Below are 57,671 nucleotides of genomic sequence, written 5' to 3' on the forward strand. Positions count from 1 at the left end.
AAGGCTGGCTTTCTACTATCTTGGTAGTGACGGGTACGGGTGCTTCTGTGATGAACGGAGTGAAATTGCTGAGTTTCTCTGTTAGTTGAGTTGCTCCCTCGCCTGAGATGATTTGAGAATATTCTTGCTGGATGAGTTGGAAAAAGCTCTTAGTATATTCCAACTGCTCTTGGAGATATTGTTCATGGATGCGTAGAGTTTCACCTTGTTGGGAATGAAACTGCATCATGCTACGCTCTAGGCTTTCCATGACAACTAGCTTCATTTTGGCAGTTTCGGCTGTTGATTTACTTTCGCTCAACAAAGAATTCTGCTGCTGCATCAGTTGGAAAAACGCTTTAGCGTATTCCATTTGATGGTTGAGATAAGTACCGTGAACTTGTAAATTCTCGGCTTGATTTTCCTGGAACTGTGTCAGGAGATATTCTAAACTTGCTAAAAGCTGTTCGTAATTTGTAAGTTTTTCTGGTGTTGGTTGCATCTTAGATTCCTGGACTGGTTGTGACAGGGTAACAGGATTCATCTGTTGCTCTGGCTGGGTGATGATACTAGCAGTCACACCGTTCATTGCTGGGGTAAGTTTTTTATGTCCGTTAGTCTCTATCACTGCTATAGGTGGAGTTACACCGGGGCTGCTAAACAAAGGAGCCACAGTTTCAGAAGATTCGGGGGTTGGTAATGTAACTTTATGCCCATCCTGCAAAGCTAGAGCGAAGGCATTTTTCGTTTTTTCGGATCTGTAGTTGATGCCGTTTAGACGTACATTTAATGTCTTCTTCGTCTCAATTGGGGGGATAGTTTGGGGAAGTTGGTAAGGATCGAGGTTATTCAAAGCCAATCCAATTACCCGCAACTGCACAACTGCTTCTCGCAAAGAGCGATCGCTATTCTTTTGAACGCTAGGGTTCAAAGATACGGTGATGTGTGGGCGATCGCCAAGAATCTCTTTCACCAAGTTGCTCAGAATTCTCCTCGGCCCAAATTCCACAAAGCAAGTACCACCCGCCGCATAGATATTTTCAATTTCCTGCTTAAACAGCACTGAGTTAGAAAGGTGCGTTTCCAGAATCTTTTGAATACCTTGGGCTTCCTTGGGATACTGCTTACTGGTGACGTTGCTGTAAACAGGGATTTTCGGACTTTGGAATTTGACAGACTTGGTAGCGATCGCAAATGATTTTTGAGCAAAGGCGATTAGCGGTGTATGGAACGCTGCTGATACAGGTAACAATACAGCTGTATATCCTTTCTCATGTAGAATATCTCTGACTTTCGCTATTTCTGCGGTCGGCCCAGCCAAGACAAATTGAGTGGGAGAATTTTGATTAGCGATCGCAACTTGCGGAAAATGTCTGATTACTGCTTCAACTTTGCTGATGTCTTCTTTGACAGCCAGCATACTTCCCGCATCATGATCTGGATCTTCGGGTGCAGCCATTGCTTGACCCCTAGCTTTCACTAAGAACAAGTAATCTTCGGTACTCAAAACTCCCGCAGCCCATAACGCTGTGAGTTCACCAAAGCTATGACCAGCAACAAAATCTGACTTAAATCCAGCTTGTTGCAGGATGCTGTACATCCCTGCACTCAACACCCCGATGGCTGGTTGAGCGTACTCTGTGCGTTGTAAGGCAGCAATTTGAACATTTTTTTCTGCCTCTCCAAACACAGGATGAGGAAAAACGATTTCTGACAACGGCTGCAAATTATCTTTGAGCAACAGGCTATCCATATAACCATGAAGACGGCGCATCAAAGGAAAATTCATCACCAGTTCGCGTCCCATCTCCAAGTATTGCGAACCTTGACCAGAAAATAGAGAGACAACTTTTCCGCCCAACTCCATACCAGAGGAACGGTAATAAATCCCTTGGGGATGCTCCCAAGATGCTGCTGAACCTTTGAGTTTCAGCCAGTCAATGCTAGTTTGCAGAAACTTGCAAGCTTCTTCCAGATTCTCAGCTACAAACCCAAATCGGGGAGCAGAGAGGGGAATCTGTTGTGATTTGCACTCATTGACTAATTGTGAATAGTGTGTAGGTGCATCTGGCGATCGCAACTTACCTAAAATCTCTTCCGATTTGCTCAACAATTGCTCTACTGTGGGAGCAAACAACAGCACTTCACTAGCATCACTGTGTAAGCGGTAAGCGTCGTTTTGGTCGGCTTCATATTCTTCCAAAACAACGTGATAGTTGGTTCCACCAAATCCAAAGGAACTGACACCCGCACGTCTTGGTGCTTCCCCTTCTGGACGAATCCAAGGTCTGGTTTGGGTATTCAAATAAAAGGATGAATTTTTAATGTTGAGCTTGGGGTTTGGCTCAGTGATGTTAATTGTCGGCGGTAATACTTTGTGATGTAAAGCCAAAGCAGTTTTAATCAAACTCGCCGCACCCGCAGCCGCTTTTGTGTGTCCGATTTGTGATTTCACACTACCCAAAGCGATATGCTGCTTTTTGTCATCATGTACATCAAAGAAGTCTTTTAAAGAACCGAATTCTGTCGGATCTCCAGCCATTGTGCCGGTGCCATGTGCTTCCATCAAACCAACGGTAGCGGGAGAGAAGCCGGCATCTTCATAAGCGCGTTCTAAGGCTTTGACTTGACCTTCTTTGCGAGGAGCATAAATGCTCTTGTAACGCCCATCGCTGGAAGTACCAATACCTTTAATTACGGCATATATTTTATCGTTCTCCCGTTCAGCATCTTCTAACCGTTTTAGGACAATCATCCCGATACCTTCACCCAGCATCATCCCATCAGATTTAGCATCGAAAGGTTTGACATTTTCGCTAGGAGAAACAGCCGGTGTTTTGCTGAACGAGATGTAAGCCATGATGGTGTTGTCGGTATCAACGCCACCAGTTAGCATCATGTCAGAACGATGCTCAACTAGTTCGCTAATTGCCATTTTTAAAGCACCAAAGGAACTAGCGCAAGCTGCATCAACTACACAATTCATCCCTCCAAAATTTAGGCGGTTGGCAATTCTACCCGCGACTACGTTAGCTAACATTCCAGGGAAAGCGTTCTCATCCCACTTCACATAAGCGCTTTTGATTTTATCAACGATTTTTTTGGTATCTTCATCAGATAAACCACTGCTTTTGAGAACTTTTTCCCAAATCGGATATTCCAATCTTGCAGAAAGTGGCATTCCTAATTGCTTGGCCATAGCCACGCCTAAGATTACACCAACAGTCTCGCGGCTAAACTCGCGTTTTTCACCATAACCTGCATCTTCCATCGCCTCTTTCGCAACTACTAAACTTAATAGTTGCGATACATCTGTGACTTCTAAAATGCTAGGTGGTATGCCGAATTCCATCGGGTTAAAATCTACCTCTGGAAGAAATCCACCTCTTTTACAGTAAGTTTTATCTTCAGTAGTTCTGGGATTTGGATCGTAATAATCTTCGACGCTCCAGTGAGTGGAGGGAACATCAGTAATACAGTCAATTTTGTTTACAATGTTTTGCCAATATTCTCGCAAATTTCTGGCTTGAGGCAATAGAGAAGCCATCCCAACAATGGCGATAGGATTGTGTTGTAATTGTCTGTTAATTTTGTTGATTGACACTGATTTATCTGATTTGTCTGATTTCATGTTTTTTTCCTCTATAGACCTCATCACAGCCTTTTCACAATTATTGATAAGGCTTTCTAACTCCGCTAAGGCAGTATCAATTGAATAAGCAGACATAGGGCATAGTTAGTACTGTGGATTGTGTAGTTACAGTAATTTCTGTTGCCTACTAATTAATGGAAAACTCTGGTTTTGTAAGCAGTTAGCTATCTTATTTTTGCTAAATGCTTATCTCCAAATCGACACCACACGATACATACTGCCGGGGTAAAGCCTTATGTTTCCAGGCGACTTTGGCATACTGCGTAGGCGTAGCCCGTCGTAGACATCGCGAAAAAATGTTATCCAACGTTAGACTATTGAAATTGTGGAAATAGGTCAATAACGTTGTTAAAACTGGTAAAATAGTCTTGGAGTGTAATAGCTGCTTGACCAGTGAATTTAATCCATTTGTAATGGTAGAGATTTTGAGTAATGGTATCCTACTGGAGTGATGGAAACTGAGGAGTAGCTAAGAGAACAGAAATGTTTTTTCACCCGAAAGCTTTTGATTATCTAGCCTAACCACAGCAACATAGCTGTTGTTAATGACAACGTTCTGTATCTCTAAAGTCATAGCCAATTTCAACGTTCGGGATAATGTATTTTATGCTATTTGAACTAGGAAAGTTGACAAGTTCGTTACACAAAAGACACCACCTTTAACCCGAATTTATGCAAGTTCAAAAAGTAATGAAACGAGCAGACGATGATGGAGAAGCAGTTATCTTTAGTTATTTTTAATTTCAAAATCTCAATTAAATAACTAGTTTGTCTAACCACTTTAAAGCATTGAATTAATAAAAACACTAACATACTTTACAGAAACTAAATCATTTCTTTAAAGTTATTTTATAAAGAAACATCCACAATTACTGATGTTAATTTGAATAAAAATCAGAACTTAAGTATAATTTGTGACTGTATAAATGTGTTAGAGATTTTGTTATCTACGGGTTATATAGAAGTTTTCTGTGAATTAAGTTAACAATGCAAATCTGTTGTCTACTAAGTAACAATTCAAGAAATACATAGATAAATTGGATGATCATAAGTATATTTTCTCAGAGAAACATCATAATTTAGTCAAAGTTTCTGGTTATTTTTCAATATAAGTCAAGTTAAGAAGTAAAGCGGTTATTTATAACGCAAATGTTAATTTTTACTATGTTGCTTGATAAACATAATCATGATTGCATTAGTTAAAAAGGCGGTTAGAAAACCAGAGCGAATGGGATGCCTACGCCACACTGTATGTAGCTTGCTTCACCGTAGGAGTATATGGCTACACAAACATTCCACCCTTTGCGTTCGCGCAGGGTAGACCACCCCTAATCAAAATTGGGTATTTAAAACCCACGAAGGTGGATAAAGTCTTGTATAGGTGCGGTTTCTAAGCACCCTTTAATTACTATGAGTAAAACTAATAATAATGTCTTATACTACACAACCCTGTTAACAAGAATCTGTTAGTAATATCAAATCTACTTAATCACTAACTATCTGTTGGTATTTAATTAGCAGACAAAAGATTAGTAATGAATACATTTTTTCAGCATTTAATCTTACCGTGAACAAATTTTTAGTGAGAAAATCAGGACTTATGCAAAGTTAATCGGTTGACAAAAATCAATTTCTACGCCATAGTTAATAACAAGTTTATCCAAGTTTTGATTTCATTTTTATTAGCGCTTACTTGTTCTTGAGAGTTAAGTTTTCTGGTTAGCGCTATTGTATTTTAAGCTACTGGATTAGATGTCAAATTAGGATATAACTTAGGAAGCTTTGAAGTAACACCACCATTAATTTTCACGCCACAATAGTAATTTTGGGCTGTAAAAGCGTACAACAATTCATATAAAACCACTTTAGATACATCCACTTGATTAAGGTAGAAACCTTAGAGGAAAAGCTCTCTAAGTAATTTGTGGATGAGTCTATTCTAATGGACTAAATATAACCAGGCTATCCCCTAAAAAAGCAGAATTGGAATGAAAAGATGGCAGTAAATAAAGAAAACCGATTATTTACAAAACCCGTAGGTAGATCGCAATTAATTTTAGCAGCTTCTCTAACTTTAGCAGCCGGATTAATAGCTTTTTATAGTTTGGTACCATTTTGGTCTAAACCTAAAGTTGTGACACCAGCAGCGAATCCGCCAAAGGCTGCCACGCCTGTAAAAGTTGCTGTAACTGCTTTGGGACGTTTGGAGCCAGAAGGCGAAGTTACTTCTTTGACTGCTCCTGCTTCTAATAATGGGGTGAGAGTAGATAGACTGTTGGTGAAAGAAGGAGAGACGGTTAAAGCAGGGCAATTATTAGCCTATCTAGAAAACTATGGTCGTTCTAGAACCGCATTGCAACAGGCTTTAGACCAACTGCAAGTTGCCAAAGCGAAACTAGCGCAGGTTAAATCTGGAGCGAAAACCGGAGATATCGATGCTCAAAAGGCAGCGATCGCACGTTTAGAGCCACAATACAAAGGGGATGTTGCTACTCAAGAGGCGACAATCGCCCGCATCCAGGCTGAGGTAGATAATGCTCAAGCTGAGAACAATCGCTATCAGCAATTATATAAACAAGGTGCGATCGCTGCTTCTGTAGCAGATACCAAAGCTTTGCAACTCAAGACTACACAGCAGCAGCTATCAGAAGCCCAAGCCACCCTCAAGCGCACTCAAGACACATTCCAAGAACAGAAAAAGCAAGCACAAGCACAACTCACCAGTATTAGCGAAGTGCGTAGTGTAGATGTTCAAGTCGCGCAAACCGAAGTCAACAGTGCCACAACTTCTGTTCAACAAGCAAAAGCCGACTTGGATTTAAGTTACATCAAATCTCCCATAAATGGCAAAATTTTAAAAATTCACGCCAAAACCGGAGAAGTTATCAGCACCAGTAGAGGATTTGCGGAGATAGGTAAAACATCTCAAATGTATGTGATTGCAGAGGTGTATCAAACCGATGTTCAAAAAGTGCGTGTAGGACAAAAAGCCACAATTACCAGCACTGCATTTACTGGAACAATAAAAGGAACTGTAAAAGAGATTGGTTGGCAAGTTGACAAGCAAAACATCTTCAGCATCAACCCTGGCTCAGATACAGACCGCAGAATAATTGAAGTGAAAATCTCCATCGATAATCCCGCAGATAGTGAAAAGGTCGCTCGTTTAACTAACTTACAAGTGGATGTCGCCATTCATATTTAGTCATAGGGCATAGGTCATTCACAAATGACAAATGACCAATGACAAATGACCAATGACAAATGACAAATAAATCCATGAATTTCAAAATTCCTTTAGGATGGCTACAGCTAGCACAGCAAAAAGTTCGTTTACTAGTAGCTGTAGCCGGGATTGGTTTTATTGTGCTGCTAATGTTTGTGCAACTTGGTTTTCAAGATGCTCTTTATTCCAGTGCAACTGCTGTGCATCAAAATCTCAAAGGAGATTTATTTTTAGTGAGTTCGCAATATAAATCTTTGACCTCAAATCAAAGTTTTTCACGGACTCGTTTGTACCAATCCCTGGGGTTTGATGGCGTAGAGTCAGTTAGCCCCATGTATTTGCAATTTGCCAAACTAAAAAATCCGGCTACTAGTGAGAAATATTCAATATATGTTATTGGTTTCGATCCAGGTAGACCGGTAATGAATCTCCCAGAAGTTGAGAAAAATTTAGATAAACTCAAAATTCCTGATGTTGTGCTTTTTGATCGGGGTTCTCGCCCAGAATTTGGCCCAATAGCTGAAAAATTTAATGCGGGAGAAACTGCACAGACAATTGAAATATTTCCCTACAGTTCATTGATTGGCTATAGAGTGAGAATTGGCGGCTTATTCACATTAGGCCCTTCCTTTGGGGTAGACGGAAATTTACTTGTTAGTGACTCAACTTTTTTGAGGATAAATCCCAATACTCGTCCGGCAGATATGATAGATATCGGTTTGATTTCACTCAAACCTGGTGCTAATGCCGAAAAAGTACTGAAAAATTTACAGGCAAATTTGCCTAGTGATGTCCAAGTTTTTACCCGTCAAGGCTTCATTGATTTTGAAAAAAACTATTGGGCTGTTAGAACACCCATTGGTTTCATTCTTAACTTAATGTTGACAATGGCTGCGGTTGTTGGTGTGGTTATTGTTTATCAAATTCTTTACAGCAATATTGCAACTCAGTTCGTTGCTTACGCCACTTTGAAAGCCATAGGTTATGCCAATAGCTATTTGTTGAATGTGGTATTTCAGCAAGCTTTAATTTTGGCAATCTTAGGTTATATTCCAGGATTCATTACTTCTGTCTTGTTATATAGTTTTGCCGCAGAATCAACTAAACTACCAATAGTTATGACCACTAATAATGCAGTGATTGTCTTAACTTCAACAGTTTTAATGTGTATAACATCAGGAGCGCTTGCTATCAACAAACTCCGCTCCGCAGATCCGGGAGATATTTTCTAGCTATTCGTTGCATCAAAATAATCAAATTTTTTGCCATGATATAGACTAATAACTAAGCGTTGGTTCAGGCTCTCCACAGAAAAATTCTTCTTTATACCAATTTTAGATTTTAGATTAAAAGTCTTTAGCTGAATTTAAATTTGGTATAAAATTTCAGCTTTTTATCTAACAAGTCAAGTTCACCTATTTAACAATAATTCCGATTTTATGAACCTCAAAGATAAAACCCTGCTAATTACCGGGATTGATGAATTTGTCGGTTTGCGTACAGCCGAGTTAGCCATCGCACAAGGAATGAAGGTTCGTGGACTTAAAAGTTCTACAGAACAAAACAAACAATTACAAAATTTAGATGTTGAGATAATTATTGGTAGTATCACAGATTCTACTATTGCTCAAAAGGCTTGTCAGGGAGTAGATATCGTTTTACATACAGATCAACTTGCCGAAGAAGCTGGCGCAATTAAGAATTTTCGTGATGTCAATGTTGGCGGTACTGTAAACATGGCTAAAGCCGCTAAACAGGCTGGTGTTAAAACATTTGTGCATCTTTCTAGTGTAATGGTTTACGGTTTCAACTATCCTAATAGTGTTACAGAATCCGGGCCACTTTCTGGCGAAAATAATCCTTACTGTGAAACAAAAATAGAAGCGGAAACAGCAGTTTTAGAACTTAATAATCCTCCAGATTTTGGCATCATCGTTATTCGAGCCGGAGATGTTTACGGCCCAGGAAGTATTCCCTGGATAGTCAGACCGGTTCTGATGATGCGTCAAAAATTATTTGCCTGTGCTAACGATGGCAAAGGAGTTATTAATCATGTATACATAGATAATCTGATTGATGGCATCTTTCTAGCGATAGAAAAAGAAACCTACGGTGAAATATTTAATATCACCGACGGACAAGAAACTTCGTGGAAAGAGTATTTTATGCGTTTAGCAGCAATGGAAGGTTTATCAGCACCCCTTTCATTACCGAAAGATGAAATCAAGTTGTTTCTAAAACTACGTGTTCAAGGACAAAAACTCTTTCGAAAAAAAGTTGATATCCTACCAGAGTCTATAGATTTTATGACTCGTCCTTATGCTTGTTCTATTGTCAAAGCACAAAGCCTGTTAAATTATAAACCAACAATTGACCTAGAAGAAGGAATGCAGCGAACACATGAATGGCTGCAAAAAACAGATATTCAAAGCTTGATTAAATAGTCAACAGATTTTAAGAATTCAGGAGTCATAATTCAGGATGATTATAAAATCAATAGGCTATAGCACGGTTAATTGATTTTATTCAGCTTAAAGTATCAAATTATTCTGGATTCTGACTTCTGGCTTCTGAATTCTCAATGCCTACGTTGCATCTGCCTAACAATTATCTGCAATTGAGCATAAAATAATCCACAGATTTTCCGAATACTTGTTATGAGTAGCAATCAGCCACGATTGAGCATCGGATTACCTGTATACAATGGCGAAAAATTTATCAAAGAAGCCATAGATTCACTCTTGGCTCAGACTTTTGAAGATTTTGAGCTAATTATTTCAGATAATGCATCTACAGATAAAACTGAGGAAATTTGTAGAGCTTATGCCGACAAAGACCAACGTATCTGTTACTACCGCAATGACAAGAATATCGGTTGCGCTCGTAACTTCAATCGCGTCTTTAAATTGTCTTCGGGTGAATACTTTAAATGGGCAGCTTATGATGATCTACATGCTCCAGATTTTATCAAGAAGTGTGTTGAGGTCCTTGACCAAGACCCTAGCATAATCTTGTGTCATTCCCAAACATATTTCATTGATGAACAGGGAAATTTCCTCCAAAACTACGATATCAAACTCAAGGCAGATGCCCTAAAACCACACGAGCGTTTTCATGAATTGCTGACCAAGCATTTATGTTATCAATGTTACGGTGTAATTCGTGCCAGTGCCCTAAGAATGATACCGTCTATGGGTGGTTATGGTAATGCAGATGGAATTCTCTTGTTAAGGCTTGGTATTCTTGGCAGGTTTTATGAAATCCCTGAATACCTGTTTTTTGCCAGAAGCCATCCGCAACAATCAATGAGTATGTATTTCCCTAATTATTTGTTGTTTGCTAACAACACTAAAAAAACCTCATTGAGTATGCTACCTGATTTCTATGCTTATGCAGTGTGGTTTGATTCAGAAAAGAAAGGACAAATTTTATTGCCACATTGGAGAATAATCTGGGAGTATCTACTCTCTATATGGCGTAGTCCCCTGAGTTTTAATGAGCAGCTTTGTTGTTATAGAAGCCTACATCAGCAGTTAAAAGGGGCAGAATATCTTTTGCTGAAAGATTTACTAAGAGTGCTGCAAGTGCTTTGGAAAGGCCGGCAACCAGCAGCAATTGGAAAACATCAAGTCATACATTGAACAAATCAGTTCAGAAAAAGCTGGAAAATATAGCTTTTTCTCAGATCCAAAATTACCTATCTTTCACTACAAAATTATGCTGAAACTATCTCATTTATCTCATGTTTTACTTGCTACTTTAGTGAGCCTTAGCTTTGCTAAAACAGTAAATGCAGAATCAACTGCAACACTTAGTGTTGTGGTAAATGGCATACAACACAAAAAAGGTGAGATTTGCTTCCGAGTTTATGCAACTGAACAAGGATTTCCAATGAGCAATTCTAAGGGATCTCAAAGTGGCTGCGCTAAGATTACTGGCAATTCTGTTAAAAAAGATTTCTCCGGTTTGAAGCCTGGAACTTATGCTGTCGCCGTTGTTGACGATCAAAATGGCGATCATAAACTCAACAAAGACTTTTTTGGTATTCCCACAGAAGGTTTTGGAATTTCTAAAAACCCAACTGTGTCAATACAAACAGGTACACCAAAGTTTCGTGATGCCAGTTTTGTTGTAAATAAAAATACAACAGTCAACATTATCATGAAATATTCGCTGGATTCATAAAGGTCATAGAGGAGAGGTTACAGGGTACACCCGGATTTCTCACGCATAGTGTAGGCAGAGGGAGAAGAGGAGTGTGGGGAGTGTGGGGGGTAAGACTTCTTCCCCATCCTCCCACACTTCCCACACCCCTTGGATTTCTCACAAGTGAGAAATCCAGGTACAGACTATTCCCTGTCACCTCTCCCCTAATTACCAATTATTCAGGATTACGGTTTAGATCACACCTACATATAAACAAGCCGATATTCTACCGGAGACTAAAAATTTAATGGAAGATTTGGCAATATTTCTGTCTAAGTCTTTGACGGGTTGGCTGGTTATTCAGGTGTGTTTAACGCTTGTTTTTATATGGTATCTGCGCTCATCTAAAAAAAACTTATTACCAGATGATCAGTTACCCAAAACAGCAGTGATTCTTTGCTTACGCGGAGCCGATCCGTTTTTGCCTAGATGTTTGCGATCGCTCCTGAACCAAAACTATCCACACTATGATTTAAAATTGATCGTTGATAGTCACGAAGACCCCGCTTGGAAAATTGCCAGTGAAAGCATCACAGAGCAAGAAGCGACCAACGTTCAAATTAGCCCTTTGAGAATAGTACGCAACAATTGTAGTCTCAAATGTAGTTCCTTAGTCCAAGCTGTCCGTGAGTTGGATGATTCCTACAAGGTGGTTGCCTTAGTAGATGCTGATACCATAGTCCATGTCAATTGGCTGCGAGAATTAGTCAGTCCTTTAGGTGATGCCAAAATAGGTGCGACAACAGGTAATCGTTGGTACGTCCCTACAGGTAGGTATTGGGGATCTTTAGTGCGGTACATCGGCAATGTATCCACAGTTGTGCAAATGTTTATCTTTCAGATTCCTTGGGGTGGAAGTTTGGCTGTAAAAACAGAAGTACTTCGCCAAACAGAACTGCTAGATAAGTGGGGACAAGCTTTAGGCGAGGATTTTATGATGCACGACATCCTCAAAAAACATGGGTTTCAGGTAAAGTTTGTGCCTTCGCTGCTAATTGTCAATCGTGAAGAGACTGATTTATCCAACTTAATCGACTATCTTAAGCGCCTGATACTTTATTCTCGACTCTATCACCCACGTTGGCTAGCTTTAGTTAGTGAAGCTGTTTCTAGCATTTTGTTTCCTACTGCACTGATCATCTTAGTTCTAGAGTCCTTCTTACAGGCAAAATGGGCAGCTGCGGCTCTCTTGTTAGGCTGCTATAGTGTCTATACTGTCGGATTACTCTTGATAATGCTCGTGTTGGAATTAGAGATACAGCGAGTGGTTCGCTCTAATGACCAGGCGATCGCAAAATTATCGGGTGCTACAATCATCAAAATGTTGATTGGAATTCCCCTAACACAGTGGGTTTATGGGCTAGCAATGCTATCATCCATTTGGATCTCAACAGTCACCTGGCGCGGTGTCTCCTATCGGGTTCAAGGGCCTTGGAATGTCCGGCTAGTGGAATATCGCCCTTATCAATGGTTAGATCAGCCTATTGATGGCAAGGTTTCTCTTTGAATTAAATCGCTAAATATGAACTAGGGCATGAAAGTTATTACACTAAACATTCCCTAGTCTTCAAATTATATTATCTTATATTTAGTAGAACTATATTAGCTATAACCCTTGTCAGAATACACGCTTATTCTTGTTAATTATCAAAATGTATTTGCATAAATGACAAGGGTTTAGACAAATATATTAAGGGGAATTTGGACTTAGTATTTTGGATGTTTTGATAGTTTCAACCTAGGTTTATATATAGGTTGCAGTTGAGTCTAACATAGACCTAACCCCCAACCCCTTCCCTATAAGGGAAAGGGAGTAAGCCTCAAAACCTGAGAGGTTTGGAGAAAGGTCAGAGTCTATTGCACACAAACGAGAAGCACTATAAACATCCATTTCACAATCGACAACTTCGGCTATTTGAAAATGCGTAAATCCTTAGTCTAATCGTATTAGTGGGAATTTCTGAGCTAGAAAATCAGAATGTTCATGAAACATAAGCTGCGTAAATCCTAAATTGAAAACCAGCATTTTCGTGAAAGATTCCCCTTTATTATGACTAAGCAAAAACTTCGCATTGCACTATTTACAGGATTGTACGCTCCTTTCTTGACTGGTGTTTCTGTCGCTGTTCACCAACGAGTTCGTTGGTTGCTAGAGCAAGGACATGAGGTTTTTTTAGTTCATCCGCAAATTAGCGATCGCTACCCCAAAAATGTTGGCGATCGCCCCATGCCAGGTTTAGAGGAAATTCAGTCTTTTCCAAATTTCTCTGCTTACGCATTTCCCACAGAACCTCTTTTATTCTATAAGTCTCTTCCTCAACCGCTAAATTATCGGCATTGGAGTGATACCAAGTTGCTGGAGAAATTTAAGCCTGATATTATCTTGGTTGAAGAAGCCGCGCAAATGAGAGGTTTATACTCATTTTTCTTGCAAGGTTATGGTCGTCCAATTGGTGTTGAATACGCAAAACGAACAGGCACACCAATAATTTCACTTTTCCATACTGATATCGTTGCGTATATCAAATATTATTTTGGAGATAAATTCTTTAACTTTGTTCGTCCGATTGTTCCCGTTTTAGTCAAGCAATTTAGTGAGTCTTATGACTTCAATTACTTTTCTTCTAAAGAACAACTCACTAAATACGAAGAATTGAAATGCCAACGCGCTGAATATGTCCCTTATCAAGGCATCGATTGCGAGAAATTTCATCCGCGCAATATTTGTTACAATCCCATTCCTAACGATAACCGACCAACTCTTTTGTTTGTCGGACGCATCACCCCGGAAAAGAATGTCAACCAACTACTTGATATCTTTCCAGTCATAGCTGCCAAAATTCCTGATGTTCATCTGGTGATTGTTGGTAGTGGCCCGATGGATGAAGAGATTCGTCAGCGTGCCGAAAAATTTGGATCGGGTATTACTATATGGGGCGAATCCCATGGTACAGAACTTTTAGGCTGGTTTGCGAGAGCGGATGTTTTTGTCAACCCCTCTGTCACTGAAAACTTCTGCACTACAAATAACGAAGCCCTAGCATCTGGAACCCCTTTAGTTGCTGTTTTTGCACCCTCAACATCAGAACAGGTGTTTCCTGGTCGGAACGGCTTTCTTGCCCAACCCAACAACCCCACAGACTTTGCTCAAAAGGTGATTACGATTCTAGAAAATCCCGATTTGAAGGCAGATATGACTCGGCACGCTCGCCCTTCCATACTTGAATTTGATTGGTCGGCATGTATGCAAAAACTTGAAGACAAACTTTACCAAATCGTCGAAGGATCTCAGAAGGTGAAGGTAGGTACTGGGATTATAAGACGTTAAATAAATGAGTAATGAGTAATGAGTAATGAGTAATGGGTATTACTCATTACTCATTACTTCAAAATTAAAGACAGTTGGAGTCGGGGATTTAAACCCCAACTCAACTGATACTACGTGTAATGGTTGGGGTCTTAAACCCTTGAATTTACGATAACTATTACAAACACGATCGCTAGTATATACATGACTAGCGATCGCTAATTGTTGCGTGCGTTTGATCTCCTAGCCCTTTCAAGGTGGATAATATTGATCAACAAATCCCTTTTTAACCTCTTACCTCTGTGTTCTCTGCGCCTCTGCGGTTTAAAAGTAATTTTTTTAACTGGAAGTGCCTAACCACTCCAGACGCATAGAACACAGAGAAAAAAAAGGCTTTTCTAAATCGCCAAAATCTTAACTAAACCTCGTCTACCTTGAGAACCGTAGTTTTGTAGCGACTGTCTTAAAAGTCAAGCGAACGTTAACAAAAAACCGGGACTCTTAACATTGACGCAACTGGGGAACGCAGCGCTAGATTCTGCGGTGGCTGGTACGGGCAAAAAGACTTGTGGCTCTTGGTTAAGATGGTAGCAGCCCGCACCAGCCACTCCGCTTCGCCGCAGAATCTTCCCCAGTTGCTGGATTTCCCGTGGAGATAAAAAAGAGCATAAAAAGTTGACCCAAATGCCGCAATGGGATCATCGGGGGGACTATTCCAAAGTATAAAAACGTTGAGTTGTGATTAAGCGTTGGCAATGGGTTGTAAGTTGTCAGTTACACGCCAAGGCAAATTATCTCGAACCATTGCATTTAGAATGACTAACATTTTATGAACGCAAGCAGTGAGAGCTAATTTTTTCGATTTACCACGTTCGACGAGGCGCTCATAAAAGGCCTTTATAACCGGATTATGACGCATAGCAACAACAGCACCCATATAAAGAATGGCACGAACATGAGCGCGACCGCCATTAATCATGCGCTTACCTTTGTGTTGACCACTATCATGATTAATTGGTGCAACACCAACTAAGCGAGAAATTTGTTTGGCAGTGAGTTGACCCAGTTCTGGTAAATCCGAAACCAGAGTTGTCGAAATTACTTGACCAATACCAGGAGTACTTTTAAGTAAATTAACTTTATCAATCCATTGAAGATTGTTTTGCGTCAATTCGGCAATTTTTTGATTGAGTTGTTTGAGGTGTTCTTCCAGGTATTCAATATGAGCCTCAATATCTGCCAAGGCTTGACCACGAGTGCGTGAGCGGCGATTCTTTTCGGCTGTCTGCATCTCCACTAATTGTCGTCTGCGACTAATTAATTCCGATAATTGACGCGCCATTTCGGATTGAATGGCTAAAACTTGGGGTTTCATCGCTTCGCCAAAATGTGCCAATATTTGTGCATCAATGGCATCAGTTTTGGCCAGCTTACCCGTAGCTTTCGCAAAATCTCGTCCTTGACGGGGATTAATTAATGCTACTGGTAAAAGTGCAGCTTGCAATTGGATTACTAGTTCAGTTTCTAATCCTCCGGTTGCTTCTAGTACAATCAGATTTAAACTATAGGATAAGAGTAGCTCCACTAGATTTGATATTTCTGATTCTGTATTTGCCACAATCATAGCTTTACCCAGAGGACGGATATAAACATCTAATGTGGCTTTACTCACATCAATACCTACCCATTGAGCAATATTTTCCATATTTCACTCTCACGGATTGTGTTTGTTATAGTTGATTCTTATCCCCTTGATTACACTCATCCTTGCACGATACGGACTGTATAATCTAAACATCAGTATTTAAATTTTTGCCCCTGGCGACTGTTCGAGTTCTGTCAAAGAGATTATTGTAGTGACCCATGCTACAAAGCGGTCTTTCTTGACCAAGGTTGGGACGGTCTACTACTCTTTCTAAGATACAAGGTTGGGTGCAGCAATAGCGCAACCCAACATAAATAAGGTGGTAATGTTGGGTTTCGTTTCACTCCACCCAACCTACATCAATATATCTTTTAAAAAACTCTAGGTTTCAACATAGATGAGGTTTAAAAGCCATCACTTTACATAACACTCTTTTATTACTCTCGTCAGATTAAATTTGAAACCCTATTTTGGCGTTAGTCCGCGCAGGTGGACGAGAGTTTGTGTAGCCAATCGCTGGGATTATTCTCTCTACAGAGTCATAGAAGAGTGATAATCAAGCAAAACTAGAAAAACCTAGATTGGGTGGAATATCCTGAATCCGCCCAGGGCCGATCGCTCGTAATGCTTCTTTGAGTAAAATATCCCCAGTATACAAAGCACGTCCGACGATTACGCCAGTCACGCCTTGAGGTTCTAACGCCAACAAACTCAACAAATCGGTGAGAGAACTTACCCCGCCAGAGGCAATTATCGGGATGGAAATTACCGCCGCAAGTTCTCGCAAAGCTTCTAAATTTGGGCCGATGAGAGTACCATCTCGGTGAATATCTGTGTAAATGATGGCGGCTGCACCCAATTCTTGCATTTGTACAGCCAGTTGGGTTGCTAAAACTTCTGAGGTTTCTAACCAACCGCGAGTTGCGACTTGACCATTACGGGCATCAATGCCAATAATAATCTGTCCAGGAAATTCTGCACACAGTTCTTGCACTAGCTGGGGTTGTTCTACGGCAATGGTTCCGAGAATTGCCCACTGTACGCCTAGATTGAATAATTGTTGGACGCTGGTGCGATCGCGCAATCCTCCACCAATTTCAATGGGTACTGACACCGCGTGAGCGATCGCTTCAATTGCCCCCAGGTTTACTACTTTACCTGCTTTGGCACCATCTAAATCAACTATGTGCAGTCTATTAGCACCCTGATCAACCCATTGTTTGGCAACATCAACGGGATTTTCGCTAAACACTTGCGAGCGATCGTAGTCTCCCTGATACAGTCGCACACATCGACCTTCTAGTAAATCAATCGCTGGAATTACATCCATTTACTTCTCCCTCATAACTTAATGCAATTAAAACCCTAGCTATCGCTGAGGTTTCTATTTTTGATTTGTAATTGCCTTACAGCTTGTCCAAAACCTAGCACAAGCAAGATGTTAGAAAGAGTCAAAAATAATTCTGCACCACCATGCAACCAATCTACATTGGCCAAAGACTCGCCATAATGCAATTGGGCGTAAATTCCGGCTGGGATGGTGATAGCCACAAAAACGAGAGTACCGTAAAATCCATACAGCGCTAAACGCGGCATTTGCGGACTCCGCCTGATAAACCACAAGAAACCCAAATAGGGAAACAGTGAAAGTGCAAACAGGGTTTCTTTAGAAATCATTGCTCTAATTTGATAGGTTCTGGTTCAACAGTGTTAGAAGATTTGGTAGAACGCCAAATCAAAAACGCTGCTGCCCAAAGCGTAAAATTACCAACTAAGGTCATGGTAGCTTGAAGTGTTACCAGCCATTCCAGAGATTCGGCGTTGTCAAAATAATGCCAGGTACAAGCACACATAGCGCTAACTAAAGCTGGTAACATAGCAAGGGATAATCCCCACCAATTGCGGTTATTAGTGAGTTCGCCGTAAGTCCAGATTAACCAAATGGCAACAATCCACTCTATAACGCTAGAAATATGAATAATCCAGGTGGGAATCGATAGGGTGTGCATAAGAAAGTTAGGAATTAAAGACGCGGAATTTAGTGTCTGTACTGGAGTTAAGAGTCAATAGTATTAATCTTTTTGTTTTTCTATGTCCCTATTTTCCTACAATACAATTCATCTTTTGTTGGCAGGATGGCATAAACGTTTTAAAAAAAGTTGTTAATCTAAAATCCAAAATCTAAAATCCAAAATGGTCAAGATGCGGGCGTTATTGTCTGGGTATTACGGTAAAGGTAATGGTGGTGACGAGGCTTTGTTAGCAACGCTCTTGCAAATGTTACCATCTCACGTAACCCCTGTGGTACTTTCGGGAAATCCAGAGGAAACGCGCGATCGCTACAATGTAGAAACTTTCGATCGTATGGCTCCCTTAGCTGTACTGCAAGCTTTACGCTCAAGTGATGCCTTGATTTGGGGCGGCGGGAGTCTGATTCAAGATGTTACCAGCACTATCAGCCCCTTTTATTATGGGGGAATGATGGCATTGGCGCAGAAAATGGGTTTGAAAACTGTTGCTTGGGCGCAGGGTATTGGCCCCTTGGTGCGTCCGCAAACTCGTTGGTTAGCGCGGCAAACCTTTGGTAATTGTACCAAAGTTAGTGTCCGCGATCGCGCCAGCGCTGCTTTATTATCTGATTGGGAAATTCCTTGTATTATAGCTCCTGACCCGGTTTGGGCGTTGGAATCTAAACCTGTACCGGGACTTTGGGATTTACCTGCGCCGAGAGTTGCGGTAACTTTGCGATCGCATCCCCTACTTACCGAAACACGTCTGGCAAATTTAACCCGTGCTTTGGTTGACTTTCAAAAAGCTACGCAGGCTTTTATCTTACTACTGCCATTTCAAAAAAGTGAAGATTTAAGTATTGCCGAAGCTATTCAACCCCACCTTAAAGATGTCAGCCAGATTTTATGTCTGGAAGATCCACAACTTTTGAAAGGTGTGTTTCGCGGCGTGGAGATGGCAATTGGGATGCGTCTACACAGCTTGATTATGGCTGCTGCTGAAGGTTGTCGTTGCTTTGCTCTTAGTTATGACCCCAAGGTAAATCGTCTTATGGAAGACTTAGAAATGCCTGGGTGGGATTTGGCGAATTTACCTGATGACCCCAATTTGATTAGTCTAACTTGGATGGAGCATTATGCTAATGGCGATCCTTTATCAGCAGAGCAAATACAATCTTTAGTAGATAGGGCATTAATACACCGCGAGGTATTGAGCCAAGTTTTTATTTGACACTCTCCAGCCATAAATAGCGGAGATTCTAGATGGGTAATTTTCAAACTTTTATAAATTGATTATAAAAAATACTCAAACATCATTTATGACAAAATATATCAGTTATGTTATCTAGGATATACAGAAATAATTCTTGAGATCATTGCTGATGATAAACTTTGGTTTTTGGAACCTAATTATAGTAATTGTAGTTGCATTGGTTCTGAAAAATAATTGGCGACTAGACGATGATGAGAAGGTAGCCTGGAAAAATTCTTTATTCTTAAAATCTTCTGTTATCCAACGATTGATGCAATTTTTTCGTCAACCAATTGTTAACTTTATCATTCAAGCAGTTGTTGTATTAGTAGTCACAAGATTTCTCTGCTATACAGGTTGGCTAGTTTATTCCCTAAATCAGCCAAATCCACCTTTATGGGATTTTAAATGGTTTTATGTGGCGAGTAAATTGGCTCATCAGCATTTGAGTCCTTTTAATGTCGAGATTTTTAACCAAAGTTTCTGTAGCCTAACTAAAACGTGTGGATTTATTCCACCATTTGTCTATCCACCTAATATTATTCCTCTTATCTGGTTTCTCGGTTATTTTCCGATCAATACTGCATTTACAATCTGGATTGTGATGCATATATTAGCAATCGGCTTGGCCTTATGGGGAGCGAATATCCTCCTAGAATCGAAGTCGCCAGCTTTCAGAACTATTTGCACAATCTCGGCTGCCTTAATTTATGGTTTAGTTCGCGATCTTCAAGTTGGTAATCTTGCCATTTTCGTTGCGGTTCTCATCTTATGGATGTTTATCTTAGCTAGAAAATATCAGGATATTCCAGCCGGACTTTGCTTGGGTATTGCCGTTTGTAAACCAACATTAGCTGCATTATTCATTCTATATTTTCTATTTAAAAGACGCTTTTCTCTAGTTTTTGTATCTGTTATCACAGGAACTTCTTTAGTATTTTTAGGTCTAACATTAACAGGCAATTCTGTGACACAATACCTACCAGATACGGCTCGTGGATTTTCACTCTGGCTTAACGATCCATCGAATAGTCCTTATCTTTCAATTACTCGCCTAGATTTGATGGTAGTGGGCCCAAGATTATTACCCAATAATCCATTATTTGCCAAGTTATTGTCAGACTTTATTGTTCTGATACTTGTTGGTTTCGTGGGTTGGTATTGGTATCTACAACAATCTATTACAGCCTGGTCAAAAGAAATATACTTAGCCGAAATGGTACTAGTTTCTTGCTTGAGTATTGCCATTAATTATTCACAGCAAACTAGTACTGTGATGTTAATACCTGCGGTTGTTTTTTTGCTGAATGATTTGCTATATCAAATCAGGTATTATAAATTCTCTATGAAAAGAATGTCTGTTTGGTTTGCAGGGGTTTGCTTTCTAGCAGTGCAAACAGCAGTTATTCATGGCTGGCTCATCGGTTCTCTAGCAAATCGCTGGAACGTGAAAGCAGGGAAATTACCCTACTTTCTGAAAGTAACTATCTTCGCGCTACCGAGTTATGCAATTCTAGGAATCACCCTGAGTATTTTAGTCTTAGCAATTAGTTCACTGCGTCAAAAACAGGTTTTAAAATTTGAACCTTAAAATCCAATACAGTACAAAATCCTGGGTTTTGAGACGCGATAAATCGCCGTCTCTACAAGTGTTTTGGTCTTATCTGAACTGTATTGCTTTAAAATTGGTGTCAATTTAGAACACCAAGATTAAAACCAGTTTTACCTTTTACCACTAACAATCCCTGACCATTGAACTTTTTTCTCTTGCTCTCGGCGATAAGAAAAGAAATGCTCTGGAGTTTGGAAAGTACAATAAGGTGCGATCGCAATTTGTTCTGCACTAATTCCCATGTTTTCCATTTGTAAGGTATTCACTCGCCGCACATCCAACCTTACCTTTCCTGGATTAGGATCTTCTAGCAAAGGTGAATTTGTTAACTCATGTAATGCACTTACAATTTTTTCTTGGTCTTCGTCTGGTATAACACTAGCCCCAATTTCAGCAGCCACTTCAAGAGAGACTTGGTAAACCTCACCTGCGATCGCAGGGCCCATTGCAATGCGTAAATCATCAAGTTTGCTGCCTTGAGATTGTAATCTAGCGATCGCTAGGGGCACAATCTTCTTAGCAGTCCCCCGCCAACCCGCGTGTAATGCTGCCACCCGTCCAGTTTTCACATCCCCAATCAACACAGGTGTACAATCTGCACTAGCTACCCAAACGGCTTGGAGAGGCTGTTCGCTCATTAAACCATCCGCCGATGCTAAATCATCCTCAGCAGTGCTTAAGAAGCTTTCAACTTCTTGGGGGGTGAGAACAGTATTGCCATGAACCTGCTTTAAGCGATAGACTGATGCCTCTGGTTGCAATACTTCTGTCATAACTTGTGGCGATCGCGGCCAAAACTGCTGGGTAAAGAAGCCGTGATGCCAATGTTCCAGAATACTACAAGTTAGATAAGGCAGTCCTTCCCAATTGCGCCAGTGCCAAGTGTGCATCTTCAACCAAACCTAAACAAAAATCACTCATCAGCCAATCAATGCTAACTTGAACAACGGAATTTGGGTTAACTGCTGTGGGATTTAATCTGCAAAACTTGGAATCAGCCTTGAAAGCAGGGCGTAAGCATACATATTTACCATTTTCCCTCCACTTTTTTGAAAGCGTCTCCTCAACAAACCAAACCCTCTGGAACTTACTCCACCAAGGGGCTATTTCAGGAACAGTAGTCATCGCAACTCAGCAATCTGCTGGGCGAGGACAATGGGGACGCGAGTGGATTTCTCCAGTTGGGGGATTATATGTTTCCGTGGCGATTTCTTTCGACCACAAAATAGAAGCTACTGACAGCTACCAGCTAACTTTCGCTACCGCTTGGGGAATTGCGTCTCAATTGCGCCAATGTGGTATAGATGTTGGGATAAAATGGCCCAATGATTTAGTTTTAAATAGTCGCAAACTAGGCGGCATTTTGACAGAAACCAAAGTAAACAAAGGACAAATCACCCAAGCAGTAATTGGTGTTGGTATTAACTGGACAAATCCAGTACCCGAAACTGGAATTAATCTGGAATCGTGGCAAGCTTCCCAAGATTTCAGACCAATCTCTTGTCTGGAAATACTCACCTCTACAGTCTTACTGGGAATAGAATCCGGTATGGAGTGCCTTCAACAAGAAGGAGTAAGCATACTCTTATCTCGCTATCTAGACTTGCTTACAAATATGGGCGATCGGGTTTATGTCAATAATCTTTTTGGTACTGTAGTTGGGGTGACACCTCAAGGAAATTTACGAGTTGATTTAGAAACATACAATACAAAGGAACTAATTACACCGGAAATTTATATTGAACCCGGTACAATCAGTTTGGGGTACCATAAATCTTCCGTTTAAATTTGAGGTTTGTTCAAAATTTCGCTCTTTGGGCAAGACAAACCACTAGCATCATCTCTTTAGGCTAATTACACACAACTGAGAGAACAAATGACGCAGCGCAATAATTCTGCCCATCATCGTTTGCATTTATGGCAGCAAGGTCTAACAAAAAAACGTTTTGCCTCAACACTACCAGCTCAGAGCCTCTGTTGGCTGAGTAGCGTCAGCCTCCTTAGCGGCGGCTTTGTGTTTGCCCAAACGGAAACACAAGTAGATAACATCGTTCCCACTGTTGAAACTTCCCAGCCAACAGTAGTTCCAAATCTAGTTAACACTGAGCGAAGTCGAAGTGTTAAAAAGCAGGCTGTTGCGCCCGAAGCAGTTCAAGCACAACCGGAATTTTCCCAACGACGAGCCAGACTCAAACAGAGACTACGCAAGCCAGAGGTAGCTCAATCAAAAGAACCAGTTAGGCAGTCTACACCCAAAATTGAAGCTGCTGAACCTGTTGTTATTATCAGACAGTCAAAACCCAAAGTAGAAACCACCCAGGTTACTCCTATAAGGGTGAGACAGGAAAAACCCAATACCCCTGTCCGCTCTTTACCCGAAAAACTCCCAGAAGTTGCTCAACCATCGAATAACTCCAACAGTTCTGTTAGTGCAACGCCAGGTAAAACCAAGGATTATAATAACGCCTATATTGATCCTAATAGTTATGACAGTGGTGCTACAGGTACTTATCAAGCGCCAAATTCTGTAATTCTCACAGAACGCTCTAGCGGTTGCCGAGCCATTTTGCCTTCAGGACAAAGCGTATTAGGCGGTGTTTGCGCCAAAGTACCCCAAAGGAATGTAGCGAATTCTAATGATAAAGCAGCACCTAATTGGCTAAGAAGAAGTCAAAACGCCCAATTGCCAGTAGTTCCAACCACGCGGCAAGTTGCAACGACTGGCAACAACAGCAGATGGCGTGCTACTCAAAATGGTTATAGTGGTGACACCAAGACCGCATATCGCCCAAATCGGTTTATCCCGAGTCCCAGCGAGTTCAGTCCCACAAGAGTGAGTGCCACTCCTATTGCACCCAGTGGCGGCACTTTACCGCCACCAATGGCAGATGGCAACATTGCACCCCGTCCAAGTAATGTAGCTTACGACTTCTCACTAGCATCGGTATTGCCACAAATTCCCTACACAGGGGCAGTTGCCTATAATGGGACGGGGATGATGTATCCCTTGTCTATACCCGCTCCCATTACCTCGTTGTTTGGTTGGCGAGTTCATCCAATTACAGGTAATCAACGCTTCCATGCTGGTACAGACTTAGGTGCGCCTACGGGAACACCAGTTTTAGCAGCAGCAGCTGGTCAAGTCGAAACTGCTAACTGGATGGGTGGTTATGGTTTAACCGTTATCCTCAATCACAAATCGGCAGAACAAACTCTCTACGGTCACATGTCAGAAATCCTTGTTCAACCCGGTCAATGGGTACAACCTGGAACTCTCATCGGCCGAGTTGGCAGCACCGGGGCATCCACAGGCCCTCACCTGCACTTTGAAGTCCGCCACCTAACACCTAACGGTTGGGTTGCGACTGACCCAGGCGTGGAATTACAAAGCGCCCTCAGCCAGTTAGTAAGAGGCTTGCAAACCGCCCAGGTAAGCCAAGAACCAGGCAGCTAGAAGAAGCTGAGGGGCAGGGGAGCAGGGGAAGCAGGGGAAGAATAACTAATGCCCCATTCCCCATTCCCAATTCCCAATTACAAATACCCGTGTTCTGCTAAGAATGCGGGTGTAATGCCATCTAAACTTGTTTCATCATGGGCTGTGGTGTTTGGGTTGCCAGAGTAAAGGAATTTTTCGACGTATTTGCCGAGAATATCCCCTTCTAGATTTACCAAACTCCCAGCAACCAAATAGCGAAGATTTGTCTCGCTGTATGTGAGGGGAATTACCGCCACCTTGAATTGAGAGAGTTCTGAGTCATAAGCGGCTACTGTGAGACTGATGCCGTTGACAGCTATGCTACCTTTGGGGACAATGTATCGTGCGATCGCATCAGATGCAATAAAGGTCATTTCCCAAGAACTAGCCGTTTGTTCTGCAACTAGCAATCGACCGATGCCATCTACATGACCCATCACAAAATGACCGCCAACTTTGCTGCCCACCTTTAGCGACGCTTCTAAATTGACATATCTCTGTTGCGTTTGCTCACCTCCCAACGTCGTGCGGCGTAGCGTTTCCGGTGAAGCTGTGGCGATAAACCCGTCTTTTAAAACTTTTTCCACTGTCAAGCAAACGCCATCTACTGCAACACTGTCGCCATAAGCCAAATCCTGCATAATTACTTCACCAGAATGGCTCACACAAGTAATTTGCCAAGAATCGCCCCCCAAGGGTTCTATCGTTCCTAATGCTTGGATTAATCCTGTAAACACGGCTTTTTTGTCAAACTAACTCTATTTATTGCCTAAATTTGCCTGAAATGAATTGGTAATTGCCACAGAAATGTTGAACATCCAAGTATATTTTCTGACTTTTTTTCGTATAGGAATATTAACACATTAGCATCCTTCACAAGGCATACTTGGGTAAGAAGGTTATTGTCTAAGAAGACCAATTTGACTTACTCTGGTTTTCACAACAAGTTCGGAGTTTAATAGAAGCAATTATAGAGAACGAATGCTTATGTTTATTACTGTCACCAAACCGCCTAAAAAGGGGTACTATTTGTTACACAGCATCCAAGGCTCTCAAAGCATTGTAGAGGCTTAGGCAATGATTGAAATGAAAGTCGCTGGCATAGCATTAGATGCCATAACCCGCAGCCCGATCGTCCTTTTGAAAGATTCTTCAGATCGGCGGGCTTTGCCAATTTATATTGGTCAGGAACAGGCTAGGGCAATTATGGGCGCACTGGAGAATCAAAAGCCTCCCAGACCCTTAACCCACGACCTGATTGTGAATCTTCTAGAGACTTGGAATATGACTCTAGAAAAGGTGATCATTCATTCCCTGCAAAAGGATACATTTTATGCGGCTTTAATTGTCCAGCAAGGCGAGGTCAAAAAAGAAATTGACGCACGTCCTAGCGATGCGATCGCCATTGCTCTCCGTACAAATACCCCTATCTGGGTAATGGAAGAAGTGATTGCCGATGCTTCTATCCCTGTTGACCGCGATGCAGATGAAGCCGAACAGCAAGCCTTCCGTGAATTTATTTCTAATCTCCGTCCTGAAGATTTGATCAAGCGCTTTGGTAATGGCGACAGCTAGGAGAGTACTGAGTGCTGAGTACTGAGTGCTGAGAAAGAATAGAGAATCTTAAAAATAAATTCTTTATTCTTTCTTTTTCACTTTTTCATTCTTGTACAGACAATATTAATCGTCTTTCTACTCAGCACTCACTACTCAGGACTCAATTTATGCAATACCGACGCTTTGGGAAAACGAATCTGCACCTCTCGGTTTTCTCTCTAGGAACAATGCGCTACCTGGCTTCTTTTGAAAATGCTCACCAGATCATTGAACAAGCCTTAGCGTTAGGAATTAATCATCTAGAAACCGCCAGAGGTTACGGCAAAAGTGAGGAGTATCTTGGTAGGGCATTAAAAGCTGGGTTATCAGTACCCCGAACGAAGCTTTACATCACTACCAAAATTTCAGCCACAGCAGATGCTGACACCATGCGTCGGTGCATCGACGAATCCCTAGAACGATTACAGCTAGATTATTTAGATTGCTTAGGCATTCATGGCTTGAATACTTGGCAACATTTGGAGTGGGTGCAAGCCAAAAATGGTTGTATGCAAGCCGTAGAGGAAGCTGTTGCTGATGGTCGAGTGCGACACGTTGGTTTTTCCAGCCACGGATCATTAGAGCTAATTCAGGCAGCTGTAAAAACAGATTTTTTTGAGTTTGTCAATTTGCATTATTACTATTTTTTTCAACGGCACGCACCAGCAATTCAACTAGCTGCCGAAAAAGATATGGGCATTTTCATTATTTCCCCTGCTGACAAAGGGGGAAAGCTGTATACGCCACCCCAAACTCTAAAAGACTTATGTCAGCCGTATTCCCCCTTAGAACTAAGCTATCGTTTTTTACTTGTTGACAACCGTATTAATACCTTAAGTATAGGGCCAAGCAGCCCAGATGAATTAATAGAACCTTTGCAAGTTGCTGACCATGATGGAGAGCTAAAATCAGCAGAAATTTCTGCTTTCCAGAGGTTAGAAAATCACCAAAAATTTGCTTTGGGAACTGATAAATGTAGCCAATGTTATGCTTGTTTGCCCTGTCCAGAAAATATCAATATTCCAGAGGTATTGCGGTTACGTAATCTCGCAGTGGCATACGACATGAAAGACTATGGACAATATCGTTACGGAATGTTTGAAAATGCTGGTCACTGGTTCCCTGGAATGAAAGGCGATCGCTGTACAGAATGCGGAGACTGTTTACCTCGGTGTCCAGAAAAGTTGGATATTCCAGCATTATTGTCAGATACTCACCAAAAATTAAGTGGGAAAGCAGGTCGGAGGTTGTGGGGATAAAAATTTAAACAGGAGTTAGAATATCCGTTAATTTCAGCATGGTATTCACCACCCAGTCGCACACTCGTCATTCTAGGTACTGAGTTCTGAGTTCTTTGTTGTTAAAATTATATAAAGATTAAAAGAGTCAGGAAAATCCGCCCAAGTTGGGGTATCTTGTCCAAAAAAAGATGAAAATTAAAAAAAAAGAAATATCCTACGCCAATCCCTAACCGTTTTCCGCTACAGTGGACGGGCTGTGAACTTGGTATGGACTACCAGCCGATCGCTTACCATTCTGCTGGCGAGTTTAACTTTAGTGGCTGGTCTTTTGCCGGCGGCGATATCCTACATCAGTAAATTAATTGTTGATGCAGTGGTATTTGCCTCTCAAGTTAATTCACAAAACAATGGTTTTGTCAATATTTATCCTTCCCTATTTTATGTAGGATTAGAAGCGATCGCTGTAATTCTACTAGCAGGTAGTCAACGGGGAATCCTCATTTGTCAGTCTTTATTACGGGCGCTAATGGGTCAGCGAGTGAATGTACTCATCTTAGAAAAGGCGCTGACACTGGATCTTAGGCAGTTTGAAGACTCAGAATTTTATGACAAATTGACCAATGCCCGACGAGAAGCATCAGTTCGTCCGCTTTCGTTAGTAAACCGCACTTTTGGGTTGGTGCAAAATGCCCTTTCCCTGATGACCTACGGTATTTTACTAGTAAATTTCTCAGCTTGGGCGGTGGTGGTGCTGATTTTGGCAGCGATGCCTGTATTTATTGCCGAAACAAAGTTTGCTGGAGAAGGCTTTCGCCTATTTAGTTGGCGGGCGGCAGAAACTCGTCAACAGCACTACTTAGAAAATCTGCTAGCAAGAGAAGATTTTGTCACAGAAGTCAAACTCTACCAGTTGGGAGAGATGCTGCTAGGGCGTTATCGCAACCTGTTTCATCAACTCTATGGCGAAGATCGCGATTTGACTCTGCGGCGAGGGCTGTGGGGCTATCTACTGGGTTTAGTGAGTACTGGTGCTTTTTACCTAGCTTATGCTTGGATTGTACTAGAAACAGTACAAGGTAAGATTTCCTTGGGAGATATGACAATGTATCTCACCGTTTTTCGCCAAGGACAATCAACTTTCTCCAATGCCCTCACATCTATTGGGGGGATGTATGAAGACAACCTATATTTATCAAATCTCTACGATTTCCTCGAAGAGGAAGTACCAAAGTCTTGGGGTAAGGCAACTATTGGTTTAAATCCCCAAGATGGTATCCGTTTTGAGAACGTATCATTTACTTATCCAGGAAGTTCTAAGCCAGCGTTGACAAACATTTCGCTACACTTGAAACCCAAAGAAAAACTGGCAATTGTGGGTGAAAACGGTTCCGGTAAGACTACTTTAATCAAACTACTTACCCGACTCTACACCCCAGACTCTGGACGAATTTTCTTAGATGGGTTGGACTTGCAGGAATGGGATGTGGATGTATTGCGTCGTCGTATTGGTGTGATTTTCCAGAACTTTGTCCGCTATCAGTTCACTGTGGGCGAGAATATCGGCGTGGGTGATGTAGAACATCTCGAAAATAAAAACCGTTGGCAAACTGCTGCTGAAAAAGGCATGGCCCAATCTTTTATTGACCAATTACCTCAAAGCTTCCAGACTCAACTTGGGCGTTGGTTTAAAGGAGGACAGGAACTTTCTGGGGGACAGTGGCAGAAAATTGCCTTGTCTCGTGCTTTTATGCGATCGCAAGCAGATATCTTAGTATTGGATGAACCAACATCAGCAATAGATGCCCAAGCTGAATTTGAGATTTTCAATCATTTTCGTGCTATTACTCAAAATCAGATGGTACTTTTGATTTCCCATCGCTTCTCTACAGTCCGAATGGCTGACAAAATCGTAGTTATAGAAAACGGCGAAGTTATAGAACAGGGAACTCACGAAGAATTGCTACAGCTAAAAGGGCGTTATGCCAAGTTGTTTCTGTTACAAGCGGCTGGTTATCAGTAAATCGCTAAAACCACAGTATAGTAAGCATTTCAGATTTACGGATAATTATAATAGCGATCGCACCACCAAAGCTATAGGTTGCGATCGCTTCTTCTGAGATGAGGTCTATTAAGCACTCTTCCCTAAGTAGTAAAAAAATTGTAGTTTACTACTCTAAATGCTTAACAGGAATTGATACCAAGTTTCCCAAACAATCAGCAACTTCTTTTCGATGACAGCGATTCGGGTTCATTTCAGCACACAACAATAAAATATTACCTGTTTGAGCAATTTGTGCAATTTCATGTAGAGCTTTTTTTGCTTCTTCCTGATTTATAGGAATCCAATTTTCTTTACCAGATGTGTTACCTAAAGCGGTTTTAGAAATATACTCAATATGATTTGATTCACAGAATATTTTAATTTTGTCGCCGTACCATTTACGGCTCCAAGCACGAGGAACCATCCTCACATCAACAACACATTCCACATCAAACTTTTGCAGGTATTCCAAGAAGACATCGTAGTCTTTGCGATTGCCATATCCAAAAGTAAGTATACATCTTGTTTTAGCAATATCTTTAACTTTCATTTTTAATTCCTGGAACAATCAACTTTAAATATTATATTTTGATTAATGGTGGGTAAAATATCCCAATAATCATAAAGCTATTTTTGTGATTTTTTAGGTTTCCCATGATAAAGTATAAATCTTTTTTGCTTAAAAACTCGTCTTCTAATTTTTGGCGTACTTTTTCTAAAGCCTCCTTTTCTTTATTCTCCATACTTGTTTCCTTTGATCTATCTCTACAGCCTCTATAAAGTTGTTGAATTTCCCAATCATTTATTGTACAACGATGCCTCTTTCCATCTTTAGAAAAAAATTCGTAACCAAACTTATAAGGAATTTTATCTAACTGTACTGAAGGCTCAAACAAGTCCATCTGATCTAATATTGCTTGCTGTTTTGGTTTCCACTCCCGTTCTATTTCTTTCTTACAGAAGTATTTTTTTATAGTTTGTGGTTTAATAATACCGAGAGACTTACCTTGCTCTTTAATATCGAGAATAGATTTGAATTCTAGTGGCAAAACCAAAGCTTTTCGCTCTTCCCAGTTTTTGCTAGTATCAATTTTTCGTATTACTTCTATCGAAGAATCATCTATACGAAAACTTTCTTCTCTATAATCTTTATCATTTCTTTCTATTTTAGCACTTATAATTGACCATCTGGGATAACGCTGATCAAAATCTAATTGACGGAAACGAATGGGATAAATCCGAATCCACTGAACTGGTTTATCGTCATCATCTAATAAAACTCCTGCTGTACAGACTGTTTCTTGATATTTTGTGCTAATTGAAGGGTATGTTTTAGTTGCAATTAGAATTTTTCTTCTTTCCACAAAACGACCTCTATATGAACTAGCTCACTATGTATACTGGCAATGTAAGTACATCAGTCGCTTCAGTATATATCAAAATTTTTCCATTACATACTGCCGAAACTCCCAAAATTTTGGAAAATAATAAAGTAAGTTGAGTATCACAAGACTCACTTGATGTCCTCATTTCTTCTAGGAAAATATGACTCATTCTTTCCTTGAACGCCTGCGTAGTCCAGATAGCCCAGTCCTCGTCTTCGACGGGGCGATGGGAACTAACCTGCAAACCCAAAACCTGACTGCTGAAGACTTCGGCGGCCCACAGTATGAAGGTTGTAACGAATACTTAGTCCACACAAAACCCGAAGCAGTCGCTAAGGTTCACCGCGACTTTCTCGCCGCTGGTGCTGATGTCATTGAAACCGATACCTTTGGCAGTACGTCCCTGGTGCTGGCAGAATATGACTTGGCAGACCAAGCGTATTACCTCAGCAAGACAGCCGCAGAATTAGCCAAGCGTGTGGCTGCGGAATTTTCCACGCCAGAAAAACCCCGGTTTGTGGCAGGTTCCATCGGCCCCACAACTAAACTCCCTACCTTGGGACATATTGACTTTGACACCATGAAAGCTACTTTTGCCGAACAAGCAGAGGCGCTATGGGATGGTGGTGTTGATTTATTTTTGGTGGAAACTTGCCAAGACGTGCTGCAAATTAAGGCGGCGCTGAATGGAATTGAAGAAGTGTTTGCCAAAAAAGGCGATCGCCGCCCGTTAATGGTTTCTGTAACAATGGAAAGCATGGGCACAATGTTGGTAGGTTCAGAAATCAGTGCTGTGCTGACAATTCTGGAACCTTACCCAATAGATATTCTTGGTCTAAACTGCGCCACAGGCCCAGACTTGATGAAACCACACATCAAGTATCTGTCAGAACATTCACCTTTCATCGTTTCCTGTATACCCAACGCGGGTTTACCCGAAAACGTCGGCGGTCAAGCGCACTACCGCCTGACACCGTTAGAATTACGGATGTCGCTAATGCATTTTGTTGAAGATTTGGGTGTCCAAGTGATCGGGGGTTGCTGTGGGACGCGTCCAGAACACATTCAACAATTGGCAGAACTTGCTAAAGACCTGAAGCCAAAAGTTAGACAGCCAAGTTTAGAACCAGCAGCAGCATCAATTTACACCACTCAACCCTACGACCAAGATAATTCCTTCTTGATTGTTGGCGAACGCCTCAACGCCAGTGGTTCCAAGAAGTGCCGCGATTTGCTAAATGCGGAAGATTGGGATGGACTCGTTTCAATGGCGAGGGCGCAAGTCAAAGAAGGCGCACACATCCTCGATGTCAACGTCGATTATGTGGGACGCGACGGCGTGCGGGATATGCACGAATTAGTTTCGCGCATTGTTAATAATGTGACACTGCCCTTAATGCTTGACTCCACCGAATGGGAAAAGATGGAGGCGGGTTTAAAGGTTGCCGGTGGTAAGTGTTTGCTGAACTCCACTAACTACGAAGATGGAGAACCGCGCTTTTTAAAAGTGTTGGAGTTGGCGAAGAAATACGGTGCTGGTATAGTCATTGGTACTATCGATGAAGATGGGATGGCGCGGACAGCAGACAAAAAGTTTGCGATCGCACAACGCGCATACCGTCAAGCTGTAGAATTTGGCATACCACCTACAGAAATATTCTTTGATACCCTAGCGTTACCAATTTCTACCGGGATTGAAGAAGACCGAGAAAACGGTAAAGCCACAATTGAGTCTATCCGGCGAATTCGTGAAGGATTGCCTGGATGTCATGTGATTTTGGGTGTTTCTAATATTTCCTTTGGTTTGAATCCAGCCTCGCGGATGGTGCTGAACTCAGTGTTTTTGCACGAGGCGACGACGGCGGGAATGGATGCAGCCATTGTCAGCGCTAACAAAATTTTACCGCTCTCGAAGATTGACGAACGTCATCAAGAAATTTGTCGCCAGTTGATTTATGATGAGCGGAAATTTGAGGGTAACGTCTGCGTTTATGATCCTTTGGGAGAGCTTACCACAGCATTTGCTGGGGTGACAACAAAACGCGATCGCTCCTTAGATGAAAGTCTCCCCATTCCAGAACGACTTAAACGCCATATTATTGACGGCGAACGCATAGGCTTAGAAGAACATCTGAAAAAAGCCTTAGAAGAACATCCCCCCTTAGAAATTATCAACACCTTCCTGCTAGATGGCATGAAAGTTGTCGGGGAATTATTCGGTTCTGGACAAATGCAGCTACCCTTCGTTTTGCAATCAGCAGAAACCATGAAGGCGGCAGTTGCGTTTTTAGAACCCTTCATGGAAAAATCAGAATCAGGCAACAATGCCAAGGGAACTTTTATCATTGCCACAGTTAAAGGCGATGTCCACGACATTGGTAAAAACTTGGTGGATATCATCTTGTCTAACAACGGCTACAAGGTGATTAACCTGGGAATTAAACAGCCGGTAGAAAATATCATCAACGCTTACGAACAGCACAAAGCTGATTGTATAGCTATGAGTGGTTTACTGGTAAAATCCACCGCCTTCATGAAAGAGAACTTGGAGGTATTCAACGAAAAGGGAATTAGTGTTCCCGTAATTTTAGGTGGTGCAGCGCTGACTCCCAAATTTGTGTATGAAGATTGCCAAAAGGCTTATAAAGGTAAAGTCGTTTATGGCAAAGATGCCTTTTCTGACTTGCACTTCATGGATAAATTAATGCCAGCAAAAGCTACTGGTAACTGGGAAGATTTGCAAGGATTTTTGAATGAAGTAGAAACTGCTGAAGTTTCGACAAATGGTCACAAAGAACCAAAAGCTAAGACTGCTGAAGAAACATCTGCTGAACCAAAAGTAGTAGATACGAGACGTTCTGATGCTGTAGCGATAGATATTGAACGTCCGACACCGCCTTTTTGGGGAACACAGTTATTGCAGCCTAGTGATATTCCCATTGAAGAAATATTCTGGCACTTAGATTTACAAGCTTTAGTTGCTGGACAATGGCAATTCCGCAAACCAAAGGAACAATCTAAGGAAGAATATCAGGCTTTCTTAGCTGAGAAAGTCTACCCAATTTTAGAAACTTGGAAACAGCGAATTATTGAAGAGAATCTGTTGCATCCCCAGGTGATTTATGGGTATTTCCCTTGTCAAGCTGAGGGGAATTCTCTACATATATGGAACCAATCACAGCAGGTTACAACTTTTGAATTCCCCAGACAGAAGTCTTTAAGGCGGCTGTGCATAGCAGATTTCTTTGCACCAAAGGAATCGGGAATTATTGATGTCTTCCCGATGCAGGCGGTGACTGTAGGAGAGATTGCCACAGAGTTCGCTCAAAAGCTGTTTGCGGCTAATCAATACACCGATTATCTGTATTTCCACGGTATGGCGGTGCAGGTTGCGGAAGCTGTAGCTGAATGGACACACGCCAGAATTCGCCGAGAATTAGGTTTTACTGCTGAAGAACCCGACAATATCCGGGACATATTGGCACAACGCTATCGTGGCTCACGGTATAGTTTTGGTTATCCAGCTTGCCCGAATATCCAAGACCAATACAAGCAACTGGAATTATTGCAGACTGACAGAATTAAATTGTATATGGATGAAAGTGAACAACTTTATCCAGAACAGTCTACCACTGCAATTATTACTTACCACCCAGTAGCAAAATACTTTAGCGCTTAATCCATATCGCCTCCCCCTCTCCTTAATAAGGAGAGCAGGGTGGTTTCATACAAAGAAAGAAAAAACCTTTTGGACTTTATTGGCTAAAGCACTTGAGCTTGAGGGATAGTGCGAAAATCGAGAAATGTGGCAAGAGTCATGATTGGAGTACAGATATTACTGGGTAATTCACAATACAGCGAATAAAATAGCAAGAGCAGATTTCCTGTCCTGGAGATTCCTCCCGATGAAAGTAATCCAAGCTCTTGCTCGTTATTTTCCAGATAAATGCGGTGGTATTCAAGTAAACCTCAACGATTTACTGCCAGAATTGCGATCGCTCTTAGCGTTGGCGGAGCGATCGCATGATATTGACATCTTGATAGCAGCCGCCAAATTAGGTTCCCCACATGGTGATACTTACAAGTACAACGATGTAGAAGTTTATCGATATCCTGTATTCCCTGTACCTAGAACACAACCGAATCACGGTCAATTTCCTCATGGAAAATTTGAAGATTTTGCTAATTGGCTATCTCACCAAAAAGCAGACATCTACCATCAGCACCATTGGGAAGTATCTTGTGGATTGCCTCATCTACGTTTGGCAAAAGAATTAGGCTTGTCAACAGTTGTAACAATCCATTATCCTCTACCCTTATGCCAGCGAACTACTCTGATGTTCAATGGACAACAGGCTTGTGATGGCAAAATAGATGTGGTGCGTTGTTCCCAGTGTGCTGATAGTTTTAGCAGAAAGCTACCTGCTGCAATGGTCAAAGGTTTTAGCTATCTGCCCGAAGCTATTTTAGGGAGAGTTCCATTGCCTGTAAGTGCCTATCTTCCTGCCTCAGTAGACGAGGGCAACTTAGGACAATTTGTGCGTCCTTTTGTGATCCCTGGTTATGTTACTGCCCGCAAAAAAAGTCTGCTAGAAATGGCAAAATATGCTGACCGCATTGTAGCAGTGTGTGATTGGCTTTATGAAGCTCTACTGATTAACGGCATTCCTGAAAAAAAACTCGTTCTCTCTCGACACGGAATTTCTGACGCTACACAAGAAAAATCAACACTGGTATTACAGCAATCTGGCACTTTAAAAGTAGTTTTTTTAGGACGCTGGGATATATATAAAGGTATTGATATCTTAGTCCAAGCAGTTAAAGATTTACCTGCGGTGATTCCCATTGAATTGATAATTCATGGCATAGCGCAAGATGAACGATATCGCCAAAAAATTTTTAACCTAATTGACAATGACCCCCGAATTCGCATAGAGAAACAACTAACTAGAGTTGAACTTCCCCAGGCTCTAGCCAATTACGACATCCTAGCTGTACCTTCCCAATGGTTAGAAACTGGGCCGATAGTAGTCTTAGAAGCCCATGAAGCCGGCCTCCCTGTAATTGGTTCCAATTTGGGGGGTATTGCCGAACTTGTAAAACATGGCATTGATGGTTGGTTAGTAACTGCTAATGATACTAAAGCTTGGACTCAAGCTCTTGAGCGATTAGCAACAGATACTAATTTACTTAATAAATTGCGCCAAGGTATTAAACCTGTTCGCACAGTAAATATGCAGGCAGCAGATTTAGCAACCATATATAAAAACCTACAACGGTAGTTTCAAAAATTAAATACTAGTCCTATAGTCTGTGCAAGCAACAGTGTAATTCAGCTATTGACTATTAAACCTAATTACTACGTATTTGCTTGAAATTATGAATATTTATTCTACCGCCTCCCTAATACAGGGAGGTTTTAAGTTTTTTCATATTATTTTGCCCCTAACTGATATTTTTACCTTAACACGTGGGTATTATAGCCTTAGTATGCTGACAACATCTTCATAAAGCTAGCTTTGAATGAAATGGATTTCTACAAAGTTAATTTTAAGTCATACTATTTTTCTATGAAAGTGAGCTTAATTAGCTTGGAAATGTAGGTTTTGTTTCTGTGATATCAGCCTTCTATATAAAAATAAATTTTTATCTCTTTAGTGGACATAAATTAAATAATTTCGAGAAGATCAGTATTTTTCGGTATTAACCAAAAAATGAACCTATGATATAAAGTGAATAAATCGTATTGGTTAATTTACTACTACAGGTTAATTTACTACTACATTTTTAAAAATGTTTAAACAAGGTTAACTTTTACATAAATCAAAAGTCTCACTTTTAGCTAAAACCTAAATAATAGGCTGAATACCTATAAATTCAAATATCCTCACATCCGTAAACAAACACTTAGCAGGGAAGCTTCTATGTCTGTAAAACGCAAGTTATTGAAGGCACTAATATTTTATTTAAAAAACCTTAGTAATCAGTTTTTATCTACAACAAAAAAGAAAATAATTTGGTTTCTAAGAACTATTTTTATAACTAATAGAAGGCGTGGTGCAGGAAATGCTGGTTTTGTTTTACCAACGGTAGCAATGGTATCTTTAGTTGTTGTACTGTTAACAACTGCAATTTTATTTCGCTCTTTTGAACGCTCTAAAAATGCTAGTAATGTTCGAGTAAATGAGGCTGCACTAAATGCTGCTACCCCAGCAATCGATCGAGCTAGAGCTAAAATAAATAAGCTGTTTCAAGACGGACGACTACCACGAGCCACACCAACAGATGATGCGTTGTATTCTACTTTGAGCGGCAATATCAATGAATATACATTTGGTGATGAAACTCAACTTCAACTGGCTCTAAATACCGATCAAAAAGCAAAAAGAACTGAAACTACTGAAAAGGATAAGACACTAAATACTGCATGGCTATACCCTCTAGATACTGACAACAATGGCAAGTTTGATAGCTACACGCTTTATGGCATTTACTTTAGAAATCCTCCCATAAACGCTGGTGTATATAAATATGCCAGAAATCCATTAGAAGCAAGAACTTTACCAATGACTGCTGGTAATGTCAGTGGAGATTGTGGAGATACGCTAGGCACAAGCGCTACCTTAGTAGGTAATACTGGCTGGTTTAAAGTGGGCAATAAGTTGAAAAAAGCCTTTTTTGTCTATACAGCAACTGTTCCTATTACTACTACACCATCTAATACTAAATACGAACTTTACAAAGGTAATAAAAGCTTTTCTGCTTTAGAGTATCAACAAGAACGTGTCCAAATTCCTGTAGTTAATAATGCTGTTCTTTATGAAGATGATATAGGACTTAGCCCAGGCCCCGCCTTCAGATTAAATGGACGAATTTTTACCAATAGTAATTTTCTCACTGGTTCGCCAGCAAATAGTGTCAAGCTATTTCAAGTTAGCAGTAAGGAATCCTGTTTCTACGATAACGATAATGCCAAAATAGTAATTGGTGGAAACTTGGGTGCTGGTGGCTTCACAGATACAAGTGACTTAGGCAATGTCACCAAAGTGCATTTATTTAGAAAAGGAGAAGCTACCGATCCTGTTGAAGTCGATTTTGCAAAATCAACTACTCCAGCATCAAACGAAGCGAATTTCATGGCTTATAACAGCCTTGCCTATACTCAGCGTATCACTCGGCTAGTTAACGCCCAAATAGCTACCACAAATCCCGATCCCGCAGAAGTTACCAAAGGTATTCAACAACAAAAAGATAAGCTTGCTTTAGCAAGTTACACCACAGCAGAAAACGACGCATTACGCAAACAACAGCTACAGCTTTACTTTCAAAAACGCACCCGGCGCGTACCTTACAAAGAAGTTGCTGCTGGAAGCACTGAAGCAGTTGCATTAGGTACATACGCCACAACTACTCCGCTTCAAGGCAGTGGCGATACCCTACGCCCTGTAGATGCTTGGATGTATCCTACCGATCCCACGGATGGGAAAACGGGTACTGGTTACGCTAATTTAACACTAAATATCAGCAGTAATAAACTGATACCTGGTGCAACGGAACCCACAAAACTAGAAAAAGACTATGGCGAAAAAGAACAATCCTTGGGTGACAGGGTTGTAATTGGTAATAATCTGCCTCAAATCTGGTGGGACAGCAATCAAAGCCAATTTGTCGGCCCAAATTTCCAAGATACCCAAAATATTAGTGGTGTTAACTGGGATCTACCAACAACACCTGCTACACCTCGCACTCGCCGCTCTCGCGTACAAATACTAGCTGATTTAGGCTCTACAGACCGAGATAAAGATTGGGAACTAGCAGCAGCCCAAGTTCCGAGTACCATACAAGACCCTGTTGGTGGTTTACGAGTGGTAACTGGTGCTGGGATTTATTTGCCTGATAGTTACACAGCCGCAAGTACTACTTTCACTTCAGCTACCAAAGAAATTTGGTCTGATCTGATGCCAGTGCCTCAAGCTCCAGCACCCACGCAAAAGACTATTAAGCCATATTGGATGTATGATTACTCTGCTGTAGGCGCAACTAATTACTCTTCAATACAGTATAAATGGCCCGAAATTGCCGATCCAACTAAGACACCATCTCTGCGGATGCGAGCTACAGCTGTTTATCACTACAAAGCTACTAGTTACGACCAGCAAAGTCCACAGCCTATAGCTTGTGTAAGCAGCTTTTACGTCCCCACTAATAGCACTACTGCTAAAAATCAAACAGGACTTCCAGCTTGGGCTTCAGATGCTAATAGTTCAGCTACAGGTGGTTTATCCAACAACGGCATAGTTTACGGGCCTCCAACAAAGGCAGTCAGTGATTATCAGGCCATACTGACTTATCAATCTCAATTAAAATATCCAAAAGGAGATATAAAAGGAGATCCAAAACGTCCAATAACTGATACAGCTAATACAGATTATTTAGCTGGACGTTCTATAGATGATGGACTGCTAGCAAAAGCTTTAGCAAAAACAGCAGCAAATCGTACTCTTTCGGAACAATCTACAATTCATGCTGCAATTTGCGCCCTACAAATTTTAGACGGCAGTATTTCTCCAGTAATCACTACACCTCCTATTCCTCACGGTGCAATTCAAGAAACTGCCTTTTTAGATGCAAGACAGGTTAAGGCAAATCAAACAACCACTACAAGTACTGATTACGATCTTGCAACAAAAGACAGACAACCTTTAGAAGTTCGCGCCACAGTATTAGATATCAACTCGCTTCGCACTACTACGTATGGTGCAGCAACTCCAGCGCAAGAATACTTACTGCCAAATAGTGGCATTATCTATGCTACTCGCAATGATGCACTGCCAGATTTGAGTTCAACAAAGACAGATCCAGAGGCGCAAAAACTTGAAAGCCCAGTGGATTATACGCTTGACCCAACGCGCCGTCCTAATGCCATTATGCTCATCAACGGCTCACAAATCGGTCGCGGCACAAGTAATAATTATCGAGACGTAGAGAAAGGGTTGATTTTAGCTACCAATTTGCCTGTTTACGTTAAGGGTAACTTTAATCTTCACACCCAAGAAGAGTTCACAACAGCATTGTCAGATGATTGGAGCAATTTCTATACTCGCGCCAAAGCACAGCGCAATCCGAATTTCGCTTGTCGTCCAAATGACACAAGGCTACCAAACTGTACAACTGGCGATCTATGGCGTCCTGCATCTGTATTGGCAGATTCTGTTACTTTACTTTCTAATAACTTTAGATTAGGCTACCGCGATGAGGGAGATTATGACTGGAGTAATAGCTATGATGCTCCATTCCCAATACCATCTGGTTTCTCACAATACAATAGCTTTGTCCCCGTAGCTAAATGGCGTGACACCGCTACAAAAATACCCAAAGACTTTGACTCAATTACAACAGGAGTTCAAGGTAGTTCCTACCTCAACAACTTTGTGACACCAATTGCGCTACAAATACCACCAGGGAGTTATTTGACCGAAATTTGCACTGCAAGTAACCCAGCAGATTGTAGTGATCCTTTAAATTGGATTGTTACAACATCGTGTGGAAATGGAGGTGGAAATAATTCATGGGACGGTAACATTATTGGTAAAAATGGAGACCCTGACAATAAGCGATTAAAAACAGGATATATTTTTAGCCCAGCAAGCGATCTGACATGCTTTCCTGCAAATGCTCCTCGGAGAATTGCTTTTGTACGTGATGCCACTACTCATCAATTAGTTACTCCTCTTAGAGTCTTGGGAGTTGATTCCCCTGGTAAGAATGTACAAGAATTTACTCTGGGGTCAGGAACATCAACTACAGGGACAACACTATTACAGCCATCACCCGATGTGTTCATGCCCTGGCTGAAGCCTGTTATAACTGCTGGTGTTGTCAGTGGATTTGAACCAGTTCTACAAATTAACCAACCCTTTGCTACTCCTCAAGACCCAGACAACACTAATAATATTGTCTCTGGAACCCACAATAATTGGTTGCAAACAGCTACTGAAACTACCTTTAATTTAATTGCTGTGGCTGGAGATACCCCTGCGCGTCCTACAGAAGACAATGGTGGTTTACACAACTTTGTGCGCTTGCTAGAAAACTGGAACCCAACAGGAGGAACAAGCGATGCCATTAAAGCTAGGATTAGTGGCTCTTTCGTCCAGACTAAACGAAGTGCATATGCCACAGCACCATTCAACACATCTATATCAACTCAATCTGATAGTTTTAAGTATAAGATTCAAGGCAACAACAGCAGAACTCCTTTTTATCTGGCTCCTACACGGCAATGGGGTTATGATGTAGCGCTGCTATCTCAGTCGCCTGACTTATTAGCCCAAAAATTGGCAACCATACCAGACGATTTGCCAGATGAGTACTTCCGGGAAGTTGGTCGAGATGACGCATGGGTGCAAAGTTTGTTGTGTGCGAAAAAACCCGATACTAGCACTCCTCCTGTATATACTCCTGCAATCGATTCCGATCAACGTCCTAGTAACTGCCCATCTTAAAACTTCATACTACTCTCCTAAACTGTAACTTTCACTTTAGGGGAGTAAGATTTCTCAATTACGTTTTTGAATGCAAATTGGTATCAGAAGCTGGTGATAAGTTAATGATTAAGCACAAACTACAGCAACAAATCATTCCTGCTGATGAGTCTGGTTTTACGATTATTGAGTCTTTGGTAGCAATAGTTATAGTTGCTATTTTAATGGCAGCGATCACACCTGCGATCGTCATCTCAACAGCAACCCGCGTTCAGTCTCGACGAGTGGAACTTGCAACTCAAGCGACAAAAGCATTTATTGATGCCATCAGAACTGGAGCAATTACAGGGCCAAGTACAATCATTGCACGCGATCCTGCAAATGCAACTACAACCCGAAATGTTTCAAATTCAACTCAAGCAGCAGCCTATTTAATTAGCAGTACAGAGATGCCCGTTCCGCAACCAAGTGATACGAATTTGTATTGCTTTAAGGTTACTGATGGCACTATTACTACTACTAGTACTACAGGTTGTAGGGATAAGCCATTTGAGCAGTTTTACATTCAAGCTGCTCAAGTTAAAGTCACAGATAGTTCTGTAAACGACGGTTATCGTCTAGCAATTAGGGTTTATCGAACAGATATTGACTTTAGTAAAACTATAACAGCCAATACTGGGAACTCGAATAATGATAAGAAAACACAAAAAACTTTCACAGGTGGATTAGGCGATCGCCAAGCACCATTAATCGAAATGACAACCGATATTGGCAACAGTTACACTACATTTCAGGCTTTATGCCGACGACTGGGTACTGCAACAAATCAAGCTTGCCAGTAAAAAACTAGGCAGTTTCACATTATGCGATGCTCACTGTGCATTTATCACTAAAGAGAATTCCACAATATGGTGAGTACACTAAAATTCTTAATCAAAAGCCAGCTAAAACGCTCTAGGCTAGTTCAGCAAGTTAACGGTTTTACTATGATTGAACTGTTGATTGCCATGATTCTGGCATTCCTCATCATCACACCGTTGCTAGGATTCATGGTTAACATTATGGATACAGACCGAAAGGAGCAAGCAAAGGCAAATTCTGAGCAAGAAATTCAAGCTGCGTTAGATTATATTGCCCGTGATTTACAACAGGCAATTTATATTTATGATGCTGACGGAATTGAAGCTATCAAAAGTCAATTACCTAATTCGAGCGCGACAGATAGAGTCCCTGTCGTTGTCTTTTGGAAGCGAGAATTAGTTAATCAAGCGCTTACAATTACAGGAACCGAAAAAGATGATACTTTTGTATACTCATTGGTTGCCTATTATTTAATTAAAGACGCTACTTCTAGTTCTACTTGGTCTAATGCAGCTCGGATTGCGAGATGGCAAATTAAAGATGGTGTACCAGCTAGTACTGGTGTTGATTGTACTGGCTATACTGGCAAATATATTAGTGGTAATTGTCCTAGTCCAGGTTTTACCTTATTTAAGCTGGATGGAGTAGGGACTATCAAAGACAAAATGAATGCTTGGGTAAAAGCCACAGCAACTTATACTGCCGATACCACAGTACTTGTTGACTTTATTGATCAAAGCAAAACTGATGATACAACACCAGCACCTGCGGCAACTTGTCCTACTGATAACAACACATGGCAAAAAGTATCACCAAACACTGCTAGCTTTAATACACGTAATACTGGCAAAATGACTGGATTCTATGCGTGTATCGATAGAGTTAACACAACAGCACAGGTATCTTTACGAGGCAATGCACTCGCACGTTTACAAAGCAATAACCTTAATTACACAGATACCAACAAAACTTATTTTCCAAGTGCAAGTATACGCGTACAAGGGCGTGGATATTTATTTACTAAATAAGTGTTAAAAATTCAAGGATTAATTAATGGCAGCTAATTATGGGAAAGTTAAGTTTGAAGTTATTTAACCCAAACAGTAGAAATGAAACCAGTAAACAGCGATGTTTAATTCACAGACTACGCTATGCTTCTGGATACACCCAACACGATGCTGGCTTTAGCTTGCTGGAATTAATCGTAGTGATGGTGATGATTGGAATTTTATCAGCGATCGCAGCTCCTGGTTGGCTTGCTTTTGTGAATCGGCAGAAAGTGAATAAGGTTAACGACGCTGTTTTAGCCGCACTGCAAGAAGCACAGCGCGAAGCTAAAAACAAAAAACTTAGCTACAGTGTCAGTTTTCAGAAAAATAGCACAACCCAAAATGCAGAGGTTGCTGTTTATAATACCAATGCTGGAAGCCCTACATGGAAACCTTTAGGAGCAGATGTAGGCATCAGCTCTGATAAATTTCTGCTAGGTGCAAATCTCACCAGTCAAAACACTGCTGGTTCATCTGTCTCTTACACTTTAAGTGCGTCAACAAAAATTACCTTTGACTATATGGGGACTTTACCCAATGCAAGCTTTGGAACACCTGTAGCCCCTTCGACAGAGCCACCTGGGTTAAAAATAGTGGTAGCTGTACCAAGCTCTGCAAACTCCACATCGGCTAGTAGCGTCAAGCGATGCGTCATTGTGAAAACTCTCTTAGGCTCAATGCTCACAGCACAAGATGATAAATGCAGTTAAGTAGCTTATGCAGGAATCTTCATTTCAAATTACGTAATAATACTGTATATAAAACTGCACATTGATAGCAAAATTAAAACATCAGGTGCAGTTTTTAATGTTCGATAGATTTATTTAAGAGCCAGTAATAAACTAGCTATTGGTTCAATATATAAAATAAAAAGCGTCTTAATCAAAATGTGAATTTTGTCAAATGGCTGAAAACCTTGATATTACTGTAGCTATCCCAACTTATAACGGTGAAAGTCGTTTGCCTGAACTACTAGAACGGCTACAAAACCAACTTCACACCGAAAATTTATCTTGGGAAATTATAGTTGTAGACAACAACAGCACTGATAACACAGCTAAAGTTGTTCAAACCTATCAACAGAATTGGCAATGTCCTTACCCTTTAAAGTATTGCTTTGAAGCACAACAAGGGGCAGCCTATGCCCGAAAAAAGGCAGTTGCAGAAGCTAAAGGTAAATTCATAGGTTTTCTAGATGATGACAACTATCCAGTATCAAATTGGGTATATGCAGCTTATACTTTTGGTGAAAAATACCCTAAAGCGGGAGCTTATGGCAGCCAAATTCACCCCGACTGGGAAGTAGAACCACCAGAAAACTTTCAGAGAATTGCTCCATTCTTAGCAATTACAGAGCGAGGTAATTTACCGTTATTATATGAAGCATCTAAAAAATTGCTCCCTCCCTCTGCCGGACTTGTAGTGCGTAAACAAGCGTGGTTAGAAAGCGTGCCAAATAAGGCGATTTTAACTGGGAGAGTTAAGGGCAATATGCTTACCAGTGAAGACTTAGAAATGTTGTCTTATATCCAAAAATCAGGATGGGAAATTTGGTATAACCCAGAAATGGAAATTTCCCATAGAATACCTAGTTCTCGTTTACAAAAAAACTATTTAATTCCCTTTTTTAGAGGAATTGGACTTAGCCGTTATGTAACTAGAATGGTTAATATCAAACAGGTATATAGACCAATTGCTCTTTTATCTTATATGATAAATGACTTACGTAAAATTACTTTACACTTACTCAAATACCGAACTAGACTCAAACACGATTTGGTAGTTGCTTGCGAAATGGAACTTTTTCTTAGTAGCTTCATTAGCCCTTTTTATCTTTGGAAAAATGGATATTTTAAAAAATAAATTATCAAAACATTAAATATTATGGTCGACTTATCAGTTGAAAGTTTAGATATTAGCATAGCTATCCCTGCCTATAACGGAGCAACCCGTTTACCTAAAGTTTTAGATAAGCTATTAAACCAGATAGGAGTAGAAAAACTTAATTGGGAAATTATTATTGTAGATAACAATAGTTCTGATAACACATCTGAAATAATCCAGAATTACCAAAAAATATATGATATAAATTGTCGGTTAAGATACTTTCTAGAACCCAAACAGGGAGCAGCTTTTGCAAGATTGCGGGCAGTACGTGAAGCAAGAGGTGAGCTAATAGCGTTTTTAGATGATGATAATTTACCCGATCCTGATTGGTTAGCTCAAGCATATACCTTTGGATTAGAACATCCTCAAGCAGGTGCTTGGAGCGGACAGATTCATGGGGATTTTGAAGTAAAGCTGCCAGAAAATTTTGAAAGAATTCAAGCTTTTTTAGCAATCAGAGAACATGGTTCAAATCCGCATTTATTTGATGCAGAAAATTTAAGACTACCTCCTGCGGCAGCGCTTGTTGTGAGAAAACAAGTATGGTGTGAAAATGTACCAGAACAACCGAATTTAAGCGGCAAATTACCTGGCATTTTTGTGCAGGGTGATGACTATGAACCATTGCTTTATATACATTATGCAGGCTGGGAAATTTGGTATAACCCTAACATGCATACTTATCATCAAATACCACATTGGCGGCTGGAAAGAGATTATTTACTGACTTTGGCACGTGGCTGTGGCTTGTGTATTTTTCAGCTACGTTTGATAAATGCTAAAAATTGGCAAAAACCAATAATTTTTGTGAAAACTATTTTAGGAAACTTACGTAGAGTATTACAGCACCTCATTCAGTATAGAGGGCAATTTAAAACTAATCTAATTGCTCTTTTTGAGCTTAACTTTTACTTAGCTAGTATGATGAGTCCCTTTTATTCTTTAAGATGCAAGTTAGACAAAATCTTGAAAACAAGAAGTGTACAACATGATTAAGTCAACTTTAAATAAAACATTAGTTAGTGTAATTATCCCAGCTTACAATAGTGAAAAAACTATTAAAGAAACTATTGAATCTGTTTTAAATCAAACTTTTCACAATCTAGAATTAATTGTAATAAATGATGGTTCCCAAGACTCAACCTTAGAAATTATTACAAAAATTCCAGACTCACGAATAAAAGTATTTTCCTATCCCAATGCCGGGGGAAACGTTAGTCGTAACCGAGGGCTACACCATGCTGTTGGAAAATTTGTTAGTTTCTTAGATGCGGATGATATTTGGACACCTGATAAACTTAAATCTCAATTAAAGGCTTTGCAAGAAAACGTTACCGCAAAAGTCGCTTATAGTTGGACTGATTATATTGACGAAAATGGTGAGTTTATACTTTCGGGTAAGCGTGTTAAAGCTAATGGAAATGTTTATGAAAATTTACTACTAAATAACTTTTTAGAGAATGGTTCCAATCCTTTAATTTGTAGAAAAGCTTTAATTGCATTAGGTGGCTTTGACGAATCTCTAGGTGCGGCTCAGGATTGGGATATGTGGCTGCGATTAGCATCTAAGTTTAATTTTATATGTGTCCCATCTGTACAAATCTTATATCGCATAACTCCTAATTCAGTTTCTTGCAATCTTGTCAGACAGGAAAGATCCTGTTTGCAAGTGCTTGAGAGAGCCTACAAAAAAAGACCTTCTCTACGAGAAGCTACAGGAACGACACTAAAGGATAGTTGGAATCTTTGTCTGGCAAATTTATACAAATACCTGGTCTGCAAAGCTCTACAAAAGCCATTTAACAGAAAAAAAGGTCTAGCGGCGGCTATATTTTTGTGTAAGTATTTTATTTATAACCCTTCAAGACTTCAGAACATAAATTTCACCTTCAAACTGTCACTGAAAATTGTCACAATCCTTATTCTGCCGACCTTACTAGATATTATTACTAACCAGCGTCAACTTAGAAGGCAAGAAACTGAAACATTGCTCAACGACTGGGTAGTTGAAAAGCGATCAGAAAACAAAAATGGATATCCAGGTGCATTTACCGTCTCTAGTTAATGCAAAGAAGCTTTTGAATAAGCACTCCAGTAGTGGTTTTACCCTACCAGAGATGTTAGTAGTTGTTGTATTAATTGGTATATTAGCTACCCAGGGAATATCTAACTGGTTAGCTTTTGTAGAGACTCGCCGTCTCAACACTGCTCAAAACGAAGTTCACCTTGCTATTCATCAAGCCCGAAGCCAAGCCAGTAAGGAAAAGTTGACTTGGCAAGCTAGCTTTCGTGAGCAAAACGGCATTATTCAATGGGCAGTTCATCCTGCTACAGTAAATCCATCTACTGCTAATTGGAATAACATAGATTCCAATGTACGCTTAGATTCTGAGACAACCTTGCAATTGTCAAATGGCATACGCAAAGTTCAATTTGACTACAGAGGTAATTCACAAAATTTAGGACGGATCACGCTATCCAGTAGTTCTGGTGGTAAAGTTAAGCGTTGTGTTATTATTTCAACGATTTTAGGCACAATGCGAACTGCGAAGGAGCATACTACAGCCGATGACGGCAAGTATTGCTATTAAAATATTTTTAGTTTATTCAAATAAGGTATTGCGTGCTGAACTTACCAGCAAACCCAAAACAGCACCTGATTATTTTTACTCGCTATCCAGAACCAGGTAAGACAAAAACCCGATTGATACCTGCTTTAGGAAATCTTGGTGCTGCCAATCTTCAACGGGAAATGACAGAATATACAATATTTCAGGTTCAAGAATTGCAAAAAGCCATTGCTATATCTGTGGAAGTGCGATTTGCAGGTGGCGATTTGCAACTAATGCAAGACTGGCTGGGGTTAGATTTGGTTTACCAATCTCAAGGCGAAGGCGATCTAGGTTCACGGATGGCGCGATCGCTTTTCGATGCTTTTCAATCTGGTGCAGAAAAAGTAATTATCATCGGCACAGATTGTCCTGGAGTCAATGCCGAGATTCTAGCAACAGCTTTTGAAAAGTTACACACCTTTGACCTCATACTTGGCCCTGCGATCGATGGTGGATATTACTTAATTGGTTTGCGCCAAGCTATCCCGGAGTTATTCGTTAATATCGAGTGGGGAACTGCTCAAGTATTCCAGAAAACCGTAGACATTGCCCAAAAACTTCATTTATCATACGTGAATTTGTCGCCTTTAGCTGATGTTGACCGACCCGAGGATCTGCCGATTTGGGAACAAACCCTTGTGGGTGAGATGGAAGGATGAGGGAGATAAAGGAGATATAGTAATTTTTATATGGATGCACAACCCACTAGTGGCGCACAGATATGCGCCCCTACAAAATACTTATGTTGCAAGCGATTAAGAACTGAAAACAAGAGAAATCGGGTAATTAATGAGTCTTTTACTACGTTACGGTTTATACTTATACTCTAAAACACCAAGAATTTCCTGAAGACACTGTACATAACAAATGTTACTGTGGCCTAGTTGAAAACCAAGAGGCAGATAGCCTTTAGCAATATTGAATCTGCTTTGCATTTCTACACAATAGTCACGGTCATGGGCACAATATTCAAGTAACTTGAAATATGAAAATCACTCGTATTCACCGCCAGTTTGAAAAACTATGGTTAACCGTTTTACTTCCGTGAGTACTGCCCTCACAGTTAAGGTAGTTGGAATAATCTGCATTTTGTCCTTTTTTGTGGACTTTTTGATTCTATTGTTACCCTTTCAACCGACTGATCGGGTATGGCAAATCAACTTGGCAACAGCACTAGTCGATCGCGGGATTGTTCCTCTAGTGGGGCTGGGGCTGCTATTTGCTGCCTATTGGATTGAAAACGCTGATGCAGGAAGCGATCGCCCCCAAGGGATCGATTTAAGATTTCCCGCCGTGATTCTCTCAAGTATTTTAGGGTTGATGTTCTTGCTGATTTTTCCCCTACACCTCAATAACGTCAATCAAGCTAAGACTCAAACACTCAATCGAATCACCCAAGAAGCAGATCAGGCAGAAGCTCAACTCAACACTCGCTTATCGCAATTGCAAGCACAACTGAATACTGAGCAAGGAAAAGCCCAATTAGATCAACTGCGAACCCAAACCAAAGCTCAGTTTAGTGAAATCCTCAAAGACGATCAAAAATATAAGCAAGCGCTTGAAAGCTCTCAAATTCCCCCAAATATCAAAGAGTTACTGAAAAAGGCTAAAACAGATCCCCAAGCGCTTGACAAAGCTATCGAACAACAAACAGATATTCAGACACTGCGAACTCAACAACTGAGCCAAGTTCGCCAGCGCAGAGAAGAAGCAGAACAACAAGCTAAAGATACTGCTTGGAAGTCTGGGCTGCGGATTGGGATTAGCAGTTTGTTGTTATCCATTGGTTACATTATCATCGGCTGGACGGGCTTAAAAGGTATGGGTGCTGTACAAGGTGGTAAACCTAGAGCTACCGCCCGTTAATCCACTATTGGCATGGCAGTAAGACTTATACAAAAATTATTCGGTTTATACTGCCATGCGCCTAATAGCTAACAACAATAAAAATACAATTATCACTGAGTAAAATCACTATAAAACTTGAGTAATGTTCTCAATTTACATACTGACATATAACGAAGAACTAGATATTGCTGCTTGTATCGAATCAGCGATGCTATCGGATGACATTATTGTTGTGGATTCATGCAGTAGCGATCGCACTGTGGAAATTGCCAGTAGCTATCCCATCCGCGTTGTCCAACACGCTTTTGAAAGCCACGGCCGCCAACGCACCTGGATGTTAGAGTCCATCCCCCCGAAGCACGAATGGGTTTATATTCTCGAAGCTGATGAGCGGATGACACCAGAACTGTTCGCGGAATGCGAAAAGGTAAGTCAGAATCTTGATTACATCGGTTACTACGTGGCTGAACGTGTCATGTTCATGAATCGTTGGATTCGCTACAGCACACAGTATCCCCGTTACCAAATGCGTCTCTTCCGCCACGGAAAGGTGTGGTTTACAGACTACGGTCATACTGAGCGGGAAGTTTGTGACGGTGCAACTAGCTTTTTAAAAGAAACATACCCCCACTACACTTGTAGCAAAGGTTTGAGCCGTTGGATTGATAAGCATAACCGTTATTCTACAGATGAAGCTCAAGAAACGCTGTATCAGTTAGAACAAGGAAAGGTCAACTGGCAAGATTTATTCTTTGGTAAATCGGAAGTCGAAAAACGCCGCGCCTTGAAAGATTTGTCTTTGCGTTTACCTGCTAGACCGTTGCTACGCTTTCTATATATGTATTTTATATTAGGTGGCTGTTTAGATGGACACGCTGGACTTGCTTGGTGTACATTGCAGGCATTTTACGAATACTTGATTTTGCTCAAAGTTTGGGAAATGAAGTATCTACCAAAACCTAATTTAGACGTAACAGCAATTCTGGCACAAGAGAGTCCACAACAGTTACAGTGTGCGGATTCGGAAACTACACAGGCTGATGTGGCGTAAAGGGAATTGGAGATTAGAAGGATTCTCAGTCAAATCAACAAGTAGCGATCGCAAAATCAGAATTTTTATGAATAGGGTAGTACAGCTAGCTGTACTACCCCATCGCGCTTTACATTTAAACAAAACCACCATAATAAATTAATATTTTTAACAGACCATTTTCATAAAAGGCGCTCTCCATCAAAGGTGACTAAGCCTATAAAATAACTCCTCTGTTTACCTGGTGGTACTTTCACAATCATGAGCAGCTTTTGATTGAGCGCGATAGATTAGTAATACCTCATGACTTGCAACAATCATTTACAAGTCTTACAAGGAAAAGTAACATCCTCTGATAACAACCAGCCGCCATCGGATTGGTTGATATCTACGTCTATGCTTGTAGGAAAATAGCTGATTTACAGCAACAAGTACGTATTTTTGCTGTAGCAGCCAAGCTGCTAGCGTTTTTGATAGTTACTTGCGGCAGAAGTTGCTTCAAGTAAAGCCTTTGCTATTTGACGAATTTGCTGGTATGGATACCAATAACAAAAGTTCCTCTAGCTTAAAACAGGAGAATCAGGGCTTGGTAATCGATCGCCTAAAACAGGACTTAAAAAACGACCTGATTGCTGGTTTGTTGGTAGTAATTCCCCTCGCAACCACTATCTGGCTGACAATTACCATTGCTAATTGGGTAATCAACTTCCTCACCCAAATTCCCAAACAACTGAATCCTTTTGATGGGTTAAACCCAATTTTAGTAAATTTACTGAATTTATTAGTAGGATTAGCTGTACCACTACTATGTATCTTATTGATGGGTCTGATGGCTCGCAATATTGCTGGGCGGTGGTTGTTAGATTTTGGTGAGCGATTATTACAGGCAATTCCCTTAGCTGGGCAGGTATACAAAACTCTCAAACAGCTTTTAGAAACAATACTAAAAGATTCTAACGGTAAATTTCGCCGGGTGATTTTGGTAGAGTATCCCCGCCGAGGAATTTGGGCGATCGCCTTTGTCACTGGTGCAATCAGCAGTGATATCCAAGCCCAGATGTCCCGCCCCGTTTTAAGTGTTTTTATCCCCACCACCCCAAATCCAACTACCGGATGGTACGCAGTAGTTCCTGAAGACGAGGTGGTGAACCTCTCCATGTCTATTGAAGACGCTTTTAAAATAGTTGTATCAGGTGGCATTGTCGCCCCGAATACACCCTTGATTTTCCCTAAAGAATCTACAGTGGAAGTGAAACACGACGAAATCAACCAGCAGGTTATTTCCGTTAAAGAAACTTAAAATCAATCTGGCAAAGTCACAAGCAAATGCGTAATGTTGTTGTTTGACTGTGCCAAAATTGATAAACTTGTAAGTTTGCCCAGCCTAGTTACTCAGTTCTCGCACAATCACCCCTGACTTTTATGCAACCTCGTAAACCCCAGCAAATTGCTCGTGAATTGGCGCTTTTAAGCCTTAGCCAATTGCCAGTCAACCCAAAAAAATTAGATACACTACTAGACGATCAGCTAGTATCCAAATTGGTGCTAGGAGCAGTACGTACCCTGACCTCAGAAGTGCAAGATACCCTCAATAATGCCGCAGGTGAACTGCAACGCAGTAACGATCGCCTTTTGAGTAGCCAAACTCGTGCTTCCGACCTCAATTCTGCCAGAACAATGCTTCAAGAAGCGATCGCCTGCACCCAGACAGCAATCAATCAATTGGGTACGGCAGTTGATTTCCCCGAATTGATTCAACTGGCTAATCAGGATAAAGGAGTCCGTAATTACGCTAAAGAGCTTGTGATTACTGTCAATGAAAATCGACACATTATAGATGAACTCCTTTCTACTGCCTTAGTGGATTGGCAAGTAACTCGTCTCGCCCAACTTGACCGCGATATCCTGCAAATCGCTGTGGCAGAAATGAAATTCTTAGGAGTTCCAGATAGTATCGCCATCAATGAAGCTGTGGAGCTAGCCAAACGCTACAGTGGAGACGACGGTCATCGATTTATTAATGGTGTTTTGCGCCGAGTCACTGAGCAGAAAAAAACAGCATAGTAACACTGCCTAATTCATATACTGCTATGGAGAAAAGTCTGTAGCCGCTTCTGCGGCTTCCTCCGAGCGAAACTTTTACCTTGGCGCTAGCTCTCCTTTGGAAGAAGGGGAGACGCTGCGCGAACCGAAGGAAAGTGATTCTCCTCAAACTAGCTATGAAAGGTGAGGATAACCGGGAAGTTTTCACCCTAAGAAAAAGCGCAAAGTTAAATTAAACTCATAACTTATAACTTATAACTCATATAACTAATACTGCTGCAATGGTTTTTAATTGGTTCCGCCGTCAATATAACGATTCCTCTGAGACTCCCTCTGATAAAAAACAGGAAGAAACTACTCCTGCACAAGAACCCCAACCAGAGCCAGCCGAAACCTCATCTGCTGAAACTGCACCAGACACAACGGCAGACTTGTTGGCATTTGCTAAAGCTGCTTACAAAAATATTCAGCAAAAACAACAGGTTGAGGTAGTAGAAACCCCGCCTGATTCAGAAAATGCCTTAGCAGAACCTGAAGCTGTAGAAACGGCAATTGCGGAAATCACTGAATCAGAACTAACTGAGGAACCTGTTAGTTCAACCCTAGAAACAGAACAGCTAGAAATTATCCAAACTGCTACTGAGGAAGAAAATACAGAAGATTCCTCAGTAATTGTAATTGCTGAAGATCCCGATGTCGAAAGCCCAGAAATAAGGGCAAATGAAGTTGAGCAAACCCCCACGCCAGAGGCAACTCAGCCAACAGCACCAGCTAATTTATCCTTCTTAGAACGGGCGGCGGCAGAACGGCAAGCAAAACTAGATCAACTAATAGCCACCGCCATTGAAGTTCCAGAACCGGAGATAGTACAGCCAGTAGCTGCAACCTCAGAGATAGGAGAGGAAATTCCCGGACTGGTATTTGATGATGGGTTTGTTTGGTCAGCGAAAGTTTTAGCAGCTCAAGGTAGAAATCCAGAAGACGTTTCTATTGAAGAAATAACCTGGCTGAAAAAGCTCCGGCAAGGCTTAGACAAAACTCGCCGGAGTATTCTCAACCAACTGAAGGCGATCGTTGGTCAAGGGCCGCTTAACCAAGCTGCTGTGACGGAAATTGAAGCATTACTCCTGCAAGCCGATGTGGGTGTAGAGGCGACAGACTTTATTATCAATGCGCTACAGACAAAACTTCGAGAAGAAGTTACTGCACCGGAAGAAGCGATCGCCTATCTGAAAAAAATTCTCCGGGATATGCTGGATGCACCCAGTAAAGCATCCCACAAAACTAGCTTTACCCCAGAAAAAGAAACCTTGAACATTTGGTTAATCACTGGGGTGAATGGTGCTGGTAAAACCACCACCATCGGCAAAATTGCCCATTTAGGGCAAAAGTCTGGCTATAAATGCTTGATTGGGGCAGCAGACACCTTCCGCGCCGCCGCCGTCGAACAGGTGAAAGTTTGGGGTAGTAGAAGTGGTGTAGAAGTAATTGCCAATCCTGGAAAAAATACAGATCCGGCAGCAGTTGTATTTGATGCGATCGCAGCGGCCCAATCGCGGCAAACAGAATTACTTCTGGTAGACACTGCTGGGCGACTACAAAACAAGAAAAACTTAATGGACGAACTCGGTAAAATCCGGCGAATTATTGACAAAAAAGCTCCAAATGCAAAAGTGGAATCGCTGTTGGTTCTAGATGCTACTTTAGGTCAAAATGGACTACGACAAGCCGAAGTTTTCTCCCAAGCGGCCCAACTGAGTGGCGTTGTCTTAACCAAGCTAGATGGCACTGCTAAAGGCGGTGTTGCCCTTGCCGTTGTGCAACAGCTAGGTTTACCGATTCGCTTTATTGGTGCTGGTGAAGGAATTGAAGACTTACGACCCTTTTCAAGCTATGAGTTTGTCGAAGCTCTCTTAAGTAGCTAATTGAAAAATTGGGAGTTAAAAATTTTTCTTGACAAACTGAGAAATTTAGGGATAACTGAATCTGGTATTATCACTTGAACTAACTAAAAACAGTTAAAATCCTAAAATCATAAATTTGTCACAATAAATGGGTGACTTTTGCTAAAATCTCAAGCTAATGAACTTTTTCACCCCTTTAAGGGCTTTTTCAAGTGGAGTAGCAAGACATTTAGTTGCTACACACAAAAGCCCGTAAACTTACATTTTGTAGAAACTTAAAGGGTAGACAAGATACTCACCCCCACAAATACAACTATTGTGGTGTGGGATGGACAGCAGTCTGAGGGGTGAGTAGTACATTAGAAAGCCAACGCAGGTGAGTCAAAGACTGTGGTCTTTTCCCTCCGCAGTTAACTCATATTGGCTATGGCAACTTGTACTGCTGTCAAAGAAGCAAGCTAAAGCTATGCGTAGCATCACCAACAGGCGAAGCGACTGCATTAGCAAGTCGGAAGAACTGCACGCTGCACGTAACTTACTTAAAAGTTAGATTACTAGCGTCAGCTGTTTGCCCAATGCTTACCAAAAAGACGGCTTCCGACCATCAGAAATTCGAAAAATCGTCCACTGTGGACTCAAAAAGCAAATTAGTGTAAGTAAGCTGTTTCAACACTCCCAGGTGTATTTTCAGCTCCTACTTGCGAAAGAATCTACAAATATTTTTGTAGTAAATCGAGAGATTTGAATTCTGATGATCAAACGACAACATTGTTTCTGGCTTTTGACTTAAAGTTTTGGGAGGAGATTTTTTCTATATTTAGTATCATCCTTGGCGATTATCACAGTAATTATGGTATACAGATTAAGTATTTAAAGACTTATTTACATATTCTCAGCTTTAGGAATGAATGTAAGTATGTTTTTACCAAACTAAGCTCACTTTGAGCGCTTATGGAGGTTTTTGCTCAAAAGACTTCTAATTTCCTAGTTTTATATACCCAAATAATTACTCTGAAAGCGTTATAAATTATTCTTTGAATAAAGTATTTTTCTGACTTTAGAGATATGCTTTGGGAATTAAGTTATGAAAAAAGGAAAAGATTTCTGAACTATCACCAAAACCATAGCGCTTCTCGTTTTGATGCAATACACTTTGATCTTTCTTTGAAAAGGCTACGGTGTAGACACATCTCTCCATAAGGCTCGGTGTTAGGTCTATATTCAATAGAATTTAGAACCGCTATAGTAATTTTTACGGGTTGGATTTTGACTAAAAATACATGATTTTAAATGACTAAGATTCCATCAAAAATATAATAAGCAAATAAAATACTGATAAAAGTTGCCTGTTACGTCTTTATACTCTTGCTAAAGTGACAAGTCTTGTCTAATTATGGTTTAGCAATACGAAAGCCAAAAAGCTTATAAGTAATCTAAAATCTGCCAATATAAAGTGCAATAATACCTGTGCCTGTGTCTCAACTGCCCTCTCAACCCACTGACAACAATAGTAGTGCCGCGACGGATGTCACCCCAGTCGTGGCACTCAAAGAACTCGTGGCAAGGTTGCACCGGGAACAGAACAAAATTCAAGATTTGCTCAGTTCTTTAGGATTTGCCCTGAGAAGTTTCAATAATTTGAATCAGTTTTTGGAACTGATTCCGCTAATGGCAACAAGAGTGACAGATGCAGACGGCAGCGCCCTGTTTCTCTACAAACCTAATGGTCAAGTCAGGTTAGAACAGTTACATTGGCAAGATAGTGGACAGCGTAAAAATATCCGCAAAGCGCTAGAAATAGCCAGCAGTCAAATCACACTTTTGCCAAATACTGCCCCTCTAGCGAATGCGACGGGGATTTTGGATGACCAAATGCATCGCTATTTGGGGCCAGAGGTACAAATCTTTGGTACGGCGATTCTGGTAAAGCATACAGAAAGGGGATGGCTCTATGTATTGAGCCGCGATCCAGAATATAGTTGGACAGAAACTAGGCAAAAGTTAGTTAGGTTAGTGGCAGATCAAACAGCAGTAGCGATCGAAAACGATGAACTAGCTGTAGAACTTAGAAAAAAAGAACGCTTAGACCAAGAACTAGAAATTGGTGCAGAAATTCAACGGCGACTTCTACCACGTCAATGTCCCACAATCCCTGGTGCAGTCCTAGCTGCCCGTTGTAAGCCTGCAAATCGTGTTGGCGGTGACTACTACGACTTTATTGCTACCAATCAGAATAAAATTCGGTCTAAGACTAAAGGCGACACCGAGACTGGTCGCTGGGGTTTGGTTATTGGAGATGTCATGGGCAAAGGTGTCCCTGCTGGTCTGATTATGACGATGATGCGAGGAATGCTAAGGGGAGAAGTGCTACATGGGAATTCCCCAGCAAAAATTCTGCAAAACTTAAATAGAGTGATGTATGCGGATTTGGAAAATTCTCACCGTTTTGTAACACTGTTTTATTCAGAATATAATCCTCACAGTCGAATTTTGTCTTATAGCAATGCGGCACACAATCCTCCCTTGTGGTGGCACGCAGCCACGAAAACTGTCAGCCGTTTAGATACTCTAGGAATGCTAATCGGTTTGGATGCTAACAGCCAATATGAAGATGCTCAGGTACAGTTAGAGCCTGGGGATACCATTATTTACTATACAGATGGCTTGACCGATGCAGCGGCGGCTGGTGGCGATCGCTTCGATGAAGATAACTTTGTCGCTGGCTTCAATACGGCTTGCAAGTACTGTAATGGGCCAGAGGAGATTGTGGACTATTTATTTGACCAAGTTCAGCAATTCATTGGTGATGATAAGCAAAACACTGATGACATGACACTAGTTGTTCTGCAAATTTTATAGTCATTAACCATTTTTCCTGTTCAAGCCATGAATAAATACCTAATCTTATGGCAACTGGTTATGACAACTGGATATTTACCACGCCAAATTTAATTTTTAATTTATTTTTTCTTTAAATTTCCATAGCGATCGCTCAAATAATCGCAAATTAACCTTTTTTCAGGAATTGTTTGTATTTAGTCATTAGGATAATACATAAAAAATGATCCTTAGAATACATTTCTGTTGAAGCAAAAACTATATATTTTGCACATCTAGCACAGTAGGAAACGTCAAGGGGGAGAGCAGGTAAAAGGTAAAATGTACAAGGTAAAAAGTAAATTTACTTCTTCATTTTTGCTTTTTTTATATCCTTGTCACGCAAGCATTTAGCCTGTTCCCCCTTGGCGTTTTAATTTTTCTTTTCTCCGCCGTAGCAAGTTCACAACAGTTACGACGGAGTTTTGCTTTCTTTGTTTCTTAGGTCTA

Annotated in this window: 40 protein-coding genes and 1 pseudogene (1 of these 41 only partly in view); 31 read left to right on the top strand and 10 right to left on the bottom strand. The window is 40.9% G+C overall.

Annotation, left to right across the window (positions count from 1 at the left end; all coding sequences use genetic code 11):
• Positions 1-3,706: the 5' portion of a type I polyketide synthase gene (locus tag FD724_RS00190; RefSeq protein WP_179071188.1), read on the bottom strand. Its footprint begins 1,703 nt before the window's first position; only the first 3,706 of its 5,409 coding nucleotides appear in the window; its start codon is at positions 3,704-3,706; its stop codon lies off the left edge, out of view.
• Between the two features lie 239 nt (positions 3,707-3,945).
• A pseudogene (locus FD724_RS40490) lies at positions 3,946-4,205 on the bottom strand (hypothetical protein).
• Positions 4,206-5,627: 1,422 nt separating this feature from the next.
• Between FD724_RS40490 and FD724_RS00195 the strand changes: the two are divergent.
• The 7 genes from FD724_RS00195 (at position 5,628) to FD724_RS00225 (ending at position 14,391) form a co-directional block, all read left to right on the top strand.
• Positions 5,628-6,836 (top strand): ABC exporter membrane fusion protein, encoded by a 1,209-nt coding sequence (locus tag FD724_RS00195; RefSeq protein ID WP_114080268.1) that lies wholly within the window; start codon positions 5,628-5,630, stop codon positions 6,834-6,836.
• Positions 6,837-6,910: 74 nt separating this feature from the next.
• The gene (gene devC, locus FD724_RS00200; RefSeq protein ID WP_179075357.1) at positions 6,911-8,089 is read left to right on the top strand and encodes an ABC transporter permease DevC; all 1,179 of its coding nucleotides are present in this window, start codon (positions 6,911-6,913) and stop codon (positions 8,087-8,089) included.
• A 207-nt stretch (positions 8,090-8,296) separates the two neighbouring features.
• A complete protein-coding gene (locus FD724_RS00205) occupies positions 8,297-9,301 on the top strand; it encodes an NAD(P)-dependent oxidoreductase (RefSeq protein ID WP_179071189.1) in 1,005 nt (334 codons plus the stop codon).
• A 213-nt stretch (positions 9,302-9,514) separates the two neighbouring features.
• Entirely contained in the window at positions 9,515-10,498 is a 984-nt protein-coding gene (locus FD724_RS00210) for a glycosyltransferase family 2 protein (RefSeq protein WP_179071190.1), read from the top strand.
• 76 nt (positions 10,499-10,574) lie between these two features.
• Positions 10,575-11,042 (top strand): DUF2141 domain-containing protein, encoded by a 468-nt coding sequence (locus FD724_RS00215; protein ID WP_179075358.1) that lies wholly within the window; start codon positions 10,575-10,577, stop codon positions 11,040-11,042.
• Positions 11,043-11,310: 268 nt separating this feature from the next.
• Positions 11,311-12,570, top strand: a complete 1,260-nt coding sequence (locus FD724_RS00220) for a glycosyltransferase family 2 protein (RefSeq protein WP_114080264.1) — start codon at positions 11,311-11,313, stop codon at positions 12,568-12,570.
• 543 nt (positions 12,571-13,113) lie between these two features.
• On the top strand, positions 13,114-14,391 hold the full coding sequence (locus FD724_RS00225; RefSeq protein ID WP_114080263.1) for a glycosyltransferase: 1,278 nt from the start codon (positions 13,114-13,116) through the stop codon (positions 14,389-14,391).
• A gap of 721 nt (positions 14,392-15,112) precedes the next feature.
• Here the strand turns inward: FD724_RS00225 and FD724_RS40240 are convergent.
• The 4 genes from FD724_RS40240 to FD724_RS00240 form a co-directional block, all read right to left on the bottom strand.
• The gene (locus FD724_RS40240; RefSeq protein ID WP_218651488.1) at positions 15,113-16,075 is read right to left on the bottom strand and encodes an IS110 family transposase; all 963 of its coding nucleotides are present in this window, start codon (positions 16,073-16,075) and stop codon (positions 15,113-15,115) included.
• Between the two features lie 496 nt (positions 16,076-16,571).
• Complete coding sequence (gene hisA, locus FD724_RS00230) at positions 16,572-17,345, bottom strand: 1-(5-phosphoribosyl)-5-[(5-phosphoribosylamino)methylideneamino]imidazole-4-carboxamide isomerase (protein ID WP_179071191.1); 774 nt, start codon at positions 17,343-17,345, stop codon at positions 16,572-16,574.
• A 35-nt stretch (positions 17,346-17,380) separates the two neighbouring features.
• Positions 17,381-17,692, bottom strand: a complete 312-nt coding sequence (locus FD724_RS00235) for a DUF3593 domain-containing protein (protein ID WP_114080261.1) — start codon at positions 17,690-17,692, stop codon at positions 17,381-17,383.
• Positions 17,689-18,024, bottom strand: coding sequence for a DUF2499 domain-containing protein (locus tag FD724_RS00240; protein ID WP_012406884.1), 336 nt, complete (start codon positions 18,022-18,024; stop codon positions 17,689-17,691). The genes FD724_RS00235 and FD724_RS00240 overlap by 4 nt, the downstream gene beginning before the upstream one ends.
• A 193-nt stretch (positions 18,025-18,217) precedes the next feature.
• Here FD724_RS00240 and csaB point away from each other — a divergent pair, with 193 nt between their 5' ends.
• Positions 18,218-19,255 carry a polysaccharide pyruvyl transferase CsaB gene (gene csaB / locus FD724_RS00245; RefSeq protein WP_179075359.1) on the top strand — a complete coding sequence of 346 codons (1,038 nt, stop codon included), beginning with the start codon at positions 18,218-18,220 and terminating at the stop codon, positions 19,253-19,255.
• A gap of 151 nt (positions 19,256-19,406) precedes the next feature.
• Positions 19,407-20,867: a glycosyltransferase family 87 protein gene (locus tag FD724_RS00250; RefSeq protein WP_179071192.1), complete on the top strand. Its 1,461-nt coding sequence runs from the start codon at positions 19,407-19,409 to the stop codon at positions 20,865-20,867.
• 131 nt (positions 20,868-20,998) lie between these two features.
• On the opposite strand, the gene pgeF is transcribed toward FD724_RS00250, so the two are convergent.
• On the bottom strand, positions 20,999-21,778 hold the full coding sequence (gene pgeF / locus FD724_RS00255) for a peptidoglycan editing factor PgeF (RefSeq protein WP_179071193.1): 780 nt from the start codon (positions 21,776-21,778) through the stop codon (positions 20,999-21,001).
• Positions 21,779-21,855: 77 nt separating this feature from the next.
• Here pgeF and FD724_RS00260 point away from each other — a divergent pair, with 77 nt between their 5' ends.
• Both FD724_RS00260 and FD724_RS00265 read left to right on the top strand, forming a co-directional pair.
• Positions 21,856-22,674, top strand: a complete 819-nt coding sequence (locus tag FD724_RS00260; RefSeq protein ID WP_179071194.1) for a biotin--[acetyl-CoA-carboxylase] ligase — start codon at positions 21,856-21,858, stop codon at positions 22,672-22,674.
• 90 nt (positions 22,675-22,764) lie between these two features.
• Positions 22,765-24,342 carry a M23 family metallopeptidase gene (locus FD724_RS00265; protein WP_179071195.1) on the top strand — a complete coding sequence of 526 codons (1,578 nt, stop codon included), beginning with the start codon at positions 22,765-22,767 and terminating at the stop codon, positions 24,340-24,342.
• 77 nt (positions 24,343-24,419) lie between these two features.
• Here the strand turns inward: FD724_RS00265 and FD724_RS00270 are convergent, their stop codons facing one another.
• A complete protein-coding gene (locus FD724_RS00270; RefSeq protein ID WP_163934347.1) occupies positions 24,420-25,100 on the bottom strand; it encodes a riboflavin synthase in 681 nt (226 codons plus the stop codon).
• 340 nt (positions 25,101-25,440) lie between these two features.
• Here FD724_RS00270 and FD724_RS00275 point away from each other — a divergent pair, with 340 nt between their 5' ends.
• From FD724_RS00275 to FD724_RS00285, 3 genes are all read left to right on the top strand, one after another.
• The gene (locus FD724_RS00275) at positions 25,441-25,938 is read left to right on the top strand and encodes a bifunctional nuclease family protein (protein ID WP_012406891.1); all 498 of its coding nucleotides are present in this window, start codon (positions 25,441-25,443) and stop codon (positions 25,936-25,938) included.
• A 149-nt stretch (positions 25,939-26,087) separates the two neighbouring features.
• A complete protein-coding gene (locus FD724_RS00280) occupies positions 26,088-27,218 on the top strand; it encodes an aldo/keto reductase (RefSeq protein ID WP_179071196.1) in 1,131 nt (376 codons plus the stop codon).
• 238 nt (positions 27,219-27,456) lie between these two features.
• Positions 27,457-29,220 carry an ABC transporter ATP-binding protein gene (locus FD724_RS00285; protein WP_256874408.1) on the top strand — a complete coding sequence of 588 codons (1,764 nt, stop codon included), beginning with the start codon at positions 27,457-27,459 and terminating at the stop codon, positions 29,218-29,220.
• A 148-nt stretch (positions 29,221-29,368) separates the two neighbouring features.
• Here the strand turns inward: FD724_RS00285 and FD724_RS00290 are convergent, their stop codons facing one another.
• On the bottom strand, positions 29,369-29,791 hold the full coding sequence (locus tag FD724_RS00290) for a DUF488 domain-containing protein (RefSeq protein WP_179071197.1): 423 nt from the start codon (positions 29,789-29,791) through the stop codon (positions 29,369-29,371).
• Positions 29,792-29,822: 31 nt separating this feature from the next.
• Entirely contained in the window at positions 29,823-30,605 is a 783-nt protein-coding gene (locus tag FD724_RS00295; RefSeq protein ID WP_179071198.1) for a hypothetical protein, read from the bottom strand.
• 181 nt (positions 30,606-30,786) lie between these two features.
• On the opposite strand from FD724_RS00295, the gene metH reads away from it, so the two are divergent.
• The 17 genes from metH (at position 30,787) to FD724_RS00380 (ending at position 57,203) form a co-directional block, all read left to right on the top strand.
• A complete protein-coding gene (gene metH / locus FD724_RS00300) occupies positions 30,787-34,305 on the top strand; it encodes a methionine synthase (RefSeq protein WP_179071199.1) in 3,519 nt (1,172 codons plus the stop codon).
• 226 nt (positions 34,306-34,531) lie between these two features.
• Positions 34,532-35,908 (top strand): glycosyltransferase, encoded by a 1,377-nt coding sequence (locus FD724_RS00305; RefSeq protein WP_179071200.1) that lies wholly within the window; start codon positions 34,532-34,534, stop codon positions 35,906-35,908.
• A 642-nt stretch (positions 35,909-36,550) separates the two neighbouring features.
• Positions 36,551-41,131: a hormogonium polysaccharide biosynthesis protein HpsA gene (gene hpsA / locus FD724_RS00310; RefSeq protein ID WP_179071201.1), complete on the top strand. Its 4,581-nt coding sequence runs from the start codon at positions 36,551-36,553 to the stop codon at positions 41,129-41,131.
• A 104-nt stretch (positions 41,132-41,235) separates the two neighbouring features.
• A complete protein-coding gene (gene hpsB / locus FD724_RS00315; protein WP_179071202.1) occupies positions 41,236-41,952 on the top strand; it encodes a hormogonium polysaccharide secretion pseudopilin HpsB in 717 nt (238 codons plus the stop codon).
• A 69-nt stretch (positions 41,953-42,021) separates the two neighbouring features.
• Entirely contained in the window at positions 42,022-42,999 is a 978-nt protein-coding gene (hpsC, locus tag FD724_RS00320) for a hormogonium polysaccharide secretion pseudopilin HpsC (protein WP_179075361.1), read from the top strand.
• A 38-nt stretch (positions 43,000-43,037) separates the two neighbouring features.
• Positions 43,038-43,730, top strand: a complete 693-nt coding sequence (locus FD724_RS00325; RefSeq protein WP_179071203.1) for a Tfp pilus assembly protein FimT/FimU — start codon at positions 43,038-43,040, stop codon at positions 43,728-43,730.
• Between the two features lie 193 nt (positions 43,731-43,923).
• Entirely contained in the window at positions 43,924-44,883 is a 960-nt protein-coding gene (hpsE, locus tag FD724_RS00330; protein ID WP_179071204.1) for a hormogonium polysaccharide biosynthesis glycosyltransferase HpsE, read from the top strand.
• A gap of 21 nt (positions 44,884-44,904) precedes the next feature.
• Positions 44,905-45,903 (top strand): hormogonium polysaccharide biosynthesis glycosyltransferase HpsE, encoded by a 999-nt coding sequence (gene hpsE / locus FD724_RS00335; protein ID WP_179071205.1) that lies wholly within the window; start codon positions 44,905-44,907, stop codon positions 45,901-45,903.
• Positions 45,896-46,972 carry a glycosyltransferase gene (locus FD724_RS00340; RefSeq protein ID WP_179071206.1) on the top strand — a complete coding sequence of 359 codons (1,077 nt, stop codon included), beginning with the start codon at positions 45,896-45,898 and terminating at the stop codon, positions 46,970-46,972. The genes hpsE (FD724_RS00335) and FD724_RS00340 overlap by 8 nt, the downstream gene beginning before the upstream one ends.
• Positions 46,938-47,498 carry a type II secretion system protein gene (locus FD724_RS00345; protein WP_114080243.1) on the top strand — a complete coding sequence of 187 codons (561 nt, stop codon included), beginning with the start codon at positions 46,938-46,940 and terminating at the stop codon, positions 47,496-47,498. Before FD724_RS00340 ends, FD724_RS00345 begins: the two co-directional genes overlap by 35 nt.
• A gap of 32 nt (positions 47,499-47,530) precedes the next feature.
• The gene (locus FD724_RS00350) at positions 47,531-48,178 is read left to right on the top strand and encodes a TIGR04282 family arsenosugar biosynthesis glycosyltransferase (protein ID WP_114080242.1); all 648 of its coding nucleotides are present in this window, start codon (positions 47,531-47,533) and stop codon (positions 48,176-48,178) included.
• Between the two features lie 364 nt (positions 48,179-48,542).
• Positions 48,543-49,385, top strand: a complete 843-nt coding sequence (locus tag FD724_RS00355) for an HpsJ family protein (protein ID WP_114080241.1) — start codon at positions 48,543-48,545, stop codon at positions 49,383-49,385.
• A 124-nt stretch (positions 49,386-49,509) separates the two neighbouring features.
• Positions 49,510-50,418 carry a glycosyltransferase family 2 protein gene (locus FD724_RS00360; RefSeq protein ID WP_179071207.1) on the top strand — a complete coding sequence of 303 codons (909 nt, stop codon included), beginning with the start codon at positions 49,510-49,512 and terminating at the stop codon, positions 50,416-50,418.
• 514 nt (positions 50,419-50,932) lie between these two features.
• The gene (locus tag FD724_RS00365; protein WP_179071208.1) at positions 50,933-51,697 is read left to right on the top strand and encodes a DUF502 domain-containing protein; all 765 of its coding nucleotides are present in this window, start codon (positions 50,933-50,935) and stop codon (positions 51,695-51,697) included.
• Positions 51,698-51,819: 122 nt separating this feature from the next.
• Entirely contained in the window at positions 51,820-52,461 is a 642-nt protein-coding gene (nusB, locus tag FD724_RS00370) for a transcription antitermination factor NusB (protein WP_012406910.1), read from the top strand.
• A 260-nt stretch (positions 52,462-52,721) separates the two neighbouring features.
• Positions 52,722-54,365 carry a signal recognition particle-docking protein FtsY gene (gene ftsY, locus FD724_RS00375; protein WP_179071209.1) on the top strand — a complete coding sequence of 548 codons (1,644 nt, stop codon included), beginning with the start codon at positions 52,722-52,724 and terminating at the stop codon, positions 54,363-54,365.
• A gap of 1,446 nt (positions 54,366-55,811) precedes the next feature.
• Positions 55,812-57,203, top strand: a complete 1,392-nt coding sequence (locus FD724_RS00380) for a PP2C family protein-serine/threonine phosphatase (RefSeq protein WP_114080238.1) — start codon at positions 55,812-55,814, stop codon at positions 57,201-57,203.
• The last annotated feature ends 468 nt before the right edge of the window (positions 57,204-57,671 follow it).

The organism is Nostoc sp. C057 (genome assembly GCF_013393925.1).
Classification (GTDB): Bacteria; Cyanobacteriota; Cyanobacteriia; order Cyanobacteriales; family Nostocaceae; genus Nostoc; species Nostoc muscorum_A.

Coding starts and splice junctions, on each gene's coding strand:
- FD724_RS00195 (WP_114080268.1), top strand. CDS start 5,628: ATGGCAGTAAATAAAGAAAACCGATTATTTACAAAACCCGTAGGTAGA.
- devC (WP_179075357.1), top strand. CDS start 6,911: ATGAATTTCAAAATTCCTTTAGGATGGCTACAGCTAGCACAGCAAAAA.
- FD724_RS00205 (WP_179071189.1), top strand. CDS start 8,297: ATGAACCTCAAAGATAAAACCCTGCTAATTACCGGGATTGATGAATTT.
- FD724_RS00210 (WP_179071190.1), top strand. CDS start 9,515: ATGAGTAGCAATCAGCCACGATTGAGCATCGGATTACCTGTATACAAT.
- FD724_RS00215 (WP_179075358.1), top strand. CDS start 10,575: ATGCTGAAACTATCTCATTTATCTCATGTTTTACTTGCTACTTTAGTG.
- FD724_RS00220 (WP_114080264.1), top strand. CDS start 11,311: ATGGAAGATTTGGCAATATTTCTGTCTAAGTCTTTGACGGGTTGGCTG.
- FD724_RS00225 (WP_114080263.1), top strand. CDS start 13,114: ATGACTAAGCAAAAACTTCGCATTGCACTATTTACAGGATTGTACGCT.
- FD724_RS40240 (WP_218651488.1), bottom strand. CDS start 16,075: ATGGAAAATATTGCTCAATGGGTAGGTATTGATGTGAGTAAAGCCACA.
- hisA (WP_179071191.1), bottom strand. CDS start 17,345: ATGGATGTAATTCCAGCGATTGATTTACTAGAAGGTCGATGTGTGCGA.
- FD724_RS00235 (WP_114080261.1), bottom strand. CDS start 17,692: ATGATTTCTAAAGAAACCCTGTTTGCACTTTCACTGTTTCCCTATTTG.
- FD724_RS00240 (WP_012406884.1), bottom strand. CDS start 18,024: ATGCACACCCTATCGATTCCCACCTGGATTATTCATATTTCTAGCGTT.
- csaB (WP_179075359.1), top strand. CDS start 18,218: ATGCGGGCGTTATTGTCTGGGTATTACGGTAAAGGTAATGGTGGTGAC.
- FD724_RS00250 (WP_179071192.1), top strand. CDS start 19,407: ATGATAAACTTTGGTTTTTGGAACCTAATTATAGTAATTGTAGTTGCA.
- pgeF (WP_179071193.1), bottom strand. CDS start 21,778: ATGCACACTTGGCACTGGCGCAATTGGGAAGGACTGCCTTATCTAACT.
- FD724_RS00265 (WP_179071195.1), top strand. CDS start 22,765: ATGACGCAGCGCAATAATTCTGCCCATCATCGTTTGCATTTATGGCAG.
- FD724_RS00275 (WP_012406891.1), top strand. CDS start 25,441: ATGATTGAAATGAAAGTCGCTGGCATAGCATTAGATGCCATAACCCGC.
- FD724_RS00280 (WP_179071196.1), top strand. CDS start 26,088: ATGCAATACCGACGCTTTGGGAAAACGAATCTGCACCTCTCGGTTTTC.
- FD724_RS00290 (WP_179071197.1), bottom strand. CDS start 29,791: ATGAAAGTTAAAGATATTGCTAAAACAAGATGTATACTTACTTTTGGA.
- metH (WP_179071199.1), top strand. CDS start 30,787: ATGACTCATTCTTTCCTTGAACGCCTGCGTAGTCCAGATAGCCCAGTC.
- FD724_RS00305 (WP_179071200.1), top strand. CDS start 34,532: ATGAAAGTAATCCAAGCTCTTGCTCGTTATTTTCCAGATAAATGCGGT.
- hpsA (WP_179071201.1), top strand. CDS start 36,551: ATGTCTGTAAAACGCAAGTTATTGAAGGCACTAATATTTTATTTAAAA.
- hpsB (WP_179071202.1), top strand. CDS start 41,236: ATGATTAAGCACAAACTACAGCAACAAATCATTCCTGCTGATGAGTCT.
- FD724_RS00325 (WP_179071203.1), top strand. CDS start 43,038: ATGGGAAAGTTAAGTTTGAAGTTATTTAACCCAAACAGTAGAAATGAA.
- hpsE (WP_179071204.1), top strand. CDS start 43,924: ATGGCTGAAAACCTTGATATTACTGTAGCTATCCCAACTTATAACGGT.
- hpsE (WP_179071205.1), top strand. CDS start 44,905: ATGGTCGACTTATCAGTTGAAAGTTTAGATATTAGCATAGCTATCCCT.
- FD724_RS00340 (WP_179071206.1), top strand. CDS start 45,896: ATGATTAAGTCAACTTTAAATAAAACATTAGTTAGTGTAATTATCCCA.
- FD724_RS00345 (WP_114080243.1), top strand. CDS start 46,938: ATGGATATCCAGGTGCATTTACCGTCTCTAGTTAATGCAAAGAAGCTT.
- FD724_RS00355 (WP_114080241.1), top strand. CDS start 48,543: ATGGTTAACCGTTTTACTTCCGTGAGTACTGCCCTCACAGTTAAGGTA.
- FD724_RS00360 (WP_179071207.1), top strand. CDS start 49,510: ATGTTCTCAATTTACATACTGACATATAACGAAGAACTAGATATTGCT.
- FD724_RS00365 (WP_179071208.1), top strand. CDS start 50,933: ATGGATACCAATAACAAAAGTTCCTCTAGCTTAAAACAGGAGAATCAG.
- nusB (WP_012406910.1), top strand. CDS start 51,820: ATGCAACCTCGTAAACCCCAGCAAATTGCTCGTGAATTGGCGCTTTTA.
- ftsY (WP_179071209.1), top strand. CDS start 52,722: ATGGTTTTTAATTGGTTCCGCCGTCAATATAACGATTCCTCTGAGACT.